54 protein-coding genes and 1 pseudogene (2 of these 55 cut by a window edge) are annotated in these 57,671 nt (G+C 44.7%); 36 read left to right on the top strand and 19 right to left on the bottom strand.

The annotated features are described in order from the left end of the window. Window positions 1–377 carry the 3' portion of an aldehyde dehydrogenase family protein gene (locus tag NLX74_RS13725; protein ID WP_254329060.1) on the top strand. Its footprint begins 1,042 nt before the window's first position, so the window shows 377 of its 1,419 coding nt (coding positions 1,043–1,419); the start codon falls outside the window, past its left edge; it ends in the stop codon at window positions 375–377. Window positions 378–489: 112 nt separating this feature from the next. Here NLX74_RS13725 and NLX74_RS13730 read toward each other — a convergent pair whose 3' ends face one another. The 4 genes from NLX74_RS13730 to NLX74_RS13745 all read right to left on the bottom strand — a co-directional run bounded on the left by NLX74_RS13730 (window position 490) and on the right by NLX74_RS13745 (window position 3,039). Further along, window positions 490–1,284, bottom strand: coding sequence for an SDR family oxidoreductase (locus tag NLX74_RS13730; RefSeq protein ID WP_254329061.1), 795 nt, complete (start codon window positions 1,282–1,284; stop codon window positions 490–492). An 84-nt stretch (window positions 1,285–1,368) separates the two neighbouring features. Next, complete coding sequence (locus tag NLX74_RS13735; protein WP_165178959.1) at window positions 1,369–1,656, bottom strand: DUF1330 domain-containing protein; 288 nt, start codon at window positions 1,654–1,656, stop codon at window positions 1,369–1,371. A gap of 32 nt (window positions 1,657–1,688) precedes the next feature. Then, window positions 1,689–2,039 (bottom strand): nuclear transport factor 2 family protein, encoded by a 351-nt coding sequence (locus NLX74_RS13740; protein WP_254329062.1) that lies wholly within the window; start codon window positions 2,037–2,039, stop codon window positions 1,689–1,691. Between the two features lie 88 nt (window positions 2,040–2,127). Further along, entirely contained in the window at window positions 2,128–3,039 is a 912-nt protein-coding gene (locus NLX74_RS13745; RefSeq protein WP_235307200.1) for a helix-turn-helix transcriptional regulator, read from the bottom strand. A gap of 413 nt (window positions 3,040–3,452) precedes the next feature. Between NLX74_RS13745 and NLX74_RS13750 the strand changes: the two genes are divergently transcribed. Beyond that, window positions 3,453–4,019 carry an NAD(P)H-dependent oxidoreductase gene (locus tag NLX74_RS13750; RefSeq protein ID WP_165178962.1) on the top strand — a complete coding sequence of 189 codons (567 nt, stop codon included), beginning with the start codon at window positions 3,453–3,455 and terminating at the stop codon, window positions 4,017–4,019. 357 nt (window positions 4,020–4,376) lie between these two features. On the opposite strand, the gene NLX74_RS13755 is transcribed toward NLX74_RS13750, so the two are convergent. The 3 genes from NLX74_RS13755 to NLX74_RS13765 form a co-directional block, all read right to left on the bottom strand. Further along, window positions 4,377–5,267, bottom strand: coding sequence for a DMT family transporter (locus tag NLX74_RS13755; RefSeq protein ID WP_254329063.1), 891 nt, complete (start codon window positions 5,265–5,267; stop codon window positions 4,377–4,379). 694 nt (window positions 5,268–5,961) lie between these two features. Next, window positions 5,962–7,026, bottom strand: coding sequence for an NAD(P)-dependent alcohol dehydrogenase (locus NLX74_RS13760; protein ID WP_254329064.1), 1,065 nt, complete (start codon window positions 7,024–7,026; stop codon window positions 5,962–5,964). 19 nt (window positions 7,027–7,045) lie between these two features. Continuing rightward, a complete protein-coding gene (locus NLX74_RS13765) occupies window positions 7,046–8,443 on the bottom strand; it encodes a glycoside-pentoside-hexuronide (GPH):cation symporter (RefSeq protein ID WP_235307203.1) in 1,398 nt (465 codons plus the stop codon). A gap of 152 nt (window positions 8,444–8,595) precedes the next feature. On the opposite strand from NLX74_RS13765, the gene NLX74_RS13770 reads away from it, so the two are divergent. Then, the gene (locus NLX74_RS13770) at window positions 8,596–11,145 is read left to right on the top strand and encodes a tetratricopeptide repeat protein (protein ID WP_254329065.1); all 2,550 of its coding nucleotides are present in this window, start codon (window positions 8,596–8,598) and stop codon (window positions 11,143–11,145) included. 351 nt (window positions 11,146–11,496) lie between these two features. Here NLX74_RS13770 and NLX74_RS13775 read toward each other — a convergent pair whose 3' ends face one another. After that, window positions 11,497–11,961 carry an AbrB/MazE/SpoVT family DNA-binding domain-containing protein gene (locus tag NLX74_RS13775; protein WP_235307205.1) on the bottom strand — a complete coding sequence of 155 codons (465 nt, stop codon included), beginning with the start codon at window positions 11,959–11,961 and terminating at the stop codon, window positions 11,497–11,499. A 386-nt stretch (window positions 11,962–12,347) separates the two neighbouring features. Here NLX74_RS13775 and NLX74_RS13780 point away from each other — a divergent pair, with 386 nt between their 5' ends. Together NLX74_RS13780 and NLX74_RS13785 are read left to right on the top strand one after the other, a co-directional pair. Then, complete coding sequence (locus NLX74_RS13780) at window positions 12,348–12,719, top strand: MerR family transcriptional regulator (protein WP_254329066.1); 372 nt, start codon at window positions 12,348–12,350, stop codon at window positions 12,717–12,719. Window positions 12,720–12,982: 263 nt separating this feature from the next. Beyond that, the gene (locus NLX74_RS13785; RefSeq protein WP_254329067.1) at window positions 12,983–13,747 is read left to right on the top strand and encodes a MerR family transcriptional regulator; all 765 of its coding nucleotides are present in this window, start codon (window positions 12,983–12,985) and stop codon (window positions 13,745–13,747) included. Between the two features lie 65 nt (window positions 13,748–13,812). On the opposite strand, the gene NLX74_RS13790 is transcribed toward NLX74_RS13785, so the two are convergent. Together NLX74_RS13790 and NLX74_RS13795 are read right to left on the bottom strand one after the other, a co-directional pair. Continuing rightward, window positions 13,813–14,286: a hypothetical protein gene (locus tag NLX74_RS13790; RefSeq protein WP_235307207.1), complete on the bottom strand. Its 474-nt coding sequence runs from the start codon at window positions 14,284–14,286 to the stop codon at window positions 13,813–13,815. 90 nt (window positions 14,287–14,376) lie between these two features. After that, the gene (locus NLX74_RS13795) at window positions 14,377–14,856 is read right to left on the bottom strand and encodes a GAF domain-containing protein (protein ID WP_254329068.1); all 480 of its coding nucleotides are present in this window, start codon (window positions 14,854–14,856) and stop codon (window positions 14,377–14,379) included. A 341-nt stretch (window positions 14,857–15,197) separates the two neighbouring features. Here NLX74_RS13795 and NLX74_RS13800 point away from each other — a divergent pair, with 341 nt between their 5' ends. The 8 genes from NLX74_RS13800 to NLX74_RS13840 all read left to right on the top strand — a co-directional run bounded on the left by NLX74_RS13800 (window position 15,198) and on the right by NLX74_RS13840 (window position 24,851). Then, a complete protein-coding gene (locus NLX74_RS13800; RefSeq protein WP_165178967.1) occupies window positions 15,198–15,491 on the top strand; it encodes a hypothetical protein in 294 nt (97 codons plus the stop codon). A 165-nt stretch (window positions 15,492–15,656) separates the two neighbouring features. Further along, window positions 15,657–16,253 (top strand): GNAT family N-acetyltransferase, encoded by a 597-nt coding sequence (locus NLX74_RS13805; RefSeq protein ID WP_254329069.1) that lies wholly within the window; start codon window positions 15,657–15,659, stop codon window positions 16,251–16,253. Further along, window positions 16,237–16,995, top strand: coding sequence for an energy-coupling factor transporter transmembrane component T family protein (locus NLX74_RS13810; protein ID WP_254329070.1), 759 nt, complete (start codon window positions 16,237–16,239; stop codon window positions 16,993–16,995). Before NLX74_RS13805 ends, NLX74_RS13810 begins: the two co-directional genes overlap by 17 nt. A gap of 157 nt (window positions 16,996–17,152) precedes the next feature. Continuing rightward, window positions 17,153–17,740 (top strand): ECF transporter S component, encoded by a 588-nt coding sequence (locus tag NLX74_RS13815; protein ID WP_254329071.1) that lies wholly within the window; start codon window positions 17,153–17,155, stop codon window positions 17,738–17,740. A 56-nt stretch (window positions 17,741–17,796) separates the two neighbouring features. Next, window positions 17,797–19,329, top strand: a complete 1,533-nt coding sequence (locus NLX74_RS25855) for an ABC transporter ATP-binding protein (RefSeq protein ID WP_367997043.1) — start codon at window positions 17,797–17,799, stop codon at window positions 19,327–19,329. Between the two features lie 200 nt (window positions 19,330–19,529). Next, the gene (locus tag NLX74_RS13830; protein ID WP_254329116.1) at window positions 19,530–21,044 is read left to right on the top strand and encodes an MDR family MFS transporter; all 1,515 of its coding nucleotides are present in this window, start codon (window positions 19,530–19,532) and stop codon (window positions 21,042–21,044) included. Between the two features lie 608 nt (window positions 21,045–21,652). Next, window positions 21,653–23,152: a glycoside hydrolase family 68 protein gene (locus NLX74_RS13835; protein WP_069291079.1), complete on the top strand. Its 1,500-nt coding sequence runs from the start codon at window positions 21,653–21,655 to the stop codon at window positions 23,150–23,152. Between the two features lie 106 nt (window positions 23,153–23,258). Further along, on the top strand, window positions 23,259–24,851 hold the full coding sequence (locus NLX74_RS13840) for a glycoside hydrolase family 32 protein (protein WP_254329072.1): 1,593 nt from the start codon (window positions 23,259–23,261) through the stop codon (window positions 24,849–24,851). A gap of 176 nt (window positions 24,852–25,027) precedes the next feature. On the opposite strand, the gene NLX74_RS13845 is transcribed toward NLX74_RS13840, so the two are convergent. Beyond that, complete coding sequence (locus tag NLX74_RS13845) at window positions 25,028–25,492, bottom strand: MarR family winged helix-turn-helix transcriptional regulator (RefSeq protein WP_013369372.1); 465 nt, start codon at window positions 25,490–25,492, stop codon at window positions 25,028–25,030. Between the two features lie 290 nt (window positions 25,493–25,782). Here NLX74_RS13845 and NLX74_RS13850 point away from each other — a divergent pair, with 290 nt between their 5' ends. The 4 genes from NLX74_RS13850 to NLX74_RS13865 all read left to right on the top strand — a co-directional run bounded on the left by NLX74_RS13850 (window position 25,783) and on the right by NLX74_RS13865 (window position 28,524). After that, window positions 25,783–26,217: a hypothetical protein gene (locus NLX74_RS13850; RefSeq protein ID WP_254329073.1), complete on the top strand. Its 435-nt coding sequence runs from the start codon at window positions 25,783–25,785 to the stop codon at window positions 26,215–26,217. A gap of 217 nt (window positions 26,218–26,434) precedes the next feature. After that, complete coding sequence (locus NLX74_RS13855; protein ID WP_061831982.1) at window positions 26,435–26,620, top strand: hypothetical protein; 186 nt, start codon at window positions 26,435–26,437, stop codon at window positions 26,618–26,620. 17 nt (window positions 26,621–26,637) lie between these two features. Then, window positions 26,638–26,937 (top strand): spore coat protein, encoded by a 300-nt coding sequence (locus NLX74_RS13860; RefSeq protein WP_061831981.1) that lies wholly within the window; start codon window positions 26,638–26,640, stop codon window positions 26,935–26,937. Window positions 26,938–27,183: 246 nt separating this feature from the next. After that, entirely contained in the window at window positions 27,184–28,524 is a 1,341-nt protein-coding gene (locus NLX74_RS13865) for an amino acid permease (RefSeq protein WP_254329074.1), read from the top strand. A 20-nt stretch (window positions 28,525–28,544) separates the two neighbouring features. Here NLX74_RS13865 and NLX74_RS13870 read toward each other — a convergent pair whose 3' ends face one another. Further along, a complete protein-coding gene (locus NLX74_RS13870; protein ID WP_081112522.1) occupies window positions 28,545–29,177 on the bottom strand; it encodes a LysE family transporter in 633 nt (210 codons plus the stop codon). 320 nt (window positions 29,178–29,497) lie between these two features. On the opposite strand from NLX74_RS13870, the gene NLX74_RS13875 reads away from it, so the two are divergent. The 6 genes from NLX74_RS13875 (at window position 29,498) to NLX74_RS13900 (ending at window position 37,051) form a co-directional block, all read left to right on the top strand. Beyond that, entirely contained in the window at window positions 29,498–30,466 is a 969-nt protein-coding gene (locus NLX74_RS13875) for an SIS domain-containing protein (protein WP_254329075.1), read from the top strand. Between the two features lie 28 nt (window positions 30,467–30,494). Then, on the top strand, window positions 30,495–31,307 hold the full coding sequence (locus NLX74_RS13880) for a PfkB family carbohydrate kinase (RefSeq protein WP_069291085.1): 813 nt from the start codon (window positions 30,495–30,497) through the stop codon (window positions 31,305–31,307). A 96-nt stretch (window positions 31,308–31,403) separates the two neighbouring features. Beyond that, window positions 31,404–32,117, top strand: coding sequence for a GntR family transcriptional regulator (locus tag NLX74_RS13885; protein ID WP_254329076.1), 714 nt, complete (start codon window positions 31,404–31,406; stop codon window positions 32,115–32,117). A 135-nt stretch (window positions 32,118–32,252) separates the two neighbouring features. After that, window positions 32,253–33,836: an amidohydrolase gene (locus tag NLX74_RS13890; protein WP_254329077.1), complete on the top strand. Its 1,584-nt coding sequence runs from the start codon at window positions 32,253–32,255 to the stop codon at window positions 33,834–33,836. Window positions 33,837–33,838: 2 nt separating this feature from the next. After that, window positions 33,839–35,269 carry a YfcC family protein gene (locus NLX74_RS13895; RefSeq protein ID WP_254329078.1) on the top strand — a complete coding sequence of 477 codons (1,431 nt, stop codon included), beginning with the start codon at window positions 33,839–33,841 and terminating at the stop codon, window positions 35,267–35,269. A gap of 111 nt (window positions 35,270–35,380) precedes the next feature. Continuing rightward, window positions 35,381–37,051, top strand: coding sequence for a ribonuclease J (locus NLX74_RS13900; RefSeq protein ID WP_254329117.1), 1,671 nt, complete (start codon window positions 35,381–35,383; stop codon window positions 37,049–37,051). Window positions 37,052–37,267: 216 nt separating this feature from the next. Here NLX74_RS13900 and NLX74_RS13905 read toward each other — a convergent pair whose 3' ends face one another. After that, a complete protein-coding gene (locus NLX74_RS13905) occupies window positions 37,268–38,533 on the bottom strand; it encodes a BaiN/RdsA family NAD(P)/FAD-dependent oxidoreductase (RefSeq protein WP_254329079.1) in 1,266 nt (421 codons plus the stop codon). Between the two features lie 291 nt (window positions 38,534–38,824). Here NLX74_RS13905 and NLX74_RS13910 point away from each other — a divergent pair, with 291 nt between their 5' ends. The 3 genes from NLX74_RS13910 (at window position 38,825) to nadE (ending at window position 42,051) form a co-directional block, all read left to right on the top strand. After that, window positions 38,825–40,564: a two-component system sensor histidine kinase NtrB gene (locus tag NLX74_RS13910; protein ID WP_254329080.1), complete on the top strand. Its 1,740-nt coding sequence runs from the start codon at window positions 38,825–38,827 to the stop codon at window positions 40,562–40,564. Between the two features lie 141 nt (window positions 40,565–40,705). Next, window positions 40,706–41,140 (top strand): BrxA/BrxB family bacilliredoxin, encoded by a 435-nt coding sequence (locus tag NLX74_RS13915; RefSeq protein ID WP_023986978.1) that lies wholly within the window; start codon window positions 40,706–40,708, stop codon window positions 41,138–41,140. 101 nt (window positions 41,141–41,241) lie between these two features. Further along, window positions 41,242–42,051: an ammonia-dependent NAD(+) synthetase gene (nadE, locus tag NLX74_RS13920; RefSeq protein WP_025722646.1), complete on the top strand. Its 810-nt coding sequence runs from the start codon at window positions 41,242–41,244 to the stop codon at window positions 42,049–42,051. 91 nt (window positions 42,052–42,142) lie between these two features. Here the strand turns inward: nadE and NLX74_RS13925 are convergent, their stop codons facing one another. After that, the gene (locus tag NLX74_RS13925; RefSeq protein WP_254329081.1) at window positions 42,143–42,970 is read right to left on the bottom strand and encodes an alpha/beta hydrolase family protein; all 828 of its coding nucleotides are present in this window, start codon (window positions 42,968–42,970) and stop codon (window positions 42,143–42,145) included. A 184-nt stretch (window positions 42,971–43,154) separates the two neighbouring features. On the opposite strand from NLX74_RS13925, the gene acpS reads away from it, so the two are divergent. Together acpS and mutY are read left to right on the top strand one after the other, a co-directional pair. After that, on the top strand, window positions 43,155–43,559 hold the full coding sequence (gene acpS, locus NLX74_RS13930; RefSeq protein WP_069291092.1) for a holo-ACP synthase: 405 nt from the start codon (window positions 43,155–43,157) through the stop codon (window positions 43,557–43,559). 4 nt (window positions 43,560–43,563) lie between these two features. Beyond that, on the top strand, window positions 43,564–44,796 hold the full coding sequence (gene mutY, locus NLX74_RS13935) for an A/G-specific adenine glycosylase (RefSeq protein ID WP_254329082.1): 1,233 nt from the start codon (window positions 43,564–43,566) through the stop codon (window positions 44,794–44,796). 243 nt (window positions 44,797–45,039) lie between these two features. Here the strand turns inward: mutY and NLX74_RS13940 are convergent, their stop codons facing one another. Next, the gene (locus NLX74_RS13940; protein ID WP_254329083.1) at window positions 45,040–45,933 is read right to left on the bottom strand and encodes a TetR/AcrR family transcriptional regulator; all 894 of its coding nucleotides are present in this window, start codon (window positions 45,931–45,933) and stop codon (window positions 45,040–45,042) included. A 125-nt stretch (window positions 45,934–46,058) separates the two neighbouring features. On the opposite strand from NLX74_RS13940, the gene NLX74_RS13945 reads away from it, so the two are divergent. After that, a complete protein-coding gene (locus NLX74_RS13945) occupies window positions 46,059–46,637 on the top strand; it encodes a hydrolase (RefSeq protein ID WP_235307223.1) in 579 nt (192 codons plus the stop codon). A 31-nt stretch (window positions 46,638–46,668) separates the two neighbouring features. Here the strand turns inward: NLX74_RS13945 and NLX74_RS13950 are convergent, their stop codons facing one another. Both NLX74_RS13950 and NLX74_RS13955 read right to left on the bottom strand, forming a co-directional pair. Further along, window positions 46,669–47,013 (bottom strand): hypothetical protein, encoded by a 345-nt coding sequence (locus NLX74_RS13950; RefSeq protein WP_254329084.1) that lies wholly within the window; start codon window positions 47,011–47,013, stop codon window positions 46,669–46,671. 470 nt (window positions 47,014–47,483) lie between these two features. Further along, on the bottom strand, window positions 47,484–48,152 hold the full coding sequence (locus NLX74_RS13955; RefSeq protein ID WP_254329118.1) for a TetR/AcrR family transcriptional regulator: 669 nt from the start codon (window positions 48,150–48,152) through the stop codon (window positions 47,484–47,486). A gap of 116 nt (window positions 48,153–48,268) precedes the next feature. Here NLX74_RS13955 and NLX74_RS13960 point away from each other — a divergent pair, with 116 nt between their 5' ends. Beyond that, entirely contained in the window at window positions 48,269–49,096 is an 828-nt protein-coding gene (locus NLX74_RS13960; protein ID WP_254329085.1) for an SDR family NAD(P)-dependent oxidoreductase, read from the top strand. Between the two features lie 306 nt (window positions 49,097–49,402). Here the strand turns inward: NLX74_RS13960 and NLX74_RS13965 are convergent, their stop codons facing one another. Next, entirely contained in the window at window positions 49,403–50,044 is a 642-nt protein-coding gene (locus NLX74_RS13965) for a TetR/AcrR family transcriptional regulator (RefSeq protein ID WP_254329086.1), read from the bottom strand. A gap of 230 nt (window positions 50,045–50,274) precedes the next feature. Here NLX74_RS13965 and NLX74_RS13970 point away from each other — a divergent pair, with 230 nt between their 5' ends. From NLX74_RS13970 to NLX74_RS13985, 4 genes and pseudogenes are all read left to right on the top strand, one after another. Further along, window positions 50,275–51,162, top strand: a complete 888-nt coding sequence (locus NLX74_RS13970; RefSeq protein WP_254329087.1) for an NmrA family NAD(P)-binding protein — start codon at window positions 50,275–50,277, stop codon at window positions 51,160–51,162. Window positions 51,163–52,232: 1,070 nt separating this feature from the next. Beyond that, on the top strand, window positions 52,233–53,120 hold the full coding sequence (locus NLX74_RS13975; protein ID WP_254329088.1) for an NAD-dependent epimerase/dehydratase family protein: 888 nt from the start codon (window positions 52,233–52,235) through the stop codon (window positions 53,118–53,120). 169 nt (window positions 53,121–53,289) lie between these two features. Continuing rightward, window positions 53,290–53,787, top strand: a complete 498-nt coding sequence (locus tag NLX74_RS13980) for an NAD(P)/FAD-dependent oxidoreductase (RefSeq protein WP_254329089.1) — start codon at window positions 53,290–53,292, stop codon at window positions 53,785–53,787. Between the two features lie 106 nt (window positions 53,788–53,893). Continuing rightward, window positions 53,894–54,081 (top strand): annotated as a pseudogene (locus NLX74_RS13985) (adenosylhomocysteinase); the annotation flags it as partial. A gap of 169 nt (window positions 54,082–54,250) precedes the next feature. On the opposite strand, the gene NLX74_RS13990 reads toward NLX74_RS13985, so the two are convergent. Continuing rightward, window positions 54,251–55,072, bottom strand: coding sequence for an AraC family transcriptional regulator (locus tag NLX74_RS13990; RefSeq protein ID WP_250259437.1), 822 nt, complete (start codon window positions 55,070–55,072; stop codon window positions 54,251–54,253). Window positions 55,073–55,246: 174 nt separating this feature from the next. On the opposite strand from NLX74_RS13990, the gene NLX74_RS13995 reads away from it, so the two are divergent. Together NLX74_RS13995 and NLX74_RS14000 are read left to right on the top strand one after the other, a co-directional pair. Continuing rightward, the gene (locus tag NLX74_RS13995) at window positions 55,247–57,439 is read left to right on the top strand and encodes an alpha-galactosidase (RefSeq protein ID WP_254329090.1); all 2,193 of its coding nucleotides are present in this window, start codon (window positions 55,247–55,249) and stop codon (window positions 57,437–57,439) included. Window positions 57,440–57,463: 24 nt separating this feature from the next. After that, window positions 57,464–57,671 carry the beginning of a PTS transporter subunit EIIC gene (locus NLX74_RS14000; RefSeq protein ID WP_069291096.1) on the top strand. The gene runs 1,226 nt beyond the window's last position, so 208 of the gene's 1,434 nt are visible here — the first part of the coding sequence; its start codon is at window positions 57,464–57,466; the stop codon falls past the right edge of the window.

Genomic DNA, 57,671 nt, shown 5'->3' on the forward strand with positions numbered 1-57,671 from the left:
TGGGTGGCCAAGCCAAGGGAGGTATTTTGGAGCCGACGGTTTTGCTTAATGTGGACCCGACTGCCAAGGTGTCCTGTCGTGAAGTGTTTGCCCCGCTTGTGCTGATTCATTCTGTTAGCTCTATAGATGAAGCTGTAAACCATGTGAATAATTCGATTTATGGCCTGCAGGCGGGAATTTACACGCGTGATATTACGACCGCGCTGGATGCAGCGGACAAGCTTGAGGTTGGCGGCGTGGTGATTAATGACATTCCAAGCTTCCGTGTTGACCATATGCCGTATGGTGGTGTGAAGCAAAGCGGCACTGGACGCGAAGGCGTAAAGTACGCCATGGAAGAGATGCTGGAAACAAAGCTGGTCGTTATTAAACGGTAGTAGTTATATAAAAGCCTATCTGATGGACATAGATAATACGTTTTGCGTATGTCTGCTCATTAGATGGGCTTTTTTTTCACCTTTTGCGCGATTTTCAGATGAAAATAAAGTTTTAGACCGTTGGAACTGTTCCACCGTCAATATTATATTCACTTCCTGTAATTGAAGCGGCCCGGTCGGATACCAGAAAAGCAACAAGCTCAGCGACTTCTTCTGGTAGTCCTGGACGACCAATTGGAATTCCTCCCAACGAGTCCATCAGTTGCTTTAATGCACTTTCTCGGTCACCTGTCGTTTCAGCAATCCGATCAATCAAACTTTGTGCTGCCTTCGTTTCGATAAAGCCTGGCGCAACTGTATTAATACGAATGCCTTGAGGCGAAAACTCCTTGGATAACCCTTTGCTGTAAGTAGTTAAAGCTGCTTTGGCAGCAGCATAGGCCAATGTTGCATCATATAGCGGCAAGCGACGTTGAATAGATGAAATATGAATTATAACACCGGAACCCTTTTCCACCATAGCCGGCAGCAGTCCACGGTCTAAACGGACGGCAGCAAACAGATTGGCGTTAAAAGTTTGCTGCCAATGCTCGTCTGTCAAGATAAGAGCTCCCCCGGATGGGGCTGACGAGCCTCCAACATTGTTGACAAGAATATCTATACCGCCTAGGCGCTCAAGAACACTGTTTACTACTTTATCTACACCTTCAGGCGTACTAATATCGGCTGGAATAAACAGGTCTGGATTTTCTAAATTAACTGGAGTAGTTCGAGCCGTAGTTATTACGGTAGCACCTGCAGCTGTAAGTCGCTTAGCAATAGCCTCTCCCATTCCTTTGGTACCGCCTGTGACCAAGGCCCTTTTGCCTTTAAACTCACTTAAAATGCTTTCTAATTGAAAACTCATGCGAATAATTCCTCCTAAATTCTACAATGTGGTTGAGAAATACCTCTAGGTATCTCCACTTCGAGTTCACTTGTCTTGCGAACCTTACAAACTATCGACAATGACACCCCGGTACCGCCCTCCGCGCAGTCGATGCTTTAGGGCTTTTTGATAGGCTGGACTAAAGTACCAAGCTTGTGCTTCCTCAAAAGTGGGAAATTCCAAGATGGCCAGCCCTTCAATAGCGGGTCCTTCGAGGACTTGGTATGCGCCATACATTGCTAGGGGGTTGACGGAATGTCCCGCCAAACCTGCCGGTGCCAACTCAGAATAGAGTTGGAGTTCAGTTTGATCGGTACTCTGTTCACGTATAAAAACAACATAAGCGGGCATATTCGTTGTCCCTTTCTTATTTTTTAATACCTTTATGGAAGTGTAATAATCAGTTCTTTAATTTTATTGTTGTTTACTAGAAATTGATGTTTAAGTAGGAGTGGATCGGGGAGATTTGATTTATCAAAGTCTCCGTCTACTTTCGCAATTACGACGATGGTATTATTACTGTCATCCATATCCACGATCTCAAAGGTGACATTTGGCCCCAATATTTCTGCTTCACACCATGATTTTATGGCTTCCATACCTTTGATTTCGCGATGATTATCCAAGATCAACGCATCTTTATCGAAAGCGGAAGTAAGTACTTCAAGCTGGGATTTATTCGCTGATGTAAAGTAAGTTTCTACTGCCGGTGGCAGGGTTCTATGTGGATTCATTGATCCTTCAACCTCCTATGGTGAGTATGTTGTGAGCGATAACTTCAAACTCATCATAGCAGTAATAATATGACTACATGGTGTCATATTATAGAGGGCCATTTAAATTTCTTTTCATCGTTTCTAAATGAGACAATATTCTTGTACGTACTTGTTCGGGGCTAACCTCTATAAGGAGGGGACCAAAGGACAGCAGATAACTGTCCAGCCAATTGCCTACAGGAAATTGTGCTGTGACGGTATAAGAGCCGTCTTCCTTCTGAGTAATGGTTTTCTCGGCAAATTCATCGTATACGCGGTAAGCTCCTTGAGCAGAAATGTGAAGAGTTACTTCAATGGTATGAAGCAAGTCGTTCATCTTTGTATCTGTAGATGCTACGACTGTTCTTGGCTCATAACTAATTTCGGTAACTGCAATCTCTTTCATTCGGCTAATCTTAAATACACGATGACTTTCCGTATTTAAACAGTAACCTTCCACATACCAGGATTTATCTTTAAACAAGAGCTTGGCAGGTTCGACGCTACGATAACTCTGTTCCCCGGCGACGTTATAATAGCGGAACTTTATAACACGGTTTGTGATTATTGCGTTGCGTATAAGAGTGAATAGCTGTCTCTGGCTGTTTTGGCTTCCCCATGGCGAAAAATCTACTTCGATCCAGTTTCCCATGTCTTTTTTAAAAAGCCTACTCAACTTGTTTAGCACTTCTTCTACCTGTGGGATGGTAGCTGTAGCCACACTCTGAAGTGCCATTAAGATATCATCTTGTTCCTGCTCGGACAGTAAAGAGGTGTTAAAGACATAACCCTCCATCAATGATATTCCGCCCCCCTTGCCTCTACTGCTGTAGATGGGAATCCCAGCTGCGCTTAAGGTATCTATGTCCCGATAAATCGTTCGTGTGGAAACCTCAAAATGCTCTGCCAATTCATCAGCAGTCACTTTTTTCTTATGGAGTAACATATAAACGATTTCAAAATGTCTGCTTAACGGCATACGCTTCACCTCTCTCGGTAGCATACACCTTATAACATGACATTATAAAGTCATATTAAGTGATTGCTCTACATCACACCCTAATGGGCATCAACTGGGGGACTTTATTTTCTTTGAACAGCGATAATAACACTGCCTTGGGATCAGATCTTTAAATAATCTTTTTGACAAGTTGAACAAAAAGCACTTGCAAAGTAAAAAGGAATAAACTATACTGAGGCCATTCATTAGTAATTGATCAATCACTAACTGAATTAACAAGCAACGGAGGTGATATTCATGAGCAGGATACCGCTCAAGTTTACTGAAGTATCTTTATCGGAACTATGGATTGAGCATATTCAGTTAATTGAAGGAGTACGAAGTTAAGTAATTGATCAATCACTTATTTTAAAGTAAATGGAGGAGAGAACATGAAGCATCTTATTATTTACGCACACCCATCCGAGGGAAGCTTTAATCATGCAATTTTGACCACAGCAGTCGAGGGGCTGAAGCAAAAAGGACATGATGTGGTTGTTCGTGATCTATATGCAATCAACTTTCAACCTGTGATTAGCAGCAGCGAGGTCATTGAAGGAATCGGAGAAGATGTTGTACGGGAACAGGAATTTTTGCAATGGGCAGAGGTAATCACCCTTATTTATCCGATTTGGTGGACGGGGATGCCAGCCATTATGAAAGGGTATATAGACCGCGTATTCTCTTACGGATTTGCTTATAAATATGTAAATGGAGTGCAGATGGGATTACTCAAGGGTAAGAAAGCCATTATCCTCAATACGCAAGGAAAATCACATGCGGAATATGCCAGCAATGGCATGGATCAAGCCCTTCGTTTGACGTCTGACAAAGGCATATTTGAATATTGCGGACTTGATATCATGTATCATCTATTTTTCGAGTCGGTACCCCAATCTGATGAAAATACGCGTAAGAAGTGGCTTCGCCAGATTGCAGACATGGCCAGCAAAGCCTAATATTTATGTTCAGAGCCAGAGGATTAAGCATTAGGGGAATCGAAGTTGCCAGTGGCTAACCCAAAAGGCATCGCGTACATCTACAGGCGATGCCTTTAAGCAACGATCTGTTGACCATTCACAGTAAATATTCCCCATAGATTAACAAAATTACTCACTTCAGTAGTGGTCGCGAAATGTGGTTGTAACGGCCCCATCGAACGATGAGAAGAATGTTTAGACAAGGTGTGTATCTCTCCTTTAAATTGAATTTTGCAACGAGCCCTATTGTCAGCCCGTTAATTAAAAACGGCAGCCCATCCCTTCTGGACGGCTGCCTTTAATTATTTTTGAAGTTGACTTCAATAAAATGAGAGGTTACTCATTTTTAGTTCTATAAGGATATTTTATTTTTAGGCTTACTTCACTCATAAATGTTGATCCCAGTAGCAGGATAGCGCCGAATATTTGAAATAACGTCATACTTTCGCCTATCACAAGTGCTGAAATCAATAATGAGGTTAGGGGATCTACATAACTTAATATAGCGATGCTTTGACCACCTATACCTTTCATTCCGGAAAAGAATAAGTAGAACCCCACGCCTGCATGCAGGATACCTAATATCAAAATGAGGATAACGGAATTGCCTGATAACTGATATATTCCTAATTTCTCTTGAGTAATAAAAAGAACAGGAATCAAGAATATGGATGATAATAATAGTTGTACAATCGTGATTTCCAGTCCATTCATATTCCTAATAAATTTGTTGGTCAAAGTCAGGATTGCATAAAAAGTTGCCGCAATAAGTCCATATACGATACCAATCAAATGATTGCCGTCTTCTCCGTTACTCGCGCTCTGTAAAATTAATATCAACCCAAAAAGGGCAGCACAGGCGCATAAACATTTTTTTAGGGAGAGCTTTTCTTTAAGCACAATAGGTGACATCCCTATTACCAAAACAGGAGCGAAATAGTAACTTAAAGCGGCATTAGCGATTGTTGTTTCCTTGTAAGACTGAAAGAGAAAGACCCAATTTAAGCTCAAGGCGATGCTTGCAAGTAATAATGCAAGAGCATTCTTTTTTATGTTAGGCCAAGATACTTTATTCTTGGTTATGATAGAGATTCCGAACAATAACAAACCGCCAATCAGACTCATGAATAAAGCTATTTCAATTGAACTCAAATCGATATACTTTGCAAAAACGCCAACTGCACCGAAAATCACCATAGACAAAACAAAATATAATTTTTCTTTCATTTTTTTTCCCGCTTTCTACTAATATGATGGTTAGACCGACAGGATATAGTCTGCCCTTGCATACAGTAGAATCTATGGAAAAGGAACAACTTCATGTAGATACCTTCACAGTAGATCCTACTGTTGTGGTTCTACTGGGGGGGGTATAAAATTATACATTTTTATCCTCCTTTAACAGCGGATTTAATTTTTATGAGTCCGACATGTTTTTGTCATTATAACACACGAAATTTAATTTGATTACGCTATAAAATACCATATATCAATTCCGTTAATCCCTCCGATAATTTAATGAGTTGCAGCCAAAATTTTTGCACATACCCGGAGATGGATCATTACAGAATTATTCATTCTTCGATGTCATCATCGTTAATGAAATACGAGGATAGACATACTTATCGCATCAAGATCATCATCCGGCTTTAACATGTGCAATCACTGAGGATTGCGCATAGTCTAAATATTCAGCAGTTTTTTTAAATCCTCTTATTAAAGGTTATAAGGTGACGAAGCTCAATGTAACAACCGCATTTAGACAACAGCGCTTATTTTATAGATGAAAAAGCCGTTAAATAGCGGCTTCTAGGCGTATCAATTCATATCATCCGATAGTACTTAAAGCCAGACCCATGAAGAGAAGAGGGTATCCTTAACCGGATATCCTCTTCGTCCTATTTACTATTTCCAGTAAATTTTATTCATTTGGGTATACAACGACCTTCAAACATTCGCTTTTATAGTTTAGTGCACGCTCCATTGCTTCATAGGTTTGCTCCAATGGATATTTATCAGTGATTAGTACCTTAGCGTCAATACTACCTGACGAAAGGAATTCAATGCCCTTCGGATAGGTGTTGGCGTAACGGAAAATACCGTAAATATCTATCTCGTTATCCGCTATGAAAGGAACATTGAAAGGAATATCCGCCTGTGCAGGAAGGCCGACAATTGCCATCTTGCCTCCGCGTGCCAAACTACCAAGTGCAGATTGGAGTGCTTTAGGATTACCTGCAGTCTCCCAAGCTGTATCTACGCCATGACCGTTAGTGATTTGTTTAATTTCTTTCTCCGCATCCTGCTCCAACACATTGATGGTATGTGTAGCTCCCATCTTCTTGGCAGCTTCAAGGCGGAGAGGCTCAAGATCGGTTACAATGATTGTCGAAGCACCATAAGACTTAGCAGCAGCTACAGCCATCAAACCGACAGGTCCCATACCCATAATTGCAATAGAAGATCCAGGCTGCAATTGGGAGCGGGCAGCCGCATGGATGCCTACCGAGAATGGTTCAACCAGAGCCGCCTCCTCGTAGGTCAGGTTGTCAGGGATCTGGAATACAAAATCCTCTCGCATTTTAAGATATTGAACAAAGGCCCCATCAAACGGAGGGGTTGCCAGAAACTCTACCTTAGGACACAAATTATATCTGCCAGACTTGCAGGCCTCACATTTGCCACAGGTCACGCCTGGTTCAACCGCCACACGGTCTCCGACCTTGAAGCGACTTACATTGGTTCCAATAGCCACGATATCCCCAGAACATTCGTGTCCGAGAATGAACGGTTTCTCTACGACATAGTTACCGATTCGTCCATGCGTATAATAGTGCAGATCAGAGCCGCAGATGCCAACGGCTATTACTTTTATCAGCACTTCATCTGGACCGATCTCTGGTACAGGAACTTCTTCTATCTTGATTTCGCGAGTATTATGCATAACAGCAGCCTTCATTGTATGGGGGACTTGATAGTTTGTCATAGATTAAAACCCTTTCTGTTTATAATTGAGATTTTGATTCTTTTTGGTATAAGTCTGATACAATCCGGTTAAAAAGTCTGGAATCGAGCTTGTAAAATAGTGCTGCAACGATACCCATAATGCTTAACAATGCAGGAACCAGACAGAGTAGAAGTGCTATTCCAGTGAGTGCCGATGAAGTTTGTACGGCATTCGGAACATATCCTGAAATCTCAAGGATGTAACCAGATAGTGCTCCTGATACCGCAATTGACAGCTTTTGTCCAAAACTGAAAATGCCATAGATGAGCCCTTCGGTACGGTATCCCGTCTTCCACTCGGAGTATTCGACAGTATCCGGAAGCGCTCCCCATATCACTGCCGCAGGCATCCCACCTATTAAGCTGCTTAACAGCGTCCAGACAATAACCATAGACAGATTGCTATAATCTGTATAAAACAGGGCAACACCGCAGATCATCGTGCCGGATAGTCCCAGAATGATAGCGTTTTTCTTTTCCAGCCATTTGGTTAGAAGCGGGGCAGCCAGAGTACCAATTAGATTACCGCCAAAGGTAAGCAACATGAATAACGACAGTAAATCCGTACGGTCCAGGTTGTAATTTACGTAGTAAATAGAAATCGATGAACGGATACCTGCCGCAGCTTGGAATACCAGATAAATAAACGATATCAACAGCAGTGGTTTATTCAGCAGTAAAACCTTAAGTGCTTTCTTAAACGGAAGAGACACGGCTTTCTTGGCCGAAACCCGTTCCCGGGTGCCTGCAAAACAGATCATGTAGAACACTAATGCGAACACAGAGTAGATCATCAACGTGTTACGATAGCCGACCTGGTCGTTATGGGGCCAGAAATGTTCGATAATCATCGGCGTCATGACGGAGACAATGATACTGCCTATCATGGAACCAACAATACGGTAAGATGACAGGCTGACACGTTCCAGAGGATTTTGTGTCATCGCTGATGTGAGCGCACCATATGGTGTTCCGATGAAGGACATCATGGCCATAATTGCAATGTACGTGATGTATGCGTATACAATTTTACCGGTCATACTAAATTCAGGTGCAGAGAAACACAATATACCTACAATAGCCATTGGAACCGCACCAAACAAAATGAAAGGTCGCAGCTTTCCCCATCGTGTCTGGGTTCGGTCGATAATAAAGCCCATACCTAGATCTATAAATCCGTCCAGGATTCGTACAAGAAGAAACATTGTTCCTACAATGGCAGCCGGCAGTCTGACAACATCCGTATAAAAGAACAGCATATATGTCAGCACCATCGACCAGTAGAAGTTGATGGCCAGATCGCCGCTTCCGTAAGATAGCTTTTCTAAAATACTCAGCTTATGTGGTTCCTCTGAGTGTACGGTGGTATGCTCCGCCCTTGCCAAAGTGTTATCCATTAGCGATCCTTCCTTTCCAGTTGATTAGATACCTTGCTTGTTTTCAATTAAATTGTATATAGTTATGGAATTGCTATCTATCTTTTTGAACTGTCCATTTCGTACAGCGCGGCTGTACATTTATTGAGAAAGAAGTAAGGAGTGTGGGAATATTGGCAGAATTGGATAAAAGGGTAGAGTTCGCTGAGTTGCTTGCTGATGGCATTTCAACCCTCAGGGAGCATCCCGAATACCGAACCCGCCGTAAGAAAAGAGAATCGGTTCCCTCAGGTAGATCCTTTTCCGAATCTTATATGGACCGTATTGCAGCCCGCATCGGTGTGTCTTCTAATACTATTAAAAGTTGGATGGGTCAAATGGGCCCTAAATATATTCCCAGCCGAGTGGAAGACGGCAAACTTTTGGGTCTTCTGTGGATCATTATGGAAAAAGAAGTAATGAATACTCGTTGGTTCAACGACCTATTGCTGACCACTTCCATTCCGGTTATTGATCCTCCAACTGCAGATTGGCTGATCTCCTGCTTTCGCAAAGCTAAAGTTTTGCTGGATAACGGATCGTACGGTACTCCGGCAGATCGAGAGATCAAAAATCTGGTTAAGACGTTCTTCACTGATTCGCAATCCATTGAAGCTGAAGAGGAACACTCCTACTTTCTTGAGCACAATCTCCCCGGCCGCTGGACAAGCTCTTTTATTGGGCGCCTGCATGATCTCGAATATATATCTTTATGGCTACGCTCACCTTCCCCCATCTGTCTTCTGACTGGCTGGGGAGGCATGGGTAAAACGACGATTGCGCTTGAAATCGCATATGCTTGTATTGGTGATCCGCATGGCGAAGCCAGCTCCCCGGCTTTAGTTTGGCCTGACCTTTCCCATGTTATCTGGGTGAGTGCCGAACTACGAAATTTGACCTTAAACGATTTTTTAGACACCATTGCATATCAGCTAGGCCGCAGCGAATTGCTGGAAAAATTACTGAATGAGAAACGTTTAGTTGTGCGGAACGTACTTGCATCGGCCGCACTACAGAAACCGTTGCTGCTGATAATCGATAGTATAGATATGGCCAATAATGAAATTCATGAATTTGTGGCTACAGTTCCACCCGGCGTGAAAATCCTATTAACTGCACGTGAGAATCACAGCCTGCTACATGCCCTCTCACAGAAAGAAATATACACAATTACACTGAATGGACTTGAGCCCATGGAGGCTCTAACCTACTTTAGAGAGGAAGTAAATTACCAAATACAAATGAGTTATCAGCCTGCCAAGAAAGAGCGCCTTAATAAGCTTCTGACAGATGATGAAGAAGCATTACAGCGGCTCATTATGGCTACGGCAGGCAACCCCAAGGCAATCTCCCTGATTGTCGCTGACCTTGCTGACGATGATATTCAAGTCAGTGAGCTGATTAATGAAATTGCTCGTTCGGGGCACACTCTCTCCTCACTGTTTAGTTTTCTATTCGGTCGAAGTTGGGAGCGCTGTACGGAAGAAGCACGACGGTTATGGCAGACATTCGGCTTTTTTAGTGATTCGACCGTTGAAGACAGCTGGGCCAATACGGCGGGACTTAATCAGAAGAACTTTTATGAGGCCCTGCGTTTGCTGAGAAGCTTCTCATTGGTCGAAACGGAGCGAAGCAACGGCCGTCTCCACTATCAGGCACATCAAACAGTCCTCACCTATGGAGAACAACACCTTAACGACAACCCTGAGTTGGAAAAGGAACTTCGGAGGAATTGGAGTTCGTATTACCTTTCTTATCTAGATACTCATCTCAAGAGGGAGCAGCCCACTGAGGTGTATTGGAGTTTTTTATTAGGAAGAGATCTGGCTCCCGTAAAATCCGAGTGGCCAAACATCCTTAAATTGCTCAAGTGGGCAGATAATCATGATTCCAATACTCTAATTCAAATCATGTTAAGAATAACCCATTTTTTAAGTCGGATTAATCTAGAGACACGGACAGAATACTGCATTAAGGCTGCAAAATATGCAAGCTCTGCAGGGAACCCGATGTTGGCAGCTATGTTTTATATTGATGGTGCTGGTTGGTCACTCATTGAGACCGGTGAAAATGAGAATGGACTTCACTACATTGGGGAAGGGATGAATGAATTAGCCATAATGGATCAAAGTAAACCTGACGCTACGGATTTGAAGATTCTTGGTGAGGTATTAAAGGCAAGATGCTACTTAAAAACCGACCAACTGGATGTTGCTCAGGCAATAATTAGGGGAATAACCTTTGAGCCATACTCCCCTATTATTCTTCACCGTCTGCTTTTGGTTAAGAGTGAGATCAGTTCAATGAAGGGCAATTTCGAAGAGGCGACTGCACAGTACGAACAAGCTAATGAGATAAGCCGCACTTATGGCGGGGAGAAGACAATTGAGGCATATTTTAATCTAGGAGTAGCTTATGTAAAGCAGGCACAGTACGAGAAAGCTGAAACAGCCTTTGAGCTTTTGCTATATGATAAAAACCATCCTAATCAAATCGAGTTAATCTATTACCAATACGGAACGGCCCAGCTTCTAGCTGGCAGAGGACTCTATAACCAAGCAGTGATGCTTATCCTGAACGTACTTACAAATATTGAATCCTGGGGCCGTTTAATTGACTTGAAGCAAGAGGTCGATTCTTTCTATAAATATCTAAGAAGTAAACTAAGGGGCGATACCGGTTAACTGCTAAGAATGGATAGAATTACGAATGAAAAGCATTTGGCTTATAGTATTAAAAATGGAAAAGTATAGGGTTGTTTACCGTAGAAAAATGAATAAATAAATGAAATGACCTTCTCAGATTAAAGAAGGTCATTTTTTAATTCAGGAATCATTATTAAATGTAGCACAGCCTTCTGCTTATAGGCGTTATCGCTTGCAAGTCATGAAGTGGTTCTTTATACCTAGTGTGGAATTTTCGCATGGACGTTCATGCGTTTTGTCGGTTAGCTATGATGCTGCGTATCACGGTTCAAAAGTAGCTGCACATGATGAAATCTCTGGTGTATATCTATGTAGGGTATCAAGCTGTAGTTAGAGCATTTTTTTGAGCTGGGATATACGGGCTTGGGAAACCTCAAGTATTTTGGCATATTCGTGCTGTGCTGCATTGGGGTGTTTTTGCATTAATTCTTTTAGACTTTCGATCATCTGTTGTGTCGATCGCCGTAGACGTTTGGACTCTTTATTAGATCGTTGTGAGTTGGATAAAGATGATTTGGCTGGTCTTAGGATAGGGCTGAAATTTATCCCCTTCTTTAAACTTTCAATACATTCCCCGCAAATAAAGCTGTCTCTAAAATAAGTTAACTGTTCTGTTGAACCACACATTTTACACGTCACCCCAGTGTACTTTCGAAAGGCGAGAATACCAGTTTCCTCATCTGCAAAAATCTCAACAGGATCACCCACATTATAATCCATGGAAATTCGCATTTCTTTGGGAATAACGATGCGGCCTAACGCATCTAGAGGACGTGTCATACCTGTACTTTTCAAATGATAACCTCCTTTTTTTATATCCTTATAATACTAAATAGTTATGATAAAAAAGAATAGGCTTAGAGAAGCAATCGCATATATTTAGTAAACTGTTGAAAAGTATACAAGTAATTTCCAAAATATGTTTTGTTATGGAGAGAAACGTGTTGAGGAGATTATAAAGAATTTCCGATATATATTCATAAAGATTATTCTAGACGATTTTCGTTATGAGGCACAAATGCCCACGTTTTATTTTCTATCCGAACTAACGGGCCATAAGAAGGTTGCCTCGCTTCTGCAAGGTAGTAGGAATCTTAATTTTGCACTCTTTACTATGGAAACTTATACTTATCGTTAAAGCTGACTTGAAGAGAAATAAAAGAACGAGGAGGGGAATAACTATGTACTCCATTAAAGAAGTTCAAATGAAGAGCGGATTGCCCGCATCTACTCTTCGTTACTATGAAAAAGAAGGCATATTACCTGATGTGGGTCGGGATGGAGGTGGAAGAAGGGTATATACCGAAAAACAAATCGATTGGATTAGGTTCCTTATGGCTATGAAAGATACAGGGATGACCATTGAAGAAATTAAGGCATACCTTGAGCTAAATGTTAAGGGAGAAGCCACAATCCAAGAGAGAAGAGACTTCCTTGTAGCCCACAAAAAGAAAGTAGAGGAACATGTGGCACAAACGCAGCACAATTTGGAGAAAATTATTCAAAAGATAGCTTTTTATGATCATGTGGTTATGGGGAAAAGCCTCTCTTAGGTATCGTATGATCTGTAAATAGTGGTAAAGTCAAATCGAATATATGGAGCCCCCGGCATATTTGAGAATACGTGCTGGAGGGCTTTTTTGCATAGATTTCTAAAGATGCAGATTCTAGGTCATAAGTATGGAAAATGGTTGGCAAATGGGCGGTTCACAACGCGCTTACAGGGTAAAAGTGTAGTACCAAGGTGGGCGAGTGGGGGCGTTGACTCTCACGCCACGTGAGACTGTAGACTGTCAAGCAAGGGAGGTGAAGCGGAATGGCTTATACGGTGAAGGAAGTGTCTAATCTGTCGGGAATCAGCGTACGAACATTGCATTATTATGATGAAATCGGATTGCTGAAACCGCATCATATTGGAAATAATGGATATCGCTATTACGAACAGGAACAACTGTTGAGGCTTCAGCAAATCATGATGTACAGGGAACTGGATTTGCCTTTATCTGAAATTGGAAATGTGCTGGAGCAAACCAAGGAACAAAAGGCCGAGGCTTTGCAGGAGCATCGAGCCAAGGTCGAGGCCAAAGTCTTCCGCTTGCATACTCTCCTACAGACCATCGACGAAACGGTGGCTCATTTGAAAGGGGAACAAGCAATGAAACCAGAGCACATGTACCAAGGTTTTAATCCGGAAAAGCAGGAAATGTATGAACGTGATTTGACAGACCGTTATGGTCAAGAGGCTCAGGAAACAATTCAGGAGAGCAAGACGGTCACGAAGAACTGGAGCAAAGAGGATTATTTGGATTCGCAGGCAGAGGCTGACCAGATTCATCGGCGGCTGGCAGAAGCCATGAATAAAGGATTGAAGCATAACTGTGAAGAAGTACAGGCGCTAATCCGCCGTCATCTTCAATGGGTAAGCCGATTCTATACCCCTACAGCAGAAATTTATAGCGGGCTGGGAGACTTGTATGTAGAGCATGAGGATTTCAATAAAATGTATGAAGGCTATCGCCCCGGACTGGCTGAGTATTTGCGAGACGGGATGAAGGTTTTAGCCGAACGGGAATTAAATTAGCAAAGGGGTGAACAACAAGCCAATTCCGATGGCCTGCTGTTCACCCTTTTTTTGTGTAAAGTAGCTTACATGCTGCTTTGTGCTGTTCTCATGCCTTGCTGACTGTTGTTTCCGTAATGTTGCATGCCACTGCTTGCGAAATGTTGTCCAGTCGTTCCCATATGTTGCGGAAAGCTGTTATTCATGTGGCTTCCTGTATTAAAGGAGGTTGGTTGCATACTGCGGGAAGCAAAGCTATCGCCAAATCCAGGCTGAGTCATTTGATTGCTGGAACGGATGGAGTTTTCCAACTGACTACACAGTTGAATCACTTGCTGGTATTGCTGCATAGCCTGCTGGTGATGCTGAATTGCAGTTTGGATCATTTGAGCTGCGCTTCGTTCACGTTGCACCAGGCTTTCAAGACTGGATGCATTTTGTTGTTCCTGTTGCAGCAACTGCTGATACATCGCAGTTCCTTGCTGTGTTTGTTGTACCAATTGTTGCATGATTTGTTCACATTGATGAAGTTGTTGTTGTGGAGCCATGTTGTTATACATGAATCATCAATCTCCTTCGCCGGATAGTTTTGGGTTTCAGACCCTCCTATATTGTGGCGAAGGAAGACGATATATATGCGCTATTTTTGGTTATAGGCTGGCTACCAGAATAGCCGTAAATTCCTCTAGGAATACACGATCTTCGTGATCAAAGCGGCCTTTTAGTGGGCTGTCAATGTCCAGCACTCCAATCAGTTCCCCATTCTTGACAAGGGGAATAACGATTTCACTATTGGAAGCAGCGTCACAGGCAATATGTCCTGGAAACGCATGTACATCATCTATAACAAGCGTCCGTTGTTCTGCGGCTGCGGTACCGCATACGCCACGTCCTAATGGAATCCGTATACATGCAGGTAAGCCCTGGAAAGGACCAAGTACAAGCTCATTGCCGTCATAAAGATAGAAACCGCTCCAATTAATATCAGGAAGGAAATGACCAAGTAATGCTGATGCATTTGCCAGATTGGCAATGGTATTGGATTCATCATGAATAAGTGCCCGGAGTTGTCCGAGAACCGATTCGAATTGTTCATGACGTGTGCCTTCGTAAGGAATAGCTTGAAACATGTAGGGTTCACGCTCCTAACATTAAATTTTTACATTAAGTGTTGTATATATCTTAAAAAATAGGTAATTATCCAATTCGCTTTTACCATTGGTTAATTAATTCAAGATATAACGATTGTATATATTCAGTCAAGTGGAAAATCACTCTGTAACCTTTTCGTACACTCCGTACTCTACCCTCTGTACAGAATTATTTTGGGAAGGGGGAAAGCTATACGTTTTAGCAGGGTAAACAATTTAGATTGCAATTCAGCGAGGGTTGCCCTCATCTGTTTCCAGCTTATCCTCTATGGGTAAAAACAGTGTAACATGGTGGCCTAGGCCAGGGAGGAGTTACAATTATGCATGCAGATGTTCAGAACTTGTTTATCCGTATACAGATGCTTTCTTATGCACATCAGAACGATCTCACGATAAGAGATATTCAACCTGTGTTGGAAGAGCGCGGTTACCGTGTAGGAGAACGTGAGGTCAAGCAGGAGCTTGAAAACCTGACGCAGGAAAACTTTCTGACACCGCATGATGATATGTTCAGCATTACCGGCGCAGGGATCGATGAATTACAGGAAATTCAGTCGATGCTGGGCGTACTGTACAAGGATGTTGTGAAGAAACCGACTCGCACCACAGTTTAATCTCTTATAATATAGAAGATGCCCTTCTAATTCCTCATCCTAGGAATAGGAGGGCTATTTATATATATAAGCTTCGCAGCTTTAAATAAGGTTGTGTTTGTTGAAGGTGTATGCTTAAATGTAGCGTATATTTATGTCATTTTAATGCTGGAAGGATGATTGAACATGTGTGCATATGCATGTGAGGGGCATATACCACTGCTTGAAAGTGCGCGTCTTCGGCTGCGAAGGATGGAAAGCGGGGATGCGGCTACAATGTTCGCTTGCTGGTCTGACCCGGAGGTTCACCGTTATATGAACCTTTCAGGTATGTCCGGACGTGAGGACGCAGAGGATATGATTGAGCTGTTGAATGAGTTGGCGAAGACGGAGGATGCGCTGCGCTGGGGAATAGAGCTGAAGGAAAACGGGAAGTTGATTGGAAGCTGTGGTTTTAATTATTGGCAGACGGAGGGAGCTTATAAAGCCGAGATTGGTTATGAAATAGCCAAGCCTTATTGGCGGCAGGGTTACATGACCGAGGCGCTACACTTGGTGCTGTCATTCGGGTATAACACGATTCGGTTGAATCGGATCGAAGCGCTGGTGGACCCGCGCAATACAGGCTCGCAAGCCCTGCTGTCCTCGATGTCCTGGACACAGGAAGGACTGTTGCGGCAGGTACAGCATACATCTACAGGTTTTAAGGATATGCTAATGTATTCTTTATTGCATGAAGAATGGCTCAGACTGGAGGCACAACGAAATGCTGTTTCAGTATAACGGCGGTTCGTCGCCGCTGCACAGGTTAGGGCCGTTAAGTAAGCTAATATGGGTGGGATGCTTTAGCCTCCTGTCGATGGCTTGGGATTCGACGCTGCGGGAAGCAGCACTCTTGGCTGTACTGATTGCTGTGGCTGGCTTGGGCGCACGTTTGCCATTAGCACGCCAACTTCGGGCTATGTCGTTCCTGATTGGTTTAGGTATTCCGTATTTTATATTGTCTATCCTTGCGATTCGAGAAGGACATACCGTGGCTGCATGGGGACCCATTGTCATTACAGCAGAGGGGCTGGACATCGCAGGGGCGTTAACGTTGCGGATTTTTGTGTTGTTTTTGGCATCTTATATCTATCTCTCGACGACCGATCCCCGAGATTTTGTGCAGGCATTGAATCTGCGCTTGCGTGTTCCTTATCGGTTTGCGTTCGGTATTTCGGTGGCACTGACGTTTCTCCCCTTATTGGAAGAAGAAGGGAGAACAATTATGGCAGCACGGCGTGTTCGTGGACAGGAACCACCAAGAGGGTGGAGCAATCGGTTATCATGGTGGAGCGGGTATGCGGCTGCCGTGTTGGTGAATGCTGTAAGACGGGTTCAGCAGACGGCGCTGGCTATGGAGGGCAAAGGTTTCGGTGCTTATGCAGAACGGACATATCTTCGTACACTGAACAATGGGCGTTTAGGCAACTTATGTGCGGTGACTGCTGTATTAGCTACAGCTGTTTTATGGTGGAGCTTATAAAGTGAAGCCTCTTATTTTTGGCCTTATTGTCAACCTACTAAATATAATTGGGTTGACAATAAGGCCGCAGATGAATACATTTATACAGTAGCAGCTTGTACAAGGATCAGAGCTGTAATCTTATAGATTAGATAGGGAGAGGAGTCAAGAAATACATATGAAGGAATCTCGTATGTTTGCAAAGTTTACAACGCTGGATATCGTACTCATGGCGATGCTGGCCACGTTGAACGGCGTCATGACCGTGTATTTGTCGCTCATTAACAAAACATTAAACAGTCTGGGAGGGCCTATCGCAACTTCCGCTATTGTCGGTCTGTACATGATATACGGCTTGTTGGCTTATTATATTATTCGTAAGCCGGGTACAGCGGTTATTGCTTATGCATTTGGCGCGGTGGTGCAATCCTTTATGGGCTCTGCCTATGGAATTGCTTCTATTATCGCGGCGGCTGTCTGCTATATGATTGCGGCTGAGTTGGTATTTGCCTTGTTGCGGTATCGACGCTGGAACGCAGTTTCGCTGATGCTAGTGGGTGGGGCTATGGTTCCGCTGTGGTTTATTGTCGCAGCCAATATGTTTGGCTATATGCATTGGGGCTGGAAGGTGCTGACGATTGCACTGGTCGTTCGTATCCTGAGCGGCATTGTCCTGTGCGGTCTGCTGACGAAAGTGTTGGGTGATGCTTTAAATCGTACGGGACTGTTAAAACGTTTTAAACTGGGACACGCTTCACGTGCATAGCCGTGGCTATACATGTGGTTATATCTTCAACGATGGGGATCGAGGATATTTCAGTTATGAATGAACATAGCGATTATAACTCTAGCAGTAAAATAGCCGTATCCTTGAAGAATTTTGGCTATCGGTATGATGACCAGGTGGAGCCAGCTTTACATGGTCTGACACTGGACATTGCGGTGGGCGAGCATGTAGCCATTGTCGGAGCCAGCGGAAGTGGAAAGTCTACGCTATGTCAGCTACTTCATGGCGGGTTGTCCCGTTCCGGTGAAGGCGAACGGACGGGGGAGCTGACCGTGTACGGGATGGACCCCGATACCGCTGATTTGGCTACTGTCGCCACCACTGTCGGCGTCGTGCTTCAGGACCCGGATGCCCAGCTGGTGCAGGGAATCGTCGAAGACGAGATTGCTTTTGGGCCGGAGAACCTGCGCGTGCCTCCGGCAGAAATAGCGCAGCGCATTGCTGCTGCGCTGGAGGCCGTCGGCCTAGCTCCTGAGCGCGACTCCTTCGTGCGGCGCCTCTCGGGAGGCCAGCGCCAACGCACCGCGATTGCAGCGGTACTGGCGTTGGAAGCGCCGCTGGTCGTGTTCGACGACGCAGCTGCGCAGTTGGACCCGCCGGCTGTACGCGACTTTGCCCTGCTATGTCGGCGGCTCCATGCCGAAGGCCGGACGGTGGTTACCGCGTCCGGCCGCATAGACGATGGCGCGCGGGCAGCACAGCGCGTCATCGTCTTGAAGGGCGGGACCGTGCAGCTGCAGGGTCCGCCCGAAACGCTGCTGCGCGAACATGGTGCGCAGCTGGCCGCCTTGGGGCTGCTCCCCTCTCCCGGAGGGAGGGGGGACATGCCGCGTGAGCCGGGGGGGAATCCCGGCTCAGCAGCGGACCGCACTGGGCAGCCGTTGCTGGAGGTGAAGGGATTGCCCTTCACCTACCCCGGTAACCAGCGCCCGGCGCTCAAGGGCGTGAGTCTTGCCCTTGCGCCTGGCGAACGAGCCGTGCTGCTGGGTGAGAACGGCTCGGGTAAAACCACGCTCGGCAAGCTGCTTATGGGTCTACTCCCAGCACCGAAGGGATGCATGTGGTGGGAGGGCCAGGATATGGCGAAGCTACCCATTCACCGACTGGCTGCCGGGATTGGTTATGTATTCCAGCAACCAGAGCATCAGTTTGCAGCTGCAACGGTGTGGGAGGAATGCTTGTACAGCGTGCGCGCCAAGCTTGGTTTACGGACCGGGGAGCCGGTTCCCGTCGCATATGTGGAACGGGCGCAGCGCTTACTGGCAGCCGCCAGGCTGGGCCACAGGCTAGAGGTTTCGCCATACCTGTTAAGTGGAGGCGAAAAAAGGCTTTTGAGCGTTGCGGCACAGTTTATCCTACCCAAAAAGCTTTACATTTTGGATGAGCCAACTGCGGGAACGGATTACGAAGGGGCAAACATCCTGCTCCGTATGTGCACAGAGCAGTCTGCTGAAGGCGCGGCTTTTCTGATCATTACCCACGATTTGCAGATTGCTGAACGCTTTGCCAGCCATGTTCTTCGTATGGAAGAGGGGTATCTCTATAAAACGGAAGATAGCGGGAGTTAACATACGATTACAGTTGACAAAAATTAAGGATATGTAGACAATAATATATATACATCGTACAAAACAGGCGGCCTATATAGGCCGCCTGTTTACGATTATGCGGTGCGGGTAATAATCCATTCTGGAAAGGCAAACCGCACAGATACAACACAGTTTTTATAAGGGAAGGATTTGTGATTTGCTTGGGAAACGATAAACCCATGAAGCGCGGACTCGTGCTGACAGGTGTTCTATTGGCCACTTTTCTGGCCGCAATTGAAGGAACGGTTATCGGTCCAGCGGGACCGACGATTGTTAGCGAGCTGGGTAGCGTGAATTTGCTCAGTTGGATTTTTACGGCATATTTGCTGACGATGGCTGTGACCACGCCCATTTTTGGCAAGCTTAGCGATTTGTTTGGTCGAAAACCCATTTTTTTAATCGGCTGTTCGTTGTTTGTACTTGGCTCGTTGCTTTGTATGATGGCTGGTAGTATGGAGCAGCTTATTATCTACCGGGCTATACAAGGGATTGGTGCGGGTGGTGTCATCCCCGTTACCTTTACCATCATCGGTGATATATACAAAATGGAGGAACGCGGCAAAGTCCAAGGCATGATCAGCTCCGTATGGGGAATTTCTTCCCTGATCGGGCCTCTCTTGGGCGGTTATGTGGTTACCTATTTTGGCTGGGAGTGGATTTTCGGCTTTAACGTCCCCTTTGGATTGCTGGCTATGTTCTTCATCGCCCGTTACTTGCGTGAACAGGTAAGCAAGCGTACCGCACGTATTGACGTGCCGGGAGCGGTTACCTTTACCATCGGGATGACGGCCCTCTTGCTCGTATTGGCACTGGGTGGGCAGTATATCGGCTGGGCTTCTCCTGAATTGCTGGCCTTGGCTGCCGTAGCCATTTTGTTCCTGATTCTGTTTTTGGTTATTGAAAAACGCGCTCAGGAACCGATGGTGCCACTAAAGCTATTTCGGATACGGGATATTGCTTTTTCCTGTGCCGCAGCACTGTTAGTCAGCACTCTATTGATCGGACTGACTAGCTATCTTCCACTATGGATTCAAGGTATACACGGTGGAGATGCCGCTTCATCTGGTCTCGCCTTGGCTCCAATGTCCGTAGGTTGGCTATTTGGCTCCATGATCGGAGGACGCATTTTGCTGACGCTGGGCTCGCGTCGAACCTCTTTGATCGGGCTGACCCTGATTGTATTGGGTGCCTTCGTCATGACCTTGATGGGCCAAACGGCTCCGATCTGGCTGCTGTTCCTGTCTACATTATTGTATGGACTGGGATTCGGCTTCTCGATAACTGTGTTCACGATTATTGCCCAGTCCTCGGTCGGGTTCCAGCTGCGTGGCGCCTCTACAGCTTTGAATACATTCCTGCGCACGTTGGGGCAAACGATTGGGGTTGCAGCCTTCGGTTCATGGCTGAACTATCGCATCGCAGCCCAGACAGCCGATGGACAGCTAACTCAGCAAGGGGTTACGCAGGAGGATATTAATGGTCTGCTGGCCCCGCATGCTTCACAAACTCTAAGTGACAAGGTTGCCGGATTACTTCGTTCTGTACTGGAAAACAGTCTGCATTCCCTGTTCGTTATCATGGTCGTTATTGCAGTTATTAGCTGGTTTGTCGTCCTCGGATTGCGGAACCGTCCGCCGGGTACGGAAGAAGAGGCAGATCAGCGCGTAAAGACACCACAAAGAGAACACGCATAAAAAATAATATACATCTTTCAGGATAAAGAGACAGTCCGGTACACCAAATAAGGGTCCGGGCTGTCTCTTTATGCAATGGTCTCTCCTCCTACTGATTCAGCAAAATAGCCACCTCGTATAGGACCGATAAATTCCCAAGTATACAAAAAGGAGATAAAAACCCCCTAGAGTTGCTATATATTCATAGAGTATAGGTAACAAAATGGTAAAAAAGTCTTAAGAAATTGTAACAAAAAATGTGTTTCTGAATTGAGCTGTAGGGTACTAAGGAACCATTTTTATGAACCCGCTTACAAATCGGGCTTTGCATGATTTATTTTAGAACGATTTTTCATGTAAATGAAGCAACCAACCTAGCAAAATGGGACACGGAAAAAAATCAAGTAGCAAATATTTCTAAATGTAATAGGAATGAAAAAAAAGGAATTTTCAGAAAATTACTAGGAAAATATGAGGATGAAATTCATAGAGGAACCTGTTTTCTTACCTCACATAATAGGGCTTTTCAGTCTATATCAATCGTTTGACATACCATATAAAATGGCCCTACCAACCAAAAAGTTGGGTTTCAAATCTAGAGCATAATTAGATTAAGGGAGATGGAGTACTTGAAGTTTAACAAATGGTTCAGTAAAGCAGCCACTGCAACAGTAGCAACTACCTTGCTGTTAGGAGGCGGCGTTCAGGCTTTTGCTGAGGAAAATGATGCATCTGATCTCAAAACAGACAATGCATTTACGCAAATTACGCGTAATGACATGCTGAATATTTTCAAACAGCAAGGCAAAGAGAAATATGAGGTTCCGTCCTTCGATGCGTCTACAATTAAGAATATTCCTTCTGCTATGGGTCGCGACAGCTCAGGCAAGCTGATTGATTTCGATGTCTGGGACTCTTGGCCGTTACAAAATGCCGATGGCACAGTAGCCAATTACAAGGGGTACAATATCGTTTTTGGACTGGCAGGCGATCCTAAAAGAGGCGAGGATACATTCATATACCTGTTCTATCAAAAAGCGGGCAATACTTCACTGAGCGGCTGGAAAAACGCTGGCAGAGTATTTAAAGACAATGATAAACTGCTTGCCAACGATCCGATTCTAAAAAATCAGTCAGAAGAATGGTCAGGTTCAGCTACCTTAACCTCTGATGGACAAGTACGTTTATTCTATACCAGCAGACAGCCGTATGATCCGAATAACAAATTATACGGCAAGCAAACCTTGAGCACGGCTCAAATTAATGTCTCTCAGCCTGATGATAAGACACTGAAAGTAGATGGAGTCGAGGATTTGAAATCGATCTATGACGGTGGAGATGGGAAAATCTATCAAAATGTACAGCAAAGCGTCGGAGTGGATATGGATAATCATACCTTTAGAGACCCTCACTATGTCGAGGATCAAGGCCACAAATATATTATATTTGAAGCCAACACAGGGACAGAAACAGGCTATCAGGGCGAAGATTCGATTCAAAACCCAGCTTATTATGGCGGCAATAAGAAATTCTTCACGGAAGAGCAACAAAACCTGCTGCAAAGTCCTAAGAAAAAGGGAGCTGAGTTGGCGAACGGCGCACTGGGTATCGTTGAATTGAATGATGATTATACGTTGAAAAATGTAATGCCTCCTTTGATTGCATCCAATCTGGTAACAGATGAAATTGAACGGGCGAATGTGTTTAAAATGAACGGTTTGTGGTATTTATTTACGAGTACAAGAGGTTCCAAGGTGACTGTAGATGCGATCGGTGACGATGATATTTACATGCTGGGTTATGTTTCTACTTCCTTGACAGGGCCTTATAAACCGTTGAATGGAACCGGTCTCGTTCTTCATCAGGATCTGGATCGTGATGATATTACCTGGACGTATGCCCATTTTGCTATCCCGCAAGGCAAAGGTAATAACGTAGTTGTGTCGAGTTATATGACCAATCGAGGGCTTTTCCCGGATCACAAATCTACTTTCGCGCCAAGCTTCCTGCTGAATATTAAAGGTTCGAAAACCTCTGTTGTGAAAAACGGTATTCTGGAACAAGGGCAAATCACGATTGATCCAGAAAAGGACAAAAAAGAACCCCAAAATGAGTATGGCAAGAAATAAGTAGGTATAAGCAGTATGTCCGAAGGCGGCAGCTTGGTAGCAACCCGATCTGTCGTCCATCGGACGATACATAACGATGCAATGAGAGGTAAGGAGGATCGTCATAATGAGAAAAAAAGCTCCCAAGAATATTTGGATACGATCCGTTGTAATCATCACAGGCTTAACTATATTTATAGCTATGGGTTGGAGTATGTACCAACAGGATACAGCCGAACCCCCAAAATCTGCTGCAACTCCAAAAAATCAAGCGAATCAAAGTAAGCAAACAACACCGACCTACCGGTCAGCCTATCATTTTACCGTTCCGGATAAGTGGAAGAATGATCCGCAACGGCCCATTTATTTTGATGGAAAATACCATTATTACTATTTATATAATCGTGATTATCCCAAAAAGAACGGTACAGAATGGCGACATGCCACATCCACCGATCTGGTTCATTGGAAAGATGAAGGGGTGGCGATTCCCAAATATACGAACCCGAATGGAGATCCTTGGTCCGGTTCGGTCGTGATCGATGATAATAATACCGCAGGTTTTGGAAAAGGCACGCTGGTAGCCATTGTGACACAGCCCTCCGCAGATGGCGGAAAGCAGGAACAATTTTTGTGGTACAGTAAGGACAAAGGTAAGACGTTTACTTCTTACCGCAACAAGCCTGTGATGTCCAACCCCGGTACAAAGGACTTCAGAGATCCCAAAATCATCCGAGATCCTCAACGTAATCAATGGGTGATGGTCATGGCAGAGGGAACGAAGATTGGCTTTTATGAGTCTGATAATTTAAAGAATTGGCGGTATACGAGCGGCTTTCAAACAGAAAATATTGGGCTTGTGGAATGTCCTGACCTTTACCGGATGCGTGCGGATAATGGAACCTATCAATGGGTTCTGGGTGTGAGCGCCAATAGCAAATCAACAGGCGGACCCAACACGTATGCCTACTGGACGGGAGATTTTAATGGAGAAGCATTTCTCCCTAATCACAGTGAACCTGAGTGGCTGGATTATGGGTTTGACTGGTATGGTGCAGTTACGTTCGAGGAAGGAAAAGGCAAAGATAAATATAGTAACCGTTATGCTCTGGCCTGGATGAATAATTGGGATTATGCCAATAACACGCCTACCCTAAAGGAAGGCTTTAATGGAATGGATTCGATTGTTCGCCAAATTCGGCTGAAACATACGGAAGATGTTGGATATCGTTTGGTTTCACAGCCGGTACCCCATTTGGAGCGATTCCAAACATCCAAAAAATCATTAGGAACAATTAAAGTAGAGGGTGCTCACCGGCTTCCGGTTTCAGGCGATGCCTATCAGTTAGAGGCGGATGTATCTTGGTCTACGATTAAAAATGTAGGATTGAGGCTTCGAGAGTCGACGGATGGCAAGCGTCATGTCGATGTGGGTGTCTCAGTGGACGGTCAATACTCCTACGTAAATAGAGCCAACACCGGGCAGCCGGATCAGAGTGGAAAATATGTGGAGAGCAAGGCGCCTTTTGATGCTAATAAGAAAAAGGTCCACCTGAACATTCTCGTCGATAAAACCAGCATTGAAGTGTTTGTAGATGGTGGAGAAGTAGCTTATTCCTCTTTAATATTCCCACGATTAGAGGATCAGAAAATTACTCTTTTTTCCGATGGCGGTCCGGCAGTGTTTAACAATGTAGTGATCAAGCATTTTAGCCGATAGCAGGTACTTATGCTGTTCGTAAGCTTAGGCATATTTCGCTCTATCCAGGTATATAAAAAGTCCACCCATGAATATTAGGGTGGACTTTTCTGTGTAAATCTAAATTTTCGTTTTAGCACAGCTATAAGATTGTTCGTTTATTCACAAACGATTAGTTGCTAAAATTACTATTCATTCTATTTGTGATAAGGTGACAAGTTATCAGCGCTACGGCCCAATTTTTTGAGCAAGCCGATGAGTTGATCTCTTTCGGTTTCACTAATTCCGCTAAAGGCACGTTCAATCTGACGTGTATAATCAGGATAAATTTCGTCCATGACACGTTGTCCTTCGTCCGTCAATTCTGCATATATAATCCGACGATCTTGGTCGCACGGGTGACGGTGCAAATAACCGCGGCTTTCCAGTTTGTCGATAACATAAGTGACATTTCCGCTTTGCAGAAGCAGCTTTGCTCCAATTTGTTGGATTGGCTGCGCGCCTTTGTGATATAAAACTTCCATCACGGCGAAGGCCGTTGGGTTAAAGCCCACCGTTTTGATGCCAGCAACCGCATGTTCGTTTACACTTTTGAATGACTTGGCAAACACGCTATACAAATGCATGGATTGCTGTGTCACCAATGTTCGGTAATCTATCATCTTCATTCCGCCTTTATGTATGGATTTGGGCATCCTTTGACCGCTCGGCTCGGATGACCGGGCAACCATACCCTTGTTACTAGCATAAAGGGATTTACGTAGCGAAAACATGCGATTTGTCACAGTAGCTGCTTTTTTAACTATTTAATTTCAAAGCTTTAAAGTAAATTTTTGAAAAATAAAGGTTTTGAATGTAAAAATACTGTTCCGGTTGGTTATATTAAAAATAACATACCTAGTTTGATGAACCCCAATTAACCAAATAAGTTACTTCAGAGGAGATGAAACACATGGATACAGGTTCTTTCCGTTTTCAATTTCGTGATCCGCAGCAAGCCGCCCAAGCCTGTGAAACATTAAAGGAAATTGGATACTCCGCCAGCACAAATGGTGACACAGGTCTCAGTGTTCATATTGAGAACCAGGATGTGCTGTCTGCATTGGAAATTTGCCAAGCCTATGAAGGAAGCATGATTGAGGTAGGGACTCTTTTCTCTAAACCGGATCAATATCCCGGTTTGCAAGGAAATATAGGTGTACAACATCCAGGTTATAGCCCGGAAGATTGGATTATCCCGGCACACACGATCAACGAAGACTGGAGCGAAGCGTATAAAAATGGCTCCTCTCAAAAGTACACTAATACGATGGAGGAGCACAACGTCAGCTCTGATCAACAACCTGAAGACGATGTGGATGGATTTTCTGGAAGCATCCATATCTGATTTTGTCCTAAAAGTCATGATTAGAATTTGAGTCCTCACTGTTCAACTCATATTAGGATAAAGCTCCTATAAGACCATTAATTATTATGGCTTTGGAGGAGCTTTTTTTGTGTGAGAAAAACTCAGTTAGAAGTTTCACCAGAATTGGAATTCTGTAGGATATGCATAAATAGCAACGACAGCAGGGAATAACAATTTCAGAAAGGAGGTTTTGACCTTGCAAAAATTAGGAGTTCACGAAAAATTGGAATTACATGAGCTACTTACGTTTAAAACAACTTGCCTGACAAAAGCCCAAACCATGATTCCTTTAGTATCAGACACAAATTTAAAAAACATTTTGCAGCAGGATGTAAACGGTGGTACACAAGATATTCAACAACTTAAAAATCTGCTCGTGTAATTTAAAGGAGGATTAACGTGAATTCTATTGTTCAGAACATGACTGGAATGGGCGGAATGACGGATCAGGTGATCGCTTCTGACCTGTTGATTTCGGCTAAAAGTGGAATTAAAAGCTATGCAATTGCCCTGACAGAGTCAACCAGCTCGGAAGTTCGCAATGTTCTTTGCGACCAATTGAGCAAAGCTGTTAATCTTCATGAACAAATTTTTAATTATATGAAGAACAATGGCTACTATAATGCTTATGATCCAGAGCAGCAAATTCAAATGGATATCCAAAATGCGGACAAGGCACTTTCTATGTCTAAATTTTGATAATTAATCATTAACGCAACAAAAGATCTATTTAGTCCCAAATGAAGTCTCTGGTTTTATGTAGAAAAAGCATCAGCAAACCTTAAACGAGTTTGCTGGTGCTTTTTTATTACATAAATAGTCACACTTCTAATCTAGAAATCACAAATGACGAAATGAATTGCTGTCCACATGAAATATGGTGAAGAAGGCAATCATAATATCGGAGAACTAGGTCTCAATATCAGGAATAGGGTGATTTTCATTATGGGCAAGTCTTCAGCTGTTAAGCAAAAAGATCAAAAACTAAAATGGTGGCAATTAAGCTTATTAGGAGTTGCAGGTACCATTGGTACAGGATATTTCCTCGGGTCTGGCTTGGCGATCTCCATAGGTGGTCCAGCAGTGCTGATTGCATACTTTTTTGCAGCAGTGGGAACATATGTGGTGTTTGATGCCCTTTCGCGCATGACGGCAGATCATCCTGAACAGGGTTCTTTCCGTTCCTATGCCCAAAAAGCATTTGGAAGCTGGGCAGGATTCGGTAGTGGATGGGTGTATTGGTTCTCAGAATTGCTTATCAATGGGAGCCAACTAACCGCGCTATCTATATTCTCACGCTTTTGGTTTCCTCAGGTACCGATGTGGATATTTGCAGCAGGCTTCGGGATTTTAGGGCTTGTGATTGTTTTTTTTGGCAATAAGGGTTTTGATCGAGTTGAAAATGTACTGGCCATCATTAAGATGGCAGCTATTGTTATGTTTCTGGTTTTGGCCGTTGCTCTTTTGGCAGGCTGGATCGGAGGAGGAAAATATAATCCGAAGTTCCCCATCAGTTACAAAGAATTTTTTCCGACTGGGGGCATAGGATTGTGGTCATCTTTTATTTTTGCCTTTTATGCATACGGAGGTATTGAAGTGCTCGGAATTATGTCTAATCGGCTTCAAAAACCGGAGGATGCACCTAAAGCAGGCAAGGTAATGCTGATTACACTGGTTGCAGTGTATGTGATTTCAATTGGTCTGGCTGTGTCTATGGTGCCATTAAGTGCCTTTAACCCGAAAGAAAGTCCTTTTGTGCTTGCGCTTAGCAGTGATCACCTGGTTTTTGTGCCTCATTTATTTAATGGAGTGCTTATTATTGCAGGGTTCTCCACAATGACAGCATCCCTATACGCAGAGACATCTATGATGCTTACGCTTGCACAGGAAGGAGATGCGCCCAAATTATTTTCACGGAAGTGGAAGGGCAAATATCCCCTTTATGCACTTAGTTTGATCTCCGTTGGATTAATATCAGCCATCGTAATGTCGTTGCTGCTACCGGGAAAAGTATATGAATATATCACTACAGCAGCGGGTTTAATGCTGTTGTATAATTGGTGCTTTATTTTGCTGTCTTCAGGTAAGCTACTGGAATCGAGCAGATCAAACAATATTAAACGTTGGATTGGATTATTGTTGATAGCTATGGCCGTGGTCGGATCATTTTTTCATAAACTTAGCCGCCCGGGAGTGTACATCAGCTTACTGCTTGTCTTGTTAATTGCAATATGTGACCTCATTGTACAATGGGTTCGCCGAAAGCACGACAAGGAATCTCGTTAACGTTGTCAGTGAGTTAAGCGTTAGCGTAAAAAAAGTAATTGAAATGCTTGTACGCCAAAATAAAAGCCAAAACCGATAAGAGATAATCCGGACATCCAAGAAATGGTTTTAAGCAAGCCGGTTTTTAAGAACCGCCGGAAAATACTTGAAGCGGCTGCCATGGTCACATCCCAGAGTAACACGCCTAATACAATCGCTCCGCTATAGATCATTAGCTGTTGTACTGGATATGTATTAGCGACGTTTGCGAGTATGGATCCGTAAATGCCAAGCCAAAAAAGGATGGAGAGGGGATTAAATAATGACATTAGAAAACCGGACATAAATGAGTTACTTAATGTATTACCATTTCCCCTTAATTCGGATTCTGAAATCACACCTGCATTTTTGATGCTTTCAATACCTGTATACACAAGTACGAAAAAACCAAACAGCCATAAAAAAGCTTTGACAAACGGAGCATTAAGAAGGTGAATCATTCCCAAATAAACAAGCAGCATATAGATAATGTCTGCGGTTATTGCACCAAGCCCAATAAACCAGGCGTGCCAAAAACCATTCTTGATACCTCGATCCAACTGTGCGGCATTAATCGGTCCAATAGGGGCCGAAAGTGACAGACCAAGAAAAATATAACTGATAAAAGTATTAATGGTGACTCCCTCCTTGTTTTTTATTGGATGTTATGTATTTTGTCTATTTAAGTTTATTCGGACAAACCCATTTATAAGACCATATTTTTTGTGCGTATATTGTAGGAGTAGCCTCGTTATTGCCAACCAACCTATCAATGAATTAAATCTAAAAAAGGAGCTCTAATTCCGTTCACACAAGGATTAGAGCTTTTTTAATGACAGGTTATAAAAAAAGTTTATTTGATCGAATAATTGGGGTTGACACTTTTATTGAAAGCGCTTATATTTATCTCGTGAACAATACGTTATATAACGTTATATAAAAAGGAGAGATAAAAATGAATGTACAACAGACGGTTCAGACGATTTATGAACAAGCAAGCGGAGAGATTTCTGAGGTGTATTTAGTAGCCTGCGGGGGCTCATTAGTCGATATGTATCCCTCAAAATATTTTTTGGATAGTGAAGGAAAGAAGCTGGTAGCAGGGATGTATACGGCGAATGAGTTTGTGCACGCACTGCCAAAACGATTAGGTAAAAACGCTGTAGTCATCGTGTGTTCCCATGGAGGAAACACGCCGGAATCGGTTGCAGCTGCTAAATCAGCCAAAGAGAAAGGCGCTTACACCATCGGCTTAACCCACAATAGTGAAGCGACACTGCTCAATTATTCTGATTATTCATTCCTCTACGAGTGGGGAGATGAGAGCGATGTCAAAAATAACCCGATGGCTATTATTTTGGAGCTTGCTGTTGAGTTGCTTCAAATCGCTGAAGGCTATGTGCATTATCAAGCTTTCCAGAACGGCTTGGGAGCAATTAATGGAATTATTAACCGGGCCAAAATACAAGTTGAACCGCGTGCCAGTGTATTCGCTGACAAATATCGCAATGAAAACCTCTTCTATATCCTGACCAGCGGAGCTTCTTATGGACATGCGTACGGATTTGCTATCTGCTCTCTAATGGAAATGCAATGGCTTCATGCGGCTTCAATCCATTCGGGTGAATTTTTCCACGGACCGTTTGAAGTAACGGATAAAGAAACTCCATTTATTCTGATGATCAACGAAGGACGCACACGGGCATTGGATGAGCGGGCACAGACTTTCCTGAATCAATATGCCGAGAAAGTAGAAGTGATCGATGCGAAGGAGCTTGGAATCGGAACCATTGCCGACGAGGTCGTCGAGTTTTTTAACCCGGTTTTATTTTACAGCATTGTATGTGTTTATCGTGAAGCACTCGCAAATGTACGCAATCACCCACTGGAAACTCGCCGTTATATGGGCAAAGTAGCTTACTAAGCGCACTTACCAACAGGAGGTAACCATCATGAAAGTTCTAGGCATTGGCGATAATGTGGTAGATAAATATGTTCATCTGCGCATGATGTATCCTGGCGGCAATGCGCTTAATTTCAGTGTGTTTGCCAAAAAAGCGGGAGTAGATGCAGCCTTTATCGGAGTATTCGGAGATGATAACGAAGCACAGCATGTAGAACACATTCTCCGTGAGCTGGAAATCGACATTTCACGGTGCAGATATCACAGCGGTGAGAACGGCTGCGCACGTGTAACCCTGGAAGACGGAGACAGAGTATTTCTGGGCAGCAATGAGGGAGGAGTTACACGTCTCCATCCGCTGAAGCTGAGTGAAGATGACAAGGCCTATGTTGGCGGGTTCGACCTTATTCACACCGGCTTGTACAGTCATACAGGGCACTTGCTGCCTGAATTGAAGATGCTGGGAATCCCTCTTTCTTTTGACTTTTCGGATGATTTCATAGATGCACAGGTGGAGAAATATATTGCGTACGCCGATTTCGCTTTCTTCTCTTGCAGCCATATGACGGATGAAGAGACGCAGAACTATATCCGCTCCAATCGAAAAAAGGAGGGGCAAATTCTGGTAGCCACACGCGGCGGAGATAGATCTATCGCCTATGATGGTACTAAGTTCTATTTTCAAATGCCTGATTCCGTGGACGCTGTGGATACGATGGGGGCAGGAGACTCTTATATAACCGCCTTTTTACTGAGCTTTTTGAAAAATGGCAACATTCAGGACGCTATGGCAGAAGGCACGAGGGTTGCCGCCCAGAGCTGTCTGGTAGAAGGTTCTTTCGGATACGGCGTCCGCTACTAAAAAATTATGTTCAAATATCTTCACTTGTAAGAATATGTAACATTTGATACTCTAAGTGGGAGTAATATAACGTTATATGACAAGTGAGGGCACAGTATGTTGAATTCAGACCAAGCAGAGCCATTATATATTCAATTACAAAAAGCGGTCAAAACGGCTATTCATAATGGAACATTTACGCAGGGAAGCCGTATACCGACCGAAACTGAGCTAAGCGAGACCTACAATGTAAGTCGAATTACCGTAAGAAAAGCCATTGCCGAATTGGTTCATGAAGGTTATCTGACCAAACGTCAAGGAAAAGGTACCTTTGTCAATGTACCCAAAATTGGGCGGAAGATTGAACATGTCATCAGCTTCACGGCTGCCTGCAAATCCAACGGCCTATCTTCACACAGTGTGGTCACAGAACGTGAAATCATAGAAGCAGATGAGGAAATGGCACATCAGTTGCAGCTGCTACAAGGAGAACAAGTGTTATATATTCAGCGCAAAAGATACGCCGGTGATCGACCACTAATGCTGGAGAATAACTTTTATCCTTATGACCGATTTTCTTTTCTAATGGAAGAACAGTTGGTGGACTCTGTATACGAACTGTTGCGTCATAAATACAGCATTGATCCTAACCAACCAGGAGAGACGATATTACAAATCGCTTTGGCGGATGAATATCAGGCAAAGCTGCTGGAGACGGCCATCGGACAGGCGTTGTTCTACATGCACACGATTATTTATGATCAGCATGGAGGCCCCGTTCATGTAGGTAAACAGTACATCATTGGAGATCGTTATCAATTCTCAATATAAATCCGTTGCCTGTTATGTAAATGTATTCAGGTACGGCGCAGCTTCTGCTTCCACTCTATAAGAGAAGCAGAAGCTATATTATAACGTTATATTACGTTATGTAGTGAGGCGGATGAATAATGAGGGGGTGAAATTGTGCAAGGGAAGAATGATACATTAGCGGACAAAGTTTTACTGTCAAATGCTATTTTTAATGGCTTAGAAAATGAAGCCTCGCCGGGGTTTATTGCACTGCGAGGAGAATGTATTGCAGCAGTGGGGCGTCCCGAGGAGGCACAAGCTTGGATAGGAGCGGGAACGGTTGTCTGTGATTTGGGCGATGCTTTTATCATGCCAGGAGTTCATGACAACCATGTATTTTTTACCGGATATATGTCGATGCATCGGGGCGTGGATTTGACTCATGCAGCCTCTATTGAAGAAGCAATGGAATCCATGCTACAAGCGGCAAACAACCTTCCGCCAGGGAAAGATGTAACCGCTTACGGCTGGAGCGAGGAAGGTTGGGGCAAGCTGCCTGAGCAAAGCTTGTTAGACGAGCTGTTCCCTGATCGGGCGGTAATTGCCATTAACCTAAATAAAAGCTACTGCTGGATGAACCGACTGGCTCAGGAGAAATATCAATTTTTGCCGGATCAATGCAGTGCTGAGGCACGCGCTTTGCTGCTCCAAGCTATGATGAAGGATCACAGCCTTGTCAAACAAGAGTTTATGGAGTTTTGCCGCATACTAGCTGCACGAGGAGTTACCTCCATAAAAGATATTGGCTTTGACCGGCATAGCGAGCTGCTGCCGATTCTAGAAGAATTGAAAGAAACAGGAGAACTGCCGCTCCGATTTCATTTCTCACTTGAACCCGTTGTTGAACCGTTGGATATTGGCACCGGTATGAAGTATAAAGCACTTTATAATGGGGACCTTATTCGTTTCCAAGGATACAAGCTGATGCTTGACGGCGTCGTAGCAGATCATACGGGGGACATGCTGGAACCGTACGCAGATATGCCTGAAGTCACGAATTTGAGGACGGTTGATTACGAAAAAATTGAAGCCTCTGTGCTGGAAGCGGACAGCCAAGGTATCAAATGCTGCCTAACTGCAGAAGGTGATGCTGCGATTCGCCAAGCGGTATCCATGATTGAAAAATGCCGCGAACAACAAGGTAATAACCTTATCAGACATTCTATCAGTGATCTAGAGTATCCTCATCCAGATGATTTGATCAGAATGGGCGAAAACGAAATTTTTGCCGAAGTCTACGCCCAAATCCTGCTACTGAATCCAACCTATGAAGAGGCCTATATGCCTGTTGTGGTAGGCAAAGGTAATGAGAACCGATTTTATAATTATAAATCTATGCTGGAGGCTAACGTGCCAATAACCATTGGGACTGATCTGCCTTTATTTATCACGAGTGTTCCTGATTCACTGTACTCAGCTTCTCATCGGTTATTTCCGGACGGATCACCTGCTAGAGGCTGGTATCCCGATCGTGGTATGCCGCCATCCGAAGTTTTAAAAGCATGGACCATTAATGGAGCCAGACATTGTTATATGGAAGAGGTCACAGGCACGCTGGAGGCTGGAAAATATGCTGACATCGCCGTTTTTGACCGCAACCTTCTTAATGCATCCGCTGGTGATATCAGGGATGCCCAAGTGATACTGACCATTATGGGAGGGAAGGTTACTTATAACCATTCTTGGAATGAGGGATAAACATGAACATCGAGAAAAAGAAATGGAAATTATCCTTGCCCCATAGCTATACCTTAATATTTTTGATTATTATTACAGTCGCCGCATTGACATGGATTGTACCCAGCGGACAATTTGACCGGCATGAAGTTACAGTGAACGGTGTGACCAAAACCGCGATCGTTTCGGGAACCTATCACACTGTACCCAAAAGGGGTGAGAACGGTGATTTAAGACAAGGACTCCCCCAAATCCTAAGCGCTCCTATTGAGGGGATTATCAATGCCGCCGATGTGGTCTCTTTTGTCCTTATTGTGGGCGGCTCCTTCGGGATTATACTGCAGACGGGAGCCATTGACCGTGCCCTGACAGCTCTTGCCAGACGGCTGAAGAATAAGGGGATTCTGCTTATTCCAATAGCCATGGTTATATTCAGTCTCGGAGGCTCTACCTTTGGGATGAGCGAAGAAATTATTCCGCTTTATGCGATTTTTATTCCATTAATGTTTGCCCTAGGCTTCGATTCTATGACTGCTATTCTCATTCTATTTCTGGGAACGCAAATTGGCTATGTTGGTTCGACTGTTAATCCATTTTCAGTATTGATTGCCCAGGGGATCGCAGGAGTGGAGGGGAATCCTCAGCTCTGGCTGAGATTTATAGAATGGCTTGTATTTACTATGATTTCTATTGCCTTTACGATGTGGTATGCGCACCGGGTTAAGAGAAATCCGGAGAAATCCATTGTTTTTCAGAGTGATATTATAAATCGCGAGCAGTTTATAAAAGAAAATACAGGTGAGGACGTCGTCTTCACGTTTCGGGACAAATTAATTATAGGTGGATTTATTGTAACGCTTGGAGCAATTGTCTGGGGAATTTTGGCCAAAGGCTGGTATATGACTGAAATCGGCGCCCTTTTCTTCGCACTCGGTCTTTTTGTCGGGGTAGTTACTAAAATGAGCCAGAAGGAAATAGCTGAGAATTTTGTAAAAGGGTGTGGAGAATTCATCTACGCTGCAGTGATCATAGGTCTCGCCCGCGGAATTCTGATTATCGCCGAGCAGGGTATGATCATCGATACCGTATTGAATGCACTCGCAAGCATTCTGGAAGGATTGCCAAGTTACTTGTTCACTACCATTATGTTGGTTGCACACAATATTATTACTTTCCTGGTCCCATCTTCTTCGGGGGAAGCAGCACTAACAATGCCTGTACTTGCACCGCTTGGCGATCTTGTAGGTATCAATCGTGAAGCAGTAGTCACAGCGTACCAATTCGGTAACGGGTTAACCAATCTCATTTCACCGACAGGCGGAGTACTGTTGGCTGGATTGGCCATTGCCCGGATCAGCTTTGGACAGTGGCTGAAGGTAATCTTCAAGCTATTCCCCATCCTGTGGTTAGTTGCTGCTATTTCGGCTGCGATTTCGGCTGCGGTGGGTATCTAATAAATCAAGTGAGAGCCCCTGTCTTTTAGAGACAAGGGTTCTTTTTGTGCATAAGTTTACGAGAAAAATGAATAATATGGATAGCATTTTCCTAAGGAGGAAATAAAATTGATGCACGCTGATAATAGATTACTCATTGCTGCTCTAGGCGGTGTTAATGAAATCGGGAAAAACATGTATTTCATCCAATACGATCAGGATATTGTCGTTATCGATTGTGGCTCCAAGTTTCCTGATGAGAACTTGCCTGGTATTGACCTTATTGTGCCCGATGTCACCTATCTGCTGGAAAATCAAGATAAAGTCAGAGCGCTCATTGTGACTCATGGGCATGAGGATCACATCGGAGGTATTCCCTATTTGCTGAAGCAGATTAATATGCCCGTTTTTGGCACAAAGCTCACCATCGAATTAATTAAGATTAAGTTAAGGGAGCACAATCTTTTACGTGATGCTGAGCTTCATCTTATAGATGCAGATTCAACCGTTCAAGCGGGAACGATTCAGGCCTCCTTTTTCACCACGGTCCACAGTATTCCGGATTGCCTGGGTGTCTTTTTTCAGACACCGGAAGGCAATGTGGTCCATACCGGGGATTTCAAATTCGATATGTCTCCCGTAAGCGGACCTTTTCCCGATCTTCATCGAATGGCTGAAATAGGAAAGAAGGGGGTAAAAGTGCTGCTCTCCGAAAGTACAAATGCGGAAAGGCCAGGATTTACCCCTTCAGAACGTTTGGTTGGCGGGCATATTCTAGATGCATTTGCCAGAGCCAAGCAGCAGGTATTTATCTCCACGTTCGCTTCTAATGTGAACCGTGTTCAACAAGTCATTGACGCGGCTGTGGAAACAGGTCGCAAACTGGTTTTACTCGGACGCAGTATGGTAAATGTGGTTTCGGTGGCCAAGGAGCTGGGCTTCTTGCATATGCCTGAGGATTTGTTGATTGAGCCGGGGGAAACAGAGCGGTTCCCAGCAGAAGAAATTGCAGTTTTATGTACCGGTAGCCAGGGAGAGCCGATGGCCGCATTGTCACGTTTAGCCAATTCCCTGCATCCCAAAATCGAAATTTTGCCTGGTGATACGGTCATCATTGCTGCGGGAGCCATACCGGGGAATGAGCGAAACCTTTCCCAGGTTATTGATAACTTGTATGTGCTCGGTGCCCAGGTTATTTATGGATCAGGCAGTTCCACGGGGATGCACGTATCCGGTCATGGCAGTCAGGAAGAATTAAAATTAATGATGACCCTGATGAAACCGGAGTATTTGATTCCCATACACGGTGAATTCAGGATGTTGTATCAGCATCGTCAGCTAGCGGAGTCTGTGGGGATTCCGATGGAGAATGTATTTATCGTCCATAACGGTGACACTATTCAAATCGAAGAGGGAAGAGCATCCCTGGGGCCCAAAGTATCAGCCGGCAATAGCTTGGTAGACGGGTTGGTAACAGGGGACGTAGGTAATATTGTACTACGAGACCGTAAAAAGCTTTCTTCAGACGGAATGCTGATTATTGTGATGACGTTGAGCAAAAACGAGAAGCAAATGCTCGCAACGCCAGAGGTCATTTCAAGAGGCTTTGTATATGTTAAGGATTCGGAAGAGCTCATGAGTCAGATCCACGACACGATTATGTCCACAGTGAACGAGTTAACAGAAATCGAAATGAGTCAGTGGGGACTGATTAAGCAGATGTTAAAAGATGATGTTGGCCGGTTTATTTACAGTCAGACGAAGAGAAGACCCATGATTTTACCTATCATTATTGAGGTATAGAATAGCGGCAAATGTCAAAACAAGATAGAGCTTGTTCAATACGCGATTATTCAAAAAAAGACTTAAATCAGCAATACAACTGATTTAAGTCTTTTTCATTTCCTGTTTTTCCTACAAATGCGGTTGTAATGGCGGTTTCTAGCGAAGCGGAGGATTTGAATCTGGAGAAGCGACAGCGATCGTAAGATCAAATCCTACGCGTAGTGCCTCCAACTCCTACAGCATCATGTTTAAAGCCGCTTGGGTTCCTGCTGTATGCCCTGTCGTAAACGCCGCTGTAATATTATAACCACCTGTGTAACCGTGAATATCGAGAATCTCACCGCAGAAGAACAATCCAGGCATCAGCTTGGACTCCATTGTTTTCGGATTAATTTCCTTCAAATTCACACCGCCCCCGGTAACAAATGCTTCCTTCAGAGAGAGCGTACCGTTCACACGGATTGGAAACGCCTTAATGCGATGAGCAAGTTCTTGCCATTGCTGCTTGGGAATATGATCATAGGTCAAGTCCTCACGCAGTTCGGCTTGCTGGAGCAACAATGGAATCAAGCGTTCCGGTAAATAAGGCTTAAGCACATTTTTGATCGCTTTTTTAGCATCGACCGATGCCAATTCCAGCGTCTCACGGTAGACTTCATCGGCAAGTTTGTGAGGCTGTAAATCCAGAGTCAACAACACCGTGTTTACCTTATCCTTTTTCATTCCCTTGACGACAAACTGACTGCAGCGCAAAGCAGTTGGGCCAGATAAACCGAAATGTGTAAAAATCATATCTCCTTCATGGACGACAACTTTTTTTTGCTTAGCATTCCATACGGTCAGGCTGATATCGCGTAAGGATAGTCCCTGAAGCTCTTTCGTCTGGATGAACGCCTCGCCTGAGGTCAACGGCACCTCTGTTGGGTACAGTTCCGTAATCGTATGCCCTGCTTGTTCTGCCCATGCATAGCCGTCACCTTCCGAGCCTGTATGCGGGACGGATTTGCCGCCAACGGCTACAATGACATTACGGCTATGTAATATTTCACCGGAACGCAGCCGCACCCCAGCCGTATGACCTTCATTGTAAATAACCTCTTGAACAGGACAGCTTGTCCGAATCTCGACTCCTTGAGAGCGTACCTTGTTGATCAAAGCATCGACAACTGTTTTGGCTTTGTCCGTCACTGGAAACATACGCCCATTGTCTTCTTCCTTTAAGGCTATACCCAGCTGTTCAAAAAAGGCGATGATATCCCGATTGCCGAAAGCCGCCAGTGCACTGTGCAGAAAACGGCCATTGCCGGGAATGTGTCGAATGAGTTCGTCCAGCTCTTTGGCATTCGTGACATTGCAACGGCCTCCACCAGAGATCCCCAGCTTTCGCCCGAGCTTATTTCCTTTTTCAAGCAAAAGCACCTTGGCGCCCTCACCGCTGGCAGCGGCAGCAGCCATTAATCCGGCTGAGCCGCCTCCGATTACAATAACGTCGTAAGTCATAAACCTCTTCCTTTTCGTCGACAAATTTTCAAAAAATTCAGAATGATGTAACCGATTTTCCATCATATCGTAATACCGTCGCTTTAGATAGCCTTAGAGCACAGAAAACACGTATATATTTCAATTTTAAAGAATTTAAAACACGTAAAAACGTTCCTCTTATATACATCTGGTATTTAGCAGATTTTGTCGTTCTACACCGGGATTTTAACACATATATTGTAATATATTGTAGCCTGTGCTTTAATTCAACTAACGGCGTCAAGGAAAGATGATGAGGGGGAGAAGTCCTTGTTAATTGCGTTGAAGGAAAGTGTGCTCCAAGTTCTCCTTGCCGTTATATCGGCGGGTTTTTTCTCTATATTAACGGATTATGGGGATAAGAAAAAGGTTTGGGGCGGCAATCTGCTTCCTGGACCTAATCAAGGAATACTGTATCTGTGTTGCTTGCCAGCCATATTGCTATGTACACTCTTTCAATATCAGTCTCCGTATGGTCTACCCTCCAATCTCGGTATTATTCCCCTTGCTGTTGGCATCATGTACGGTAGACGTCGCACTGCCTTCGTGCTCGCTGCTTCCGCACTGATGGGTGTTCTGATTATAGCCCAGTCGACAGAAATGTCCCCGATGTTTGTGGGCACGGGGTTTATCCTTTTTCCTTTTATGCTGCTGCATGTCAAGTTTTTTCAAAGAGGAACCTTGTTGGACAAAAAACTCCTAATCTCCGCATATGTTGTGGCTGATATGCTGTTTAAGGCGATATTTCCGCTACTGTGGGGCAAACAGGATATTGCGGTATACGTTCCTGACTTACTTACAACGTTCTGGAATATTGGTGCAGGGGTGCTGGCAAGTTTTACGGTTGTGAGTCTGATGCATAATGCCTTTGAGAAGCTGGCGCTGCGGCGTGATGTGACTGAATTTACGAGCAAATACTTAATTGAAGTGGATAAGCTGCGTCAAGTTATGGATTTGATGCCGTTATCTCTTGTTACTCTGGACAGCGAAGAACGAGTTATACATATGAACAAAACGATGCTGGAACTCTACCAGGACTTCGATCCCTACATTACACTGCCTGAGGTAGTAGGCCGTCCATTGACCTCGTTATATGGTTTTAGCGCTTTGCCTGTGGTTAACGAACGAGTTGCAAAAGCGTTGGAAGGAGAGGCGGGTGCTGATTTTATAAATGTTACTCCCAAAGTATTCTTCTCAAGTTTCCTTCCTATTCGGGATAAACATGTAAACCAAACGACAGGCGTCATTATCGCCTTGCAAGATATTACAGAGCTGGAGACGCTGCGCAGTGAGCTAGGCAACTTTGAAAGGCTCAGTCTGGTCGGACAGATGGCAGCGGGCATTACTCATGAAATACGTAATCCGATGGCGGTTGTGCGTGGTTTTTTACAGCTTATGCGTGAGAAAAGTCCAGAATCTCTCAACCATTACTACCGCATTGTGATGGAGGAACTCGATCGGGCGAACGGAATTATTAACGATTTCCTTTCACTGGCCCAGAATCGGATTGTCGAGAAGGAGCAATGTCATCTGCATGATATTATTCGCGAACTGACGCCTTTATTGTGGGCAGATGCGAATCTGAGAGGACAGACGATTGAGCTAAAGCTGGAGGAGCATGTGACGATGCTGCATTTGAACCCTAAGGAAATGAAGCAGTTGCTGCTTAATTTATCACGTAATGCGATGGAAGCTATGGGAGAAAAAGGGGTGCTGACTATTTCTACTCATGAGGAAGAGGATTTTGTGGAACTGGAAGTAAAGGATACAGGTCCGGGAATTCCGCAAAAACAGCTTGAAAAGCTGTTCCAACCTTTTTACACAACCAAAACGAAAGGTACAGGTTTGGGGTTGGCCTTATGTCAAAGTATAGTGGAGCGTCATCACGGTACGATTGCCGTAGACTCGGTGGAGGGAATGGGCACGCAGTTTAAAGTCCGATTGCGCAGAACCGTCCCGACTTACCGGGATCACGCTGAACCTTCTGTCATAAATTCGATACAGAAATAATCGTGCAAATATATAGCCGGATTTTTGCAAATTACGTGAAAAAGATTGTATAATGAAGTTTAGATGTCCATGCCTTTACTACGGCAAAGGATGAAATTAAAAACGTAGTATACATGATTTTTGGAAAAGGAGTGAAAGAATATGTCTATGTCTTTCGATCAATATATGAGAGATTCAGTTCAGCCAATGCGCGATGAACTGACGAATCTTGGGATTCAGGAACTGCGTACTTCTGAAGATGTGGAGGCCAAGCTTCCTAATGCTAAAGGGACAGTGTTGGTTGTTGTGAACTCGGTATGTGGTTGTGCCGCAGGCCAATGCCGCCCGGGTGTGGCTGAAGCGCTGAAGCATGATCTTACGCCAGATCATCTGTATTCGGTTTTTGCCGGACAGGACAAGGAAGCAACGGCAAAGGCTCGCGAATTTTTCGCACCTTACCCACCGTCATCCCCTTCTATCGCGCTGTTGAAAGACGGCGAACTGGTTCACTTCATCGAGCGTCATCAGGTGGAGGATCGTTCGGCAGATCAGATCGCTGCTGATTTGACCAGTGCATTTGATCGTTTTTGCCGGTAAGACTGCTCAAGCTATGCCCCGCATTTTTCGCCTGCGAAACTTGCCGGGGCTTTTGCATGTTGGCTTGTGAAGGAAATTCCTAAAAAAGAGGTGCTTATCTGATGAGTTTGCAGGAACAGATTATTGCTGAATTGGGAGTACAGCCTACGATTAATGTAGAGGCGGAGGTCCGTAAGCGTGTGGATTTCCTCAAGTCGTATGTAACGAAAACGGGAAGCAAAGGGCTGTTAATCGCCATCAGTGGCGGGATTGATAGTGCCGTAGCAGCCGCTTTGTGCAAGCGGGCTACAGATGAATTGACGCAGGAACAAGGAGACGAATACAAAACGCTGGGTGTATTCCAGCCATACGGCCAACAGGAGGATATCGAGCATAGCTACGCGGTAGCCAAAGCGTTCGACCTGAAATATGCTGGGGAAACGAACATTAAGGAAGCCGTGGACAAGGTTGCCGTGGAAGTAGAGCATACGTTAAAGGATATCGGTCTGGAGCGTTCCATTACTCCGCAAGTGAGAGGGAATGTAAAGGCAAGAACACGTATGGTGGTTCAGTACGCACTCGCGAATGAGCTGAATCTGCTCGTCGTTGGCACAGATCACGCTTCAGAAGCTATCACAGGCTTTTATACCAAATGGGGCGACGGTGCGGTTGATATTACGCCACTTAGCACGCTTAACAAACGTCAGGTGCGCTTGCTCGCTAGCTATCTTGGAGTTCCGCAGGCCATTTTGGACAAAGCGCCTACAGCAGGATTGTGGGAAGGCCAGACGGATGAAAAAGAACTGGGGATCTCCTACGAAGCAAACAGCGACTACCTGGAAGGCAAGGAAATTGACCCGGCGGCACGCGAAAAGCTGGAAAGCTTCTTTACACGTACAGCGCATAAGCGGACAAGCATCCCAGGAGTGTAAGCATTAATCATTATGGAATTGTAAAATCCTGAAGTAAATAAATGCGGCGATCCGCCCGGCGGATCGCCGTTTGTATTGAAGGGGCAATAATTTAATTGGTGATCCACTCAATGAAGCGGCGGGTTTCAGTAATCGCTTGATCCAGTGGAAGGCTACCTCCCCGGAATGGATGAACGGTATTAAAGGTATGATTGCCGCCTTGAATTTGTACCCATTCGATGTCGGGACGAACGGATGTGAGCAGGGCAGAGCCCTCCCGTAGACGTTTGGAATCTTCGGTTCCCTGGATCAGTACAGCTGGGAGCTGGCTGTTGGCAAGTCTGTCTACAATGGCAAAACGCTGGTGATTTTGTTCCAGGTCTTCTAGAATGACAGCATCCAGCGGAAGCTGTTGTCCGGTTCTAGCGTTCTCCACATAGCTGCGCCCCTTGGCGCGCATTTCTTCTTTTTGCGGTAAAGTAAACAAATCAAGATCTGTCACGCCATTCCATGAAATGACGCCAGCAATCTCGCCGGGATGATCTAGAGCATATACAAAGCAGCTTCCCGCGCCTCGGCTATGTCCTAACAGAAACAACGGCAATTCTCTGAACTCATGACGTGCTCTCAGATTGGACAGCAATAGTTCCAAATCCTCTTGTTCGCGGCTATAGGTGTTGCGTGCGAACTTTTCCAGCTCGGTAAAATTCTCTAAATCCTCACCTATGCCATTATGTGAAAAGTTGAAGGTCACAACATGGTTATCCTTACTCAATGCTTCTGCTATATAGGGGAACATGCCCCAATCCTTAAATCCTTTGTAGCCGTGAGCGATGATGAGCAGGCTTTTGGCTGTATTTTTAGCGGGAAACCAGGAAGCCCGGATCACCGCATCTGTTCCTGCTTCGGTACCTGCTTCAACAATAATGGTTTCTGACATCCTATCCTTCCTTTCTACGGGATTTTTTTTAAATGGGCATATGAGCTGAATTTCAAAACATTCACCTATAGCCTTTCTTATTTTAACATATTTTGGTGCCGCTTTTACGCCTTTGTGACTCGCCAGGGTGTGTACGCACTGTTACAATAGATCCAGTAAAGTAAAAAGGACGGGGAATACCCAAATGATCTACGGAATTGGACATGATGTGCTGGAAATAAGCCGTATGGCTCATATTTTAGCAGGTAAATATGCAGATGCGTTTTTGAATCGGGTGCTGACCCCGGCAGAACGTGAGCTTGCTGTGGAACGCAAGGGTAGACTAACGGAGTTCGTAGCTGGGCGCTTTGCCGCCAAGGAAGCGATAACGAAAGCCTTCGGTTGCGGAATTGGGCAAATCATCGGGTTCGGCGATATGGATATTTTACCGGAACCTGGGGGGAAGCCAGCCGTTTATTTGTCTTCATCCGCATGGGATAGACTGAGATTGCCGTCTACAGGTGACTCGAATTACAGCATTCACTTGAGTATTACACATCAGCCTAACATTGCCTCTGCTTTTGTGATTGTCGAATATAAGGAGATGTGATGTGATGACTACAAATACATTGGAACAAAAGCGTTATTTCAGCTTTGAACTGTTGAATTGGTATACACGTAACAAACGTGATTTGCCGTGGCGCCGCCATCGGAATCCTTTTTATATCTGGATCTCGGAAATTATGCTTCAGCAGACGCGTGTCGATACGGTCATTCCGTATTTTAATCGCTTTATTGCACGTTTTCCTACAATTGAAGCGTTGGCGGAAGCACCCGAGGAGGATGTGCTTAAGCTGTGGGAAGGGCTGGGTTATTATTCGCGGGCCCGGAATTTGCAAACTGCGGCAAAACAAGTAGTTGAGCTTCACGGCGGGCAGGTGCCGGATGATACACAGGCTGTCGCTGCACTGAAAGGAGTAGGCCCGTATACGACGGGGGCGATTATGAGTATCGCCTTCAATCGACCAGAGCCTGCTGTGGACGGAAATGTAATGCGTGTGCTGTCGCGTTATTTTCTTATTGAAGAGGATATTATGAAGGGCAGCACGCGGGCGCATATGGAAAGTCTGGTACGGGAGCTGATTCCCGAAGGAAGGGCCTCTGATTTTAATCAGGCTCTGATGGAGCTGGGGGCGCTGGTCTGCACGCCGAAGTCGCCTCATTGTCTGACCTGCCCGGTCATGGAGCATTGCTCGGGCAGGTTGGCAGGTCGCGAGGAGACGCTGCCAGTCAAGACCAAGGCGAAGCCGCCTCGGCTGGAGCCACGTTCCGTAGCCCTCATCGAGGGCAGCGGAGCGAACGCAGGCCGCCTGCTCGTACGGCAGCGCCCGGCCAAGGGCCTGTTGGCCCGCATGTGGGAGCTGCCGCATGAGCTTGCCGGGCCGGAGGGCTACAACGGCCCGGTGCCGGATGAGCCCGCCATGGACCATTTGGCGGCTCATTTGCTGGCTGAGGGCGTGCTTGCGCGCCCGATGCGGTTTGTACGTGAGGCGGAGCACACGTTCAGCCACATTCACTGGAACCTGCGTGTGTTCCAGTGTGAAGAGGTCGCCGTCCCTGCCGGGGAGGCGGGAGGACATCCGCTGGCTGCCGAACAGCGGGCCAGCTACAGCACCGAAGCGAAGCCAGGTGCATTGATTGCGCTGGCTGAGCAGGCGGGGCACGCGCATAATGCGCTGCCAGCGGGGTACCGCTGGATCAGCGAAGCGGATATGGCCACCTTGGCGTTTCCCAAGGTGTTCCTCGATCTGATCACCGAGTATTATGCGAAGCAAAAACAGAACTGATGTTAGTTGAATAGCTGTCAGCAAAAAATTAGACTGAGCCTAGAAAATGGAAACAGCGACAACCAAGGACGAGAAAATAAAGTCCAAGACTGTCGCTGTTTCCTTTGAACTAACGTTTCCCGTTAGCGGAATGCTCGCTAACCGTAACAACGTTAGACGTACCTTTTTCGCGTATTGTTCTCTCCACCCCTAGAGTCTGCACTCTTGTCCCCGATGGGGTTAGATTTGATTTCACATAACAAGCTACCTACCCCTACCTGAATAAATAATATTCCTTAACTGGATGACCTGACTTTTAAGCTCTTTCTCTCTCTCCAAAAAGTAGAGCGAAGCTTGCAGCAAAGGGAAGTTCGGTTCCGCTTTACGAGTTTCGTTCTGGATAAAATGGTAAACCTCTTTCAACTCCGAACGATGTTTTGCGCCGGATGGAAGAACATTAAGGGCCGAATCCATCTCCCGGAACAGCTCGGTAAGGAACTGCTCTCTCTCCCCTTGGCGGTCCTCGAGCCCCCAGCTTAAATACCTCTCGAACGAAGCCTGTTTCAGCAGAGGCTTCAGGTTAGAGGCCATCATATGCTTAACGAGCACATTGAGCTTATCCAAAATGAACCTTGCCGTTTCCTCAAGCGATAGAGACTTTTCTTCATAAACGACCCAAAATAAGTACTCCTTCAGAATCGCACGATAGATGGAAACCAAATCCCACAGGAACGGATAAATTTCTTCGCCATAAACCTGTATCAAACACTCTTTATGCCATCGGATGAGCCGCCCCCTAACCTTGTGTCTAAGCGGCTGGAACTTGGGATCCTGTTGGATGGGGAGCTCCGTGAATTCGACCAGAATATGCTTGTATTCCATAAAATAGCGGAATCGCAGAATGATCTGCTGCAGAAACTGCTCTTCTGGCGAGAGTTCGGGAAAACGTTTCAGTTCATCGACTTGATCAAAATAGGCGTTATGGCATTGATCAAACACCTCGCTGAAGAGGTCTTCCTTGGAAGGGAAATATTTATAGACTGATCCTTTGGCAATACCGCAATCCTCGGCAATATCCTGTATCGTCGTCGAAAGAAACCCATGTTCCTTAAAAAGCTTCATCGCCGATTTTAAAACCTCTTCCCTTGTCACACTCATAAGAAAAATCTCCCCCTTGACTATTCATGAATGATAGTACAAAATACGAAACATGAAGTCAAGTGACTATATGTTCACATAACTAAACATACGGTCAAATCGAAGAGATGAGGAGAACATACAGAATGGAACGATTATGGGATCCACAAAAAACAGCGTTGGTTGTTATTGACTTGCAAAAGTGGATAGGAAATCAATACGCCCCTTATTCTGCTGAGCAGGTAGTGTCTAACGCCGCAGCCTTGGCAGATACTTTCCGTGAGCAAGGCTCAATGGTTGCACTGGTCCGGGTATCTAGTAAAGATTTGAAGGATATCCCGCGTCCTAAGTTGGATTCGCCTGCACCACCCCTGAATCTGCCTGAAGGATGGGATCAAATCGTCCCGGAAATGCGGGTCACCGAGACAGACCATATCATCACGAAGAAGCAATGGGGGGCTTTTTACGGAACGGAGCTCGACCTTCAGTTGCGCCGCCGGGGAATTGATACCATCGTCTTATGCGGCATCGCTACTGAGTTGGGCGTTGATACGACTGCGCGGGAAGCGTTTATGCATGGGTATCAGCTGATTTTGGCGATTGACGCGATGACTGGATTTTCCGAAACCGGGCATGATTACGTAAAAAATTTCATTTTTCCACGCATCGGGCGTACCCGGACAACACAGGAAATCCTCTCTGCCCTTTCAGGCAACTGTTTATAGTTGAAAAAATGACTTTCCCATTCCCCGTGTATTATTTGACCGAATACACGAAGAACGCCACAGCTTGAAACTCGCTTTGCGTTTGCTGGGAATCTCGTCTGGCCATACTTAAAGGACGATTATGTGTTCTCAGGGTGCACATATGGGCTGACGGCATGGGATACGACCTGCTGCACCCAATATACAAAGTAACCGCTGAATGATATAGAGCGAACGGCTCGTCGCAATTGGCACGCGCTTCTTGTATAGCAACCAGCATGAGTTCCGCAGTGCCCAATGGGACGAGTACGCCTATTGGCGCAGCGCTAATGCTAATAAATTTGCATAATTGCCAGTGGAATTGGTGGTGCTCTTTTAAACGGTCTTTTCCAATCATGAGCTGCGCTTTTATTGTCTTTCGTAAGGCCATACGATTTATCGAAAGCTTTAAACTATCCTGCCCGTTAGTTAAACAAAGGCAGCCGATCACTATGATCGGCTGCCAGGCTGTCGAGAAACCCCCTGTTTTTTTGCAGAGGGTTTAAAACTGTCTTAGTGGTCTAAAAACTAGGGTCCTCAGATCGTTTTAAATCGATTTTTGTTTTAAAAGATGCGTCTCCCCATATAAAAATAGAAGTGTCGAAAAGTCCTCTGGACTTTCTCGACACTCTGGCAGCCGATCACTATGATCGGCTGCCAGAGTGTCTTTTATGAGCTATCGTTTTCCGTTAGCATAATGACTTACTGTGATACGGTTCACCGTGCTGTCTGTAACGGCAAGTTTTAAGGCCATCCTTTTGGGATGACCCTTCCATCATGACCAATTCGTGGTAGGATTTTCTTTCCACAAGCAAAAGGTCGCCTTCCTTATTCCATTTCATTTGGAGACGTTAACGGATTTTTGAGGGCAGGGAGTAGGATAACGTCGATTAGCGAAGTGTAGAAATGCTTGTCGAATGTTTTGCGCTGTACGAGTCCGCGATAAGAAGCCATTGAAGTAATAACCTGGCAAGCCATCTCAATGTCCGCGTGGGTGGAGATTTCACCGCGGCCGACGGCCCGGTGCATGAGCTCACGATTCACTACAGCCCACGGTTCGAAAATCCCTCCGTTAACCGATTCCGGATTCTGCGAAAAAAAGGAGCCCAGGCCTGCGAGTACTCGAAGTTTGCGTTCATCTTCTTCGATCGATTGCGGCTTCAATAGCGCGAGCAGATCATTGCGCAAGGTTCCCGTATCGGGCAAGAGGTCAAGCTCAAGATGATTTCGATTCATCCAGGTCAAGGCATCTCGGACTAACTCTGCCTTGGAGGACCAGCGGCGATACATTGTCGCCTTCCCGGCCTTCGCTCTAGCTGCGACCATGTCCATTGTCATTCCATCAAAACCGGCTTCGGCGAGGATGTCGATTGTCGCTTCCAGGATTTTAGCATCCAGCGTGTGATCTCGTTTACGGCCTAATGTTTTCGCTGGTTTTTCCGCTACTTTGTCAGCTAATTTGGATCCGACTGACTCTTCATTTTTAATCTTATTCATAAAATTCAACCCCCTTTTTTCGATACTTTATAGTTCCGGAACTTGACAGTTCCGTATTTGGGTGCTTTAATTTAAGTATCCCACACAGAACAGGGAATTTAAAGGAGGAGTATACCATGGACAAAAAAGTCTGGTTCATCACGGGAGCCTCTCGCGGTTTAGGACGCATATGGGCAGAGGCCGCGCTCGCGCGTGGAGATGAGGTTGCGGCTACCGCCCGCAAATTGGAAGACGTTTCCGATTTGAAGGAACGTTTCGGAGATCTCGTTCTTCCCATGGCGCTCGACGTAACGGATGCTGAGCAGGTTCGCCAGGTCGTTCAGCAGGCTCATTCCCATTTCGGCAAGCTGGACGTTGTCCTCAATAATGCCGGTTACACCTTGGTCGGAATGGTCGAGGAGGCAAGCGAAGCCGATGTTCGCGCTCTGTTTGACGCGAACTACTTTGGTTATCTTCGAGTCATCCAAGCCGCCTTGCCATTGCTGAGGAAGCAGGGCAGCGGGCATTTGCTCAGCGTTTCAAGCTCCCTTGGGATCGAGGCAAGGCCGCTCATCGGCTTCTATTGCTCCTCCAAATGGGCGGTCGAAGGACTCCACGAAAGCCTGGTGCAAGAGGTCAAGGACTTTGGGATTAAGGTGACGCTGCTCGAACCCGGTGCCTATGCGACCGAGTTTGGCGCTTCAGGTAAGCGAGTACCGGAAATGGACGTCTATGCCGATGTACGGAAGCAGGTGTTCACGCGTCTATCAAACGAAAAACGCGGCAACCCTCAAGCGACTGCAGAAGCCGTTCTCAAGATCGTGGACGCAGCGGAACCCCCACTACGATTTGCGCTCGGCTCGGAAGTCTTGCCTATGGCACGCGGCATCTATGCTGACCGTCTAGCTACCTGGGAAGCCTCGGAGACTGTCTCGAATGCAGCGCAAGGCAACCCTATGCAATAAGCCGTTGCAATTGGACTGGAGCGGACGTCAACATCACTTAGCAGAATATATATCAGATAACCAACCGGCTTTCTATTTTAGCAAGGAACCTCTCCGACTTTTTCGAAGAGGTTCCTTGTTATAACCATAAATTTTGCCCTACTTGTGATACGGTTCACTGCGCTGTCTCTAACCGGCAAGTTTAATGGACATCTACAAGGATGGCCTTCTTAGCGTTCTTAGCGTAATAAGCTACAAACTTTACAACGATTACTCAGATAACGGACGACAGCATCACTAAGAGCAAGTCGGGAGAAGTGAATGCGTTCACGAAATGGTTTGTAAAATACGAATGATTTCTTTTTCGATAACGGAATCGTCAACAGTATCCAGATACTCAGGACTAATCACTTGATACTGTTTCATCTTATAAAATTCCATAACGGCTTGTTTCAAGGTGAGATCATACCATTGAATACTAAAGGTCGGTTCCATAATGCGCCGAAGCGTAGCATCGTCTTGAACTAAGGACAGCGCAACGTGCATTCTGTTAAAAATCTTCTTATCCATACCGGTTTGAAAAAAAGATTGTAAATTTTTAATTCTATTTTGTTGAGCAACGGAAATATTTTCAAAAAGTCGTGGATAAAACTCCTTGAGGTCTTGCAGGAACAAATCGGATAAATAAATAACACCTATTAACGATTCCAGAAACGTTTTTTGAAATCGATCAATATATGAAACGGAATCATCATATACAACGGTGTCAGCCTGCTGCAAATACTGAATTCCATACTCTACAACCTGTTCGATGATTTCATCTTTGGATGAAAAGTGCTTGTAAAGCGTCACTTTACTAATATCCATATGTTTTGCGATATCGTCAATTTTCAGTTGGCTGAATCTGGTTCTTCTAATTACAGGTTTGATTTTATTGAGATATTGATCTGCGCTCACGGGTTTTCTCACGATTAAAGCCTCCTCTAATGCTCATCAAATCATATTATATCAAAATAGAGGTATCAATAAACAATATTTAATAAATATATTAAATTAACTAATTTCGTTAATTTAGTTTACTCGGTTAATTTATCGTTGTATAATCTCTCTTGTAATGAATAGCCAATCGAGGGAAGGGATAACGGTCTCAAAAGCGATATACATTTCTCGAAATCACATTATTAAAAGGAGAAAATACAATGAAAATCACAGTTCTCGGCTCACTCGGCAATATCAACCGCAACTACCTGCCATCCCTAATCGCAGACGGCCACGATGTCACCGTCATCACAAGCTCCAAAGATCGTATCGCCGACATCAAAGCGCTCGGTGCCAAACCAGCGGTCGGCTCAAACCTCGACGTCGAATTCCTCGCGCAGGCTTTTGCAGGTAGCGACGTCGTCTACCTCATGATTTCAGGTATCAATTATGCCTCTGGCACCGACATGTGGCAGACCGCCATTGATCTTTCTGAAAATTATAAGGCCGCTGTGCTAAAATCAGGTGTAAAAAACGTCGTCAACCTCAGCTCAGTCGGCGCCGACAACCCAAACGCCGGCATTCTCTACAGCTATCATTTTGCAGAAGACGCGCTAAACTCGCTTGAAAGCGTGAACGTTGTCCACATCCGGCCTGTCGGCTTTTACAGCAATCTTTTTGCCGACATGCAAAGCCTCAAAACCCAGCAGACTATCTTCAGCCCAATTTCAGTTGACATCTCACAAGGCTGGGTCAGCCCCGTTGATATCGCGGACGTCGCTTACGCCATGATTTCTCACACCCCAGCGGGTAAAAGTGCGAAGTTCATAGTTAGTGACTGGGCCACAGGTAACGACTGGCTCAATGCCCTTGCTGAGAATGGTATCGAGGCCAAATACCAACAGATTCCCGTTGAAGCTCTTGCTGAGAATATGAAAAAAATCGGCTTCCACGAAAACACTGCCAACGCCTTTGCCCAAATGAACCGCGCCTGCGAGAACGCCGACGAGTTCTACGCCAGCCTCCGTGCCACCGACTACCACCTCGGTAAAGTCAAGGTCGAAGACTTTGCAAAAGTTTTTGCAGATGTGTATATTAAATCTGTTTAAACAGCGAGAATACTGTTTAACCTGCGGATGAGAACGCGCCTAAGTGCGTTATTTCTTTCGATAACTTGACCTGGAGAATCTTGAGATGGCAGCCTGTTCATCCTCCTCTAATCTCAGACCTCGAATAGGGTTTACTATGACTTGGTTTTGACATATAAAGAACAAAGCTCGCTGAAGTGACAGCGAGCTTTATTCTTTATTGATGAATGCGCACAAAAAAATAACCTTACCTGTGATAAGGTTCATATCGATTGACTTTAAACTAATCTGCTCGTTAGCTTAATGAAATAGCGTCAGTCTAATGTAGTGTAGTGCTTAGGAGAAAGAAAATAAGCCCATCACTTTGATTTGGAGGTTAAATCATTTCCAATTAATAAAGGGATAGGCTCTCTTTGGCATTAAATATGGCGTGGTAAAAGCCAATTTATTGAAATAATATGCAGAAGATATCCTAATGTTGATAGCTTCATCGGCCGAGCTGAGATAATTGCGGAACGAAAAACCGGATGCTCGTTGTTATTGTTAAAAACATTTGGCACGAGAACGACATAAAGCTAACAAAGAAATTGCGAACAGCTTTGAATAATTGTTTTTAAAATTTTGAATTATTTAACCACTGCCACTTGATTTCGACAGAGTCTATGACGAGATATTTTCAGTCTTCTGGTACGCTTGATAGCATGTGGAATACGTTGCTATGCAACCCGTCTCATACGGGATGCTAAGAGCAACAAGTTTAAGATTACAATGGTTTATGTCGGTTTAGGCGAGCCAGGTACTTGACATATGTAATCCGTAGCCCTAAAATGAGCTAAGTCAGTCGATTATGGACTCGATGAGTCGATAATTGGAGCGCAAATGAATTATTCTTAACTCGACTATGCACTTCGTGTCCATGCGATCAAAGGAGCTGGTTCTTTGTATGAATGCAAGCTGAATCACGCACCTTTTTTTCGTTTTATTATAGACATGGTGGGTCTATAATATCTTATTATTAATTTAAGTATAGGAGGCAGTGACAGATCGTATCACTTTACTTTTAAGAACTTAGATTAGGGAGATGACGAACGATGAAAATATTTATGACAGGCGCTACCGGATATATTGGAAGTTCTGTGGCTAAAGTATTGCTCGATGCAGGGCATTCTATCTATGGTCTGACCCGGAGCACCAGCCAAATAAACGAGCTGAAAGAGCTTGGAGTGGAGCCTGTCGTGGGCACACTTGGAGATACGGAAATACTGGCTGATTACGCAAAACGGAGCGATGGAGTGATTCATACAGCTGACGTTGCTCACCGCAAGGCTATTGAGACGTTTATTAGCGCATTGCGCGGTACAGGAAAGCCGTTGATTCACACATCCGGTTCAGGCAACGTTGGGGATGATGCCAAGGGCGAATTCCAGAGCGAGCAAATCTATAACGAAGAAACACCTGTAACAAGGGACTTGGAATCGATTCGAGTCAATGAGCTGGTGCGTAAAGCAGGGGTTGATCAAGGAGTGCGAGGCATTGTCATCGTACCTTCCATGGTATATGGAACGTCTCTCGGACTTCCAAGAGACAGCATTCAGCTTCCAATGATTGTACAGAAATCGAAAGAAATGAAGGCCGGAGTCTATATTAGCAAAGGTCTGAACAGATGGTCGAACGTCCATATCCGTGACTTGGCCCAATTGTATCTTCTTGCGCTAGACAAAGCGCCATCCTCCTCTTACTTTTTCGCAGAAAATGGTGAGGAATCGTTCCGTGATCTAAGCCGTTACGTGAGTGAGGCGCTTGGATATGAGGGACGCACGATGAGCTGGTCTCTGGAAGAAGCGGTTGCTGAATTTGGCCTTCTTGCTCAATATACACTTGCGACGAATTGCCGAATTCGCTCTATGCATGCTCGAAACTTGCTTGGATGGAAGCCTGAAGCCGAATCCGTGCAAACTTGGCTTGCCAATAGCTTTTGAAGATTGCGATGTTGATCAGGGAGGTAGAAGGAAGATGACCGGAGACTGAGGCCGAAATATATGATGTTGCGATTGTTGGCGGTGGCCCTGCTGGACTGAACGCGCCTTGGTGCTGGCTCGTTCACGCAGACGGGTACTGGTAATCGATAAGGAGATGCCAAGAAATCATGTGACAAAAGAATCTCATGGCTTCTTGACACGTGCTGGGATTACGCCATCTGAATTCCGGCGGATTGCAAGGGAACAGATATTGAAGTACCCTTCGGTCCTATTCCAATCTGGGGTGGTGTCATCTGTTACTGGAGGTGACGGTGATTTTCGCCTTCAGTTAGAGAGCTCGAAAGCGACGGTTCGCAGTCGCAAGCTCTTGTTTGCCACAGGCATGAAAGATGTATTGCCTGACATTGAGGGGATTCCCGAAGTGTATGGCACCAGCGCTTTTGTCTGTCCGTTCTGTGATGGATGGGAGTTGAGGGACCGGCAGATCAGCGTGATTGCTCCGAATGATTCAAATTTGCATTATATGAAGATGATATCAGGCTGGACAAAGCGCTTGACCGTGCTCACCAATGCTTCCTTGCTAACGGACGAGCAACGTGCGGAAATAAACATTCACGGTATTGCCTTAGTTGAAGAGAGCATCCAACGAATTGAATCCCATCAATGATATGTGAGTCGAATTACGTTTAACAATGACCGATCTATTGAATGTGAAGGGATATTCTTTGCTCCAACCCTGGTGCAAAGTACAAATATTCCAGAAATAATGGGGAAACAAATTGGAGTTAGAAGCGATATCGGCTTTGAAAAGAACCATGCGCCGCAACATCAAATAGTATAATTGGTGGACGGCCGCAAATTATACATGTTGGCGGAAGGCCGCCTCGTTAGCAGCAGGCGACGACAGCCGACGGAAATTATGGATATGACTTTTGTACTTCAGGCTATGTCGCTGAAATATCATTCTTGTTTATGTGTTTTTTTGGATGTCAGTCTAATACTTTATTTTTCAGTCTAGAACTTTATTTTCTTTTGACAATAGCGCAGTATGGACATGAGGTTGATCCATGCTGCCGCTATTTTCTGTTTTCTGGGAGGAATATGCCTAATTTAGTTGCGAACGAAGCGTGTTATTCTTGGGGATTTTTTCGGTATTCGGATGGAGTCACCTTGTTGACCGTTTTGAACATTTTGGAGAATAGGAGTACATCCTTATACCCTACAGACCGAGCAATATCGCCGATTTTAAGGGAAGTATTTCTTAATAGGGAGCACGATTTTTCAATCCTCAAATGCAATAAAAATTCCTGTGGTGACTTATTTAGTTGCTGTTTAAATAAACGATGCAAATACGAACGGTCAATTGAAATGTACTTGGCAATGTCGCTTACGGTAATGAAGTGTGAATAGTTTTGTTGAATGAAGAGAAGCGCTTCTTTAATATACCGCTGCTGTCTTACCTCAGGGTTGACTTCCTGATTAGGGTAATGTTCAACCATCAGATACAGAAATTCATACAGCTTGGATGCAAGCAGCAGGTCTTTGTTGGATTTCAGTGTAGAAGAAACGACGATACTCTCCATACAGCGGGCAAGGCTGCCCTCTGCTTCAAACCGGAAAATGGGATTGTCCCTATTGATACAGGTCCGGCTTAGATATTCTTTTGCTTGCACCCCATTAAAACCAATCCAGGCATATTCCCATGGGTCGACTTCATCCGCTTCGTAGTAAATTAAAACCTTCGGCTCAATAAAGAAAGCATCGTTTTTCTCCAAATGATAGATTTTATCGTTGACTTTAAAGATCCCTTTTCCCTTTAAAATATAATGCACCATATACCCGCTTCGAATGGCTGGACCATAAGAGTGCTTGCTGGTACAGCTTTCTTTGCCACATGTGTATAAATTGAGATCCAGGTTGTTATAGGAATGATTGGAAAAGTGTGAACTCATTTGTTTTCACCCCTTAATTCATCTCTGCATATTATCACACCGTTTCATATAGAGTCTACATTATTCCATATAATTATTGAAACTATTCAATTATGATTAGGATGTAAACAATAAGTAAACAACATAATTTATACTTTTTGGAAATCATACTATTGGCTCTATAAGGGGGTTGCTATGGCTATACACATCGATAAAGAGAAGCTTTTATTCCATTTACAAGGCAGCAATACGAGTTATGTCATGCAGGTTATACGAGATGGTTATTTAGCCCATCTGTATTGGGGGAAGAAAATTCAGAACTATCGGGGAAGCAATAAAATCATCTTTATGGATAGAGGATTTTCACCCAATCCCGATGGCTCGGATCGAGCCTTTTCACTGGATACTATCCCGCAAGAATATCCGTCATTTGGAAATAGTGATTTCAGGATTCCTGCGTATCAGCTTCAATTGGAGAATGGTTCTACAGTGACAGACTTTCGCTATAAAGAACATCGGGTTTACCAAGGAAAAACAAAATTGAAAGGGCTTCCTTCTACTTATGCAGAAGATGCTGGCGAAGTAGAAACTCTGGAAATCGTCCTTGAAGACCCATTAATTAATGTAAAGGTTGTACTATCCTATAGCCTATATCCAAAGCGGGATGTCATTACCCGTTCAGTCCGTTTCGATAATGAAGGTCGGCAGCAGCTAAAACTGCTTAAAGCGTTAAGTGCTAGTGTGGATTTTCGTGATGATGAATATGAACTAATTACCTTGTACGGTGCGCATAATAATGAAAAAAATATAGCAAGGCGAAAAATTTTACCTGGAATTCAAATGGTAGACAGCTGCCGTGGAGCCAGCAGCCCTCAACAGGCACCCTTTATGGCACTTGTAAGAGAAGGAACAGATGAAGAACAGGGTGAAGTGTACGCCTTTAATCTGGTGTACAGCGGGAACTTTACGGCCCAGACCCAGGTAGATTCCTATCGGAACACAAGAGTCACGATGGGGATTAATCCTTTTGATTTTACATGGCTGCTTGAACCTGAGGAATCGTTCCAAACACCAGAAGTGGTCATGGTATACACCGAAAACGGCTTGGGCGGCATGTCGAGAATTTATCATGAATTATACAGGAACAGATTATGTCGTGGGCCTTTTCGTGACAAAGAGCGGCCGATCCTGATTAATAACTGGGAAGCCACTTACTTTAACTTTGATGCCGACAAGATTGAGCAGTTGGCGAAGGAAGCACAAAGTGTAGGAGTGGAACTGTTTGTATTGGATGATGGGTGGTTTGGAAAACGGGATGATGACAATGCTTCATTAGGCGATTGGGTGGTGGATCGTCGCAAACTTCCAGATGGATTGCCGGATCTTGCAAACCGCATACGAAATCTGGGTCTGGAGTTTGGTTTGTGGTTTGAACCTGAAATGGTATCCATAGACAGTGATTTATACAGAAAGCATCCCGATTGGTGTATCCATGTCCCTGATCGTCCGCATACGTTGGGAAGAAATCAGCTTATGTTGGATTTATCGAGGAAGGAAGTGTGTGAGTACATCATTAAGTCGGTTTCCGATATTTTATCGGACGTTCCAATTACTTATGTAAAATGGGACATGAATCGTCACATGACGGATGTGGGTTCGTCTGCCTTGCCACCTGAGAGACAGAGGGAGACTGCGCATCGTTATATTCTGGGACTCTATAGTGTTATGGAAGAGCTTACATCAAGATTTCCCCATGTCTTATTCGAGAGCTGTTCTAGTGGAGGAGGCCGTTTTGATGCCGGCATGCTCTATTACATGCCTCAGACCTGGACGAGTGATAATACGGATGCCATTTGCCGACTGAAAATTCAATGGGGAACAAGTCTTGTCTACCCTCCGATTACCATGGGGGCACACGTTTCCACGGTACCCAACCATCAAGTGGGCAGAATAACTCCCTTGGAGACAAGAGGTTATGTCGCCATGGCCGGGAATTTAGGATATGAGCTGGATTTGACGACATTAACCGCTGAGGAAAAAGAAATAGTAAAAAAACAGATAGCTTTATATAAAGAAATGAGATCGCTCATTCAATTTGGAAATTTTTACAGAATTATTAATCCGTTTGATGAAAATGAAGCCGCATGGAGTTTTGTGTCAGAGGATCAAACGGAAATGGCGGCCAGCTATTTCAAGGTTTTATCCCAACCCGCTGCCGCGATTAAAACGTTAAAATTCAAAGGTCTGAATCCAGACTACGTATATAGAAATGTAGAAACCGGTGAGCTGTTCGGCGGTGATGAATTAATGCATGTCGGCATAACGCTTGCCAGGGTAAAGCAGGACTTTTTAGGCGTGTTCTGGAGATTTGTTAAAGAAGACATCTGATTCAGCTAGAGGAGGTTTTACTAGATGGAAGCAAAAGAAAAGCAGTATAAGCAAATATCTCAAGAAATTTTAAAATATATCGGTGGTGAAGACAACATTATCGGTGTGGCCCATTGTGCCACAAGATTAAGAATTGTACTTGAGGACAATGAAAAAGCGGAATTAAAGAAGATTGAAGATATTGATCTGGTTAAAGGCGTTTTCATAGCGGGGGATCAACTACAAATCATTT

It is taken from the genome of Paenibacillus sp. MZ03-122A, assembly GCF_024213325.1.
In the GTDB taxonomy this organism is placed as follows: domain Bacteria; phylum Bacillota; class Bacilli; order Paenibacillales; family Paenibacillaceae; genus Paenibacillus; species Paenibacillus polymyxa_B.

Bases quoted from the DNA above. Each gene is read 5' to 3' on its own strand.
- NLX74_RS13730 (WP_254329061.1), bottom strand. From the start codon at position 1,284: ATGAGTTTTCAATTAGAAAGCATTTTAAGTGAGTTTAAAGGCAAAAGG.
- NLX74_RS13735 (WP_165178959.1), bottom strand. From the start codon at position 1,656: ATGCCCGCTTATGTTGTTTTTATACGTGAACAGAGTACCGATCAAACT.
- NLX74_RS13740 (WP_254329062.1), bottom strand. From the start codon at position 2,039: ATGAATCCACATAGAACCCTGCCACCGGCAGTAGAAACTTACTTTACA.
- NLX74_RS13745 (WP_235307200.1), bottom strand. From the start codon at position 3,039: ATGCCGTTAAGCAGACATTTTGAAATCGTTTATATGTTACTCCATAAG.
- NLX74_RS13750 (WP_165178962.1), top strand. From the start codon at position 3,453: ATGAAGCATCTTATTATTTACGCACACCCATCCGAGGGAAGCTTTAAT.
- NLX74_RS13755 (WP_254329063.1), bottom strand. From the start codon at position 5,267: ATGAAAGAAAAATTATATTTTGTTTTGTCTATGGTGATTTTCGGTGCA.
- NLX74_RS13760 (WP_254329064.1), bottom strand. From the start codon at position 7,026: ATGACAAACTATCAAGTCCCCCATACAATGAAGGCTGCTGTTATGCAT.
- NLX74_RS13765 (WP_235307203.1), bottom strand. From the start codon at position 8,443: ATGGATAACACTTTGGCAAGGGCGGAGCATACCACCGTACACTCAGAG.
- NLX74_RS13780 (WP_254329066.1), top strand. From the start codon at position 12,348: ATGTACTCCATTAAAGAAGTTCAAATGAAGAGCGGATTGCCCGCATCT.
- NLX74_RS13785 (WP_254329067.1), top strand. From the start codon at position 12,983: ATGGCTTATACGGTGAAGGAAGTGTCTAATCTGTCGGGAATCAGCGTA.
- NLX74_RS13790 (WP_235307207.1), bottom strand. From the start codon at position 14,286: ATGTATAACAACATGGCTCCACAACAACAACTTCATCAATGTGAACAA.
- NLX74_RS13795 (WP_254329068.1), bottom strand. From the start codon at position 14,856: ATGTTTCAAGCTATTCCTTACGAAGGCACACGTCATGAACAATTCGAA.
- NLX74_RS13800 (WP_165178967.1), top strand. From the start codon at position 15,198: ATGCATGCAGATGTTCAGAACTTGTTTATCCGTATACAGATGCTTTCT.
- NLX74_RS13805 (WP_254329069.1), top strand. From the start codon at position 15,657: ATGTGTGCATATGCATGTGAGGGGCATATACCACTGCTTGAAAGTGCG.
- NLX74_RS13810 (WP_254329070.1), top strand. From the start codon at position 16,237: ATGCTGTTTCAGTATAACGGCGGTTCGTCGCCGCTGCACAGGTTAGGG.
- NLX74_RS13815 (WP_254329071.1), top strand. From the start codon at position 17,153: ATGAAGGAATCTCGTATGTTTGCAAAGTTTACAACGCTGGATATCGTA.
- NLX74_RS25855 (WP_367997043.1), top strand. From the start codon at position 17,797: ATGAATGAACATAGCGATTATAACTCTAGCAGTAAAATAGCCGTATCC.
- NLX74_RS13830 (WP_254329116.1), top strand. From the start codon at position 19,530: ATGAAGCGCGGACTCGTGCTGACAGGTGTTCTATTGGCCACTTTTCTG.
- NLX74_RS13840 (WP_254329072.1), top strand. From the start codon at position 23,259: ATGAGAAAAAAAGCTCCCAAGAATATTTGGATACGATCCGTTGTAATC.
- NLX74_RS13845 (WP_013369372.1), bottom strand. From the start codon at position 25,492: ATGATAGATTACCGAACATTGGTGACACAGCAATCCATGCATTTGTAT.
- NLX74_RS13850 (WP_254329073.1), top strand. From the start codon at position 25,783: ATGGATACAGGTTCTTTCCGTTTTCAATTTCGTGATCCGCAGCAAGCC.
- NLX74_RS13865 (WP_254329074.1), top strand. From the start codon at position 27,184: ATGGGCAAGTCTTCAGCTGTTAAGCAAAAAGATCAAAAACTAAAATGG.
- NLX74_RS13875 (WP_254329075.1), top strand. From the start codon at position 29,498: ATGAATGTACAACAGACGGTTCAGACGATTTATGAACAAGCAAGCGGA.
- NLX74_RS13880 (WP_069291085.1), top strand. From the start codon at position 30,495: ATGAAAGTTCTAGGCATTGGCGATAATGTGGTAGATAAATATGTTCAT.
- NLX74_RS13885 (WP_254329076.1), top strand. From the start codon at position 31,404: ATGTTGAATTCAGACCAAGCAGAGCCATTATATATTCAATTACAAAAA.
- NLX74_RS13895 (WP_254329078.1), top strand. From the start codon at position 33,839: ATGAACATCGAGAAAAAGAAATGGAAATTATCCTTGCCCCATAGCTAT.
- NLX74_RS13900 (WP_254329117.1), top strand. From the start codon at position 35,381: ATGCACGCTGATAATAGATTACTCATTGCTGCTCTAGGCGGTGTTAAT.
- NLX74_RS13905 (WP_254329079.1), bottom strand. From the start codon at position 38,533: ATGACTTACGACGTTATTGTAATCGGAGGCGGCTCAGCCGGATTAATG.
- NLX74_RS13915 (WP_023986978.1), top strand. From the start codon at position 40,706: ATGTCTATGTCTTTCGATCAATATATGAGAGATTCAGTTCAGCCAATG.
- nadE (WP_025722646.1), top strand. From the start codon at position 41,242: ATGAGTTTGCAGGAACAGATTATTGCTGAATTGGGAGTACAGCCTACG.
- NLX74_RS13925 (WP_254329081.1), bottom strand. From the start codon at position 42,970: ATGTCAGAAACCATTATTGTTGAAGCAGGTACCGAAGCAGGAACAGAT.
- acpS (WP_069291092.1), top strand. From the start codon at position 43,155: ATGATCTACGGAATTGGACATGATGTGCTGGAAATAAGCCGTATGGCT.
- mutY (WP_254329082.1), top strand. From the start codon at position 43,564: ATGACTACAAATACATTGGAACAAAAGCGTTATTTCAGCTTTGAACTG.
- NLX74_RS13940 (WP_254329083.1), bottom strand. From the start codon at position 45,933: ATGAGTGTGACAAGGGAAGAGGTTTTAAAATCGGCGATGAAGCTTTTT.
- NLX74_RS13945 (WP_235307223.1), top strand. From the start codon at position 46,059: ATGGAACGATTATGGGATCCACAAAAAACAGCGTTGGTTGTTATTGAC.
- NLX74_RS13950 (WP_254329084.1), bottom strand. From the start codon at position 47,013: ATGATTGGAAAAGACCGTTTAAAAGAGCACCACCAATTCCACTGGCAA.
- NLX74_RS13955 (WP_254329118.1), bottom strand. From the start codon at position 48,152: ATGAATAAGATTAAAAATGAAGAGTCAGTCGGATCCAAATTAGCTGAC.
- NLX74_RS13960 (WP_254329085.1), top strand. From the start codon at position 48,269: ATGGACAAAAAAGTCTGGTTCATCACGGGAGCCTCTCGCGGTTTAGGA.
- NLX74_RS13970 (WP_254329087.1), top strand. From the start codon at position 50,275: ATGAAAATCACAGTTCTCGGCTCACTCGGCAATATCAACCGCAACTAC.
- NLX74_RS13975 (WP_254329088.1), top strand. From the start codon at position 52,233: ATGAAAATATTTATGACAGGCGCTACCGGATATATTGGAAGTTCTGTG.
- NLX74_RS13990 (WP_250259437.1), bottom strand. From the start codon at position 55,072: ATGAGTTCACACTTTTCCAATCATTCCTATAACAACCTGGATCTCAAT.
- NLX74_RS13995 (WP_254329090.1), top strand. From the start codon at position 55,247: ATGGCTATACACATCGATAAAGAGAAGCTTTTATTCCATTTACAAGGC.